Source organism: Pseudomonas poae, assembly GCA_028869255.1.
Taxonomy (GTDB): domain Bacteria; phylum Pseudomonadota; class Gammaproteobacteria; order Pseudomonadales; family Pseudomonadaceae; genus Aquipseudomonas; species Aquipseudomonas poae_C.
This window is the reverse complement of sequence record CP110972.1, coordinates 6,613,588-6,669,156: the sequence shown is the minus strand read 5'-3', so window position 1 is coordinate 6,669,156 and position 55,569 is coordinate 6,613,588. Positions and strand designations below refer to the sequence as shown.

Below are 55,569 nucleotides of genomic sequence, written 5' to 3'. Positions count from 1 at the left end.
TCATCCACCAGCGCCTGCACTTCCACCAGCATCGGGCGGGTGCCTTCCCACGTGGCCATCACCACACTGCCTGGGACTTCTTCCTGGGCACGGGTCAGAAAAATCGCCGACGGGTTAGAGACTTCTTTCAAGCCCCGGTCCGTCATGGCGAACACGCCCAGTTCATTCACCGCACCGAAGCGGTTCTTCACCGCCCGCAGCAAACGCAGGCGGCCGTCGGACTCGCCCTCGAAATACAACACGGTGTCGACCATATGCTCCAACACCCGTGGCCCGGCCAAGGCGCCCTCTTTGGTCACATGGCCGACCAGGAAAATCGCGGTGCCGCTCTGCTTGGCATACCGCACCAGCAGCGCCGCACTTTCGCGCACCTGCGATACGCCGCCGGGGGCCGATTGCAGTTGCTCGGTGAAAATCGTCTGGATCGAGTCGATCACCATGACCTTGGGTTTTTCGATACGCGCCGTGGCAATGATGCTTTCGATACAGGTTTCGGTCATCACCCGCAGTTGGTCCTGGGGCAGGCCCAGGCGCCGGGCGCGCATGGCCACTTGCTGCTGGGATTCTTCGCCGGTGACGTAGAGCGCCGGCATGCGGCTGGCGATGCTGCACAGGGTTTGCAGCAGGATCGTCGATTTGCCGATGCCGGGGTCACCGCCGATCAACACCACCGAGCCGTCGACCAGCCCGCCGCCGAGTACGCGGTCCAGCTCGCCGGAAGCGGTAGAGAAACGCGGGATCTCTTCGACGCTGACCTCGGCCAGCGTCTTGATCTGCGCCTGTTGACCGGTCCAGCCGGCACGCCCGGTGGGGGCTGCGGCGCCGCCGCTTTCGATCATGGTTTCAGTCAGGGTGTTCCACGCGCCGCACTCGGTGCATTGGCCGGCCCACTTGGGAAAGGTCGCGCCGCACTCCGTGCAGCCGTACATGCGCTTGGCCTTTGCCATTTGAGAACCTCCAACCGAAAAACCGCGATGATAGCTCAGCGCGGCGCCGGGGTCCGGATTTCACCACTGGCCAATCGTGAAGCACTGTTGCCGAGCGGGTCTTGCGCGTTGAGGTCGGCGCCTTTGGCCTTCAGCTCATCCAGCAGCTCGACGCGCTTGAACAGCCCGGCGTACATGGCAGCAGTCTGCCCCGCGCCGTTACGTTGGTCGGGGTTGCAGTCGGTGGCGAGCAGGCGCTGGGCGATTTTCAGCTCGCCCTTGAAGATCGCGCCCATCAAGGCGGTGTTACCGCGTTTGTCCTGCACGCAGGCATCAGCACCGGCGGCAAGCAGGCGCTCCACGTAGGCACTTTCACCGTGGTAGGCCGCCAGGATCAGCGCGGTGTAGCCCTTGTCGTCCTGGGTGTTGAGGCTAAAGCCTGCGTCGATAAAGGTGTTAAGCATGTCGAGGTCGCCACGCCGGGCGGCATCGAAATAGTAATCCTGGAGCTGCGCCTTCAGTGCGACCGGGTCGGGGGACTCGGCATGGGCAACAAAGGCCAGCAGGGTCATCAACAAGCCGATGAAAATTCGCATGGTCGTTCTCCTGCAAGAGGTCGACGCCCCGCTTGGGGCGCCGACCGGAACCCGCGTCAGTCGTTGAGTTTTTCTGCCAGCGCTTTAACGCGAGCCAAATCACCCTTGGCGACTTTGGTCACGCCGGTGCCGTACTCCGGGTCTGCTTTATAGAGGAACGACAGGATGATGTGCTTGCTCTCATCGTCCGTGGTGGCCAGGGAGCCGCCGAAGTTTTCGATCAGGTCCTGACGCTCTTTCTTGCTGTAGGAACGGTACAAGTCACCCGCCTGCTTGAAGTTCTGCTCGCGCTGGATCTTCGCCTGTTGGGTACTGCCCGAAAGGGCCGACTGGCTGTAGCGTGCGGTTTGCGGCTCTTCACGCGGTTCCAGGCGGCTTGGCTGGTAGTTCACGCCGCTGGTGGTTTTGCCGGGGTTCATCGCGCCATCCTGGTTACCGTTGTTAACGGTGACCCGTGGGGCGTTGATCGGCAGTTGCAGGGCATTGGCGCCCAGGCGGTACATCTGCGTGTCGGCGTAGGAGAACACCCGGCCTTGCAGCAGGCGGTCCTCAGACGGTTCGATGCCCGGCACCAGGTTGGCCGGGGCCATGGCCACTTGCTCGGTTTCCTGGAAGACGTTGGCCGGGTTGCGGTTCAGCACCATCTGCCCGACTTTGCGTTCGGGCACATTCGGCCAGATCTTGGTGGCGTCCAGCGGGTCGAAGTCAAACTTGGCCAACTCTTCCGGCTTGAGCACCTGCACGTACAGGTCCCACTTGGGGAAGTCGCCCTTGTTGATATGGGTGACCAGGTCGTTGGTCATATGACTGTAGTCACGCCCCTGCACTTCGGTGACTTGCTGGGGGTCGAGGTTCTTGATGCCTTGCAGGCTTTTCCAGTGGAACTTGACGTAGTGCACCTCGCCCTTGGCGTTGATCAGCTTATAGGCATGCACGCCATTGCCGTCCATTTCCCGGTAGCTGGCCGGGGTGCCGGAGTCGGAGTACAGCTCGGTCAGCGTACGGGTGGACTCGGGGACGTGGGAGAAGAAGTCGAAGCGGCGCGAGTCGTCATCCAGGTTGGTGCGCGGGTCCGGCTTGAAGGCGTGGACCATGTCCGGGAACTTGATGGCATCGCGGATAAAGAAGGTCGGGAAGTTATTGCCCACCAGGTCCCAGTTGCCGTCGGCGGTGTAGAACTTGGTGGCGAAGCCGCGTGGGTCACGCAGGGTTTCCGGGGAGTGGTTGCCGTGCACTACCGCAGAGAAGCGCACGAACACCGGGGTGGCCTCGCCGGCGGCGAAGACCTTGGCCTTGGTCAGGTCGCTGAGGGTGTCGGTGACGGTAAAGGTGCCGTGGGCGCCAGTGCCACGGGCATGCACCACACGCTCCGGGATGCGTTCGCGGTCGAAACGTTGCAGCTTCTGGATCAACTGCACATCTTGCAGCAGCACCGGACCGTTGGCGCCGGCGGTCTGCGAGTTCTGGTTGTCGCCCACCGCTGCACCGTTGTCGCGGGTCAGGGTGGCGGCGTGCACCGACAGGGAAAGCAGGCTGGCGGTGGCCAGTAGCAGCGCATATCGCGCTGAAACAGGCCCGCGTTTCGTTGGGGTCTTCATCGAGGTTTCCTCTGGTTTTTTTAGTGCACATTCAGTTGTGCTTGCCAGAGGCTAGTGACCCGCGAGTCAGAAGATAAATAGAAAAGCCGTACTGACTCGATTGAAAAAATAATCTGGTAAGCGGCTGATTTGGCGCGTATTCCGCGCGCGATTGGTGGCACTTTGCAAACTATTTGCGATTTAATGTGTCGATTAAAACTAACAGTGTTAACGGTTGTGTCAGGCAAGCCCGCTATGACTGACTTACACTTAGCTCCACCCTTCTCATCTGTAACAAGGAATAACCTATGGGCGTGATCAGTGAGTTCAAGGCCTTCGCGGTCAAAGGTAATGTGGTCGATATGGCCGTCGGTATCATCATCGGCGCCGCCTTCGGCAAAATTGTTTCCTCGTTTGTCGGTGATGTGGTGATGCCGCCACTCGGCCTGCTGATCGGTGGCGTGGACTTTGGTGATCTGGCAATCACGCTCAAGGCCGCGCAGGGCGACATACCGGCCGTGGTGCTGGCCTACGGCAAGTTCATCCAGAGCGTGGTGGACTTTCTGATCGTTGCGTTTGCGATCTTCATGGGCGTGAAGGCGATCAACCGCCTGAAGCGCGAAGAGGCCGTGGCCCCAAGCCTGCCACCGACGCCGACCAAGGAAGAAGTGCTGCTGGGCGAGATCCGCGATCTGCTCAAGGCTCAGAACGACAAGCCGCTTTAATCGGCAAAGGCTTGGCAAAAAAAGGCGCCTGGTTAAGGCGCCTTTTTTATTACCAGTAGTTTTCCACGGCCACCTGGCCTGGGCGTCGGCTGAGGCTCAATTGCAGGTCGCGCTGCTTGAGCAACTGGCGGGTATCATCGACCATCTGCGGGTTGCCGCAAATCAGCACGCGGGAATGTTCGGGGCTCAGGGGCACGCCAGCGGTGCGTTCCAGCTCGCCATTTTCGATCAGCGTGGTGATGCGCCCATTCAGGGCGCCGGGGTGTTGCTCGCGGGTGACAATCGGGATGTAGGTCAATTTGTGCGCATGCTCGGCCAGGTACTCACGCTCGCCCAGTTCCTGGATCAGCGACTGATAGGCCAGTTCCTTGGCCTCCCGCGCGCTGTACACCAGCACGATGCGCTCGAATTTTTCCCAGACTTCGAAGTCCTGCAGGATCGACAAGAACGGCGCCACCCCGGTACCAGTGCCCAGCATCCACAGGTCGCGACCATCGACAAAGCGGTTCAACGTCAGGAACCCGGTCGCCTGGCGCTCCACCAGCAAGGTATCGCCCACCCGCAGGCGGCTCAGCTCACTGGTAAATTCCCCGCCCGGGACAACAATCGAGAAAAAATCCAGGTGCTCATCAAAAGGTGAGGACACCACGGAATAGGCACGCCACACCGTGCTGCCATCGGCCTTGGTCACCCCCAGGCGCACGAACTGGCCCGCGGTAAACCGGAACCCCGGGTCGCGGGTGGTGCGCAGGGTAAACAGGCTGGGGGTCAGCGATTGCACGTCGAGCAAGGTCTGCCGGGTAAATTTCTCAGCACTGGCGGTCATGGGGGGCTCCGATCTACAGGTGCCCTAGTGTCCCTCAAAGTCGCCTGCACAAACACCGCTGGTTTGTAGTGGCATCTCGGGCGCTCGCAGTAGTGGCAGTTCAGCATTGCTCCTGATCAATTCGCTATGAACTACATCTTGAAAATCACACAACCCCTTTGAGCTTCGCGAGAGAGTCGCTTTTAACCTGTTAAGAACTATCAGCTAATCTATAAAGATAGCCAACTACCCGCTTATAGAAATTATTGAACATGCCCGTTCAATAACGAAAATTTAATATCACCCTCTATCTAGTGTCCTACACTGGTTTCCTACTACTTCGGGAGTTCCGGACGTATCCCTGTCGCAGACCCACACATGGAGAGTTACCAATGGTCAACTGGCGCAACACAAGACTCCCCAAACTGGAAGGCGAGAGCGAGGCAGCCACTCTTTTCGATATGGTCCTCAACCACACCTACGCACTCGGCTTTCAATACTGTTCATTTACGATGAGTTCACACCTCCCTAACAGTCAGACGAAACCCATCTGCATAAACAACTATCCAGATGAATGGAATGAATTATATAACCAAGCGCACTTCTTTGATGTCGACCCGGTTGTTAAACATTGCAAACGCTGTGTATTGCCTCTCGTATGGGAAGAGAAAGCTTTTAAAGATGCGCCTAACCTGTGGTCGTTGGCCCATTCGTTTGGCGTACACCTGGGCTGGACCCAAGCCGTGCATGATTTCCAGGGGGTGTTCAGCATGCTGACCCTGGGCCGCAGCAAGGGCGAGGTAAGCCCGGAAGAGTTATACGAAAAAGCCGGTCAGGTCCTGTGGTTGTGCCATGCACTGCATGCGGTCGTCGTACGGACCTATGCCGACAAGCCCAGCGACAACCCGGCCAGTAAATTGACCCCACGGGAAACCGAAATCCTCAAGTGGTCCGCCATGGGCAAGACAGCCGCCGATATCGCCACCATCCTGTGCCTGTCCGAGCGTACGGTGGGCTTTCATATCTGCAGTTGCTTCAAGAAGCTTGGGGTCAACAACAAGATTGCTGCCGTGCTGTGTGCCTCGAAAGCAGGCTTGTTTTAGCCATCGTTGAAACACCGCATGTAATCCCTCTGGAAAAAAAGTAACATTTACGGCCAATTCTGAGTGTTGAGCAGCCCCCCTGGGTGCCGCCCGTTGTTCACTCAGGCGGTTGCGCAGGTCACTGCCGCCCCCCATCGATTACCCAGAGCCTCCCCCGCCATGCCCCTGCTCGACAGCCCCTTCGCCCAGCTCGATCTGATTCGCCAGCCAGAGCAACATAACGATCCGCTGCAAGCGTTCGACGCTGCCGACGAGTACCTGCTCAGCTACCTTGCCGAGCAGCAGCCCGGCGCCGCGACCCGCGTGCTGGTGCTCAATGACAGCTTCGGCGCCCTCGCAGCCAGCCTGGCAGGCCAGCTGCAAGTGACGTCCTGCGGGGACTCGTTTCTCGCGGCCCAGGGCCTGGATAAAAACCTGGTACGCAACGGCAAGGCCTTTGATGCCGTGCCGTTCATCCCCGCGAGCCAGGTGCCGAGTGGCCCGTTCGACCGGGTGTTGATTCGCGTGCCCAAAACCCTGGCGTTGCTCGAAGAACAGTTGATCCGCCTGCAGGGCCAACTGGCGCCTGGCTGCGAGGTGATCGCGGGCGCCATGGTCAAGCACCTGCCACGGGCGGCAGGCGAGTTGCTGGAGCGCTACATCGGGCCGATGCACGCATCCCTTGCAGTCAAAAAAGCCCGGCTGCTGATCGCGACGGTTGAGGCGCGCCCCACCGCCGTTTCGCCTTACCCGACGCGTTACACCCTGGAAGCGCCGGCTATCGAGTTGCTCAACCACGCCAATGTGTTCTGCCGCGACAGCCTGGATATCGGCACCCGCGCCTTCCTGCCGCACCTGCCGAAAAACCTCGGCAGCGCCCGCGTGGCAGACCTCGGTTGCGGCAATGGTGTATTGGCGATCGCCAGTGCACTGCAAAACCCCGACGCGCATTACATCCTGGTGGATGAGTCGTATATGGCCGTGCAGTCGGCCCAGGAGAACTGGCAAGCGGCCCTCGGCGCACGCGAGGTGGTGGTGCGCGCCGGTGATGGCCTGGCGGGTCAGGAAGCCGACTCGCTGGACGTGGTGCTGTGCAATCCGCCGTTCCACCAGCAGCAGGTGGTCGGCGACTTCCTCGCGTGGCGCATGTTCCAGCAGGCACGCGAAGCCCTGGTGGTCGGCGGCGCCTTGTATATCGTCGGCAATCGCCACCTGGGGTATCACAGCAAATTGGCGCGACTGTTCCGTGGCGTCGAGCAAGTGGCTGCCACGCCGAAATTCGTGATTCTCAAAGCGCGCAAATAAAAAAAGCCCTGCCCTTCCATAAGAAAGAGCAAGGCTTGAAAACCGGGCGGCAACGCCCGGATCGGGATGTCAGTGGGTGGTCAATCCGGCCGCATTCATGAACATGCGCATCAGGCTGGCCAGGACGAACAGGGCCAGCACGCTGCCGGTCCAGATCATCGCCAGCCACCCCAGGCGCCGCCACAACGGCTGTTTCTCGGCCTGTTCTATCTCGTGCAACGAAGGTTTGCCGGACATGGTACGAGCCTCCTAGTGATAGCCGTCTTCGTGGGTAACCTTGCCGCGGAACACGTAGTAGCTCCAGAAGGTGTAGCCCAGGATAAACGGGATGATGAACAGTGTGCCCACCAGCATGAAGCCCTGGCTTTGCGGTGGCGCAGCGGCGTCCCAGATCGACACGGAAGGCGGAATGATGTTCGGCCACAGGCTGATCCCCAGGCCGCTGTAGCCGAGGAAGATCAGCACCAGCGTCAGCAGGAACGGCGTGTAGTGCGCATTACGTGCCACGGCGCGAATCAGGCCATACATGGTCACCAGCACCAGGATCGGCACCGGCAGGAACCAGAACAGGTTCGGCAGGGTGAACCAGCGCGAGGCGATTTCCGGGTGAGCCAGCGGCGTCCACAGGCTGACGATACCGATCACCGCCAGCACCACGAACGCCAACGGCCGCGCCAGGTTGTGCATCTTCTCCTGCAACGGACCTTCGGTTTTCATGATCAGCCAGGTGCAGCCGAGCAACGCATACGCCACGATCAGTGCCACGCCGCAGAACATCGTGAAGGGCGTGAGCCAGTCCAGCGAGCCGCCGGCAAACTGGCGGTCCACCACCGGTATACCGTCGATGAATGCGCCCAGCGCCACGCCCTGGAAGAACGTTGCCGCCAGCGAGCCGCCGATAAACGCCTTGTCCCACAGGTGGCGTTTATCGTCCTTGGCCTTGAAGCGGAACTCGAAGGCCACGCCACGGAAGATCAGCCCGATCAGCATCAGGATCAGTGGCAGGTACAGCGCCGACAACACCACCGAATAAGCCAGCGGGAACGCGCCGAACAACGCCGCGCCGCCCAATACCAGCCAGGTTTCGTTACCGTCCCAAACCGGCGCGACGGTGTTCATCATCACGTCTCGGTCGACTTTGCCGGGGATAAACGGAAAGAGGATGCCGATACCCAGGTCGAAGCCGTCCATCACCACGTACATCATGATGCCGAAGATGATGATCACGGCCCAGATCAGCGGAAGATCAATACCCATCTCAATTCCCCTTGTGCTGGATGTGCGCGTGGTCGTCATCGCTGCCGTCATCGGCTGCAGACAACGGACGAGCCGGCGTGCGTTTCTGGCCAGGGCCACCGTGGGTCGGCTCGCTGCCTTCGTGGGTCTGCGGCCCTTTGCGCACCAGGCGCATCATGTAGCCCAGGCCAGCACCGAACAGCGCGAAGTACACCACCACGAACAACACCAGGGTAATCGTCATCTGCGCCAGGCTATGCCCGGAGGAGGCATCCGCCGTGCGCATCAGCCCGTAGACCACCCACGGCTGACGGCCGATTTCGGTGGTGAACCAGCCGGCGAGAATCGCGATCAGGCCGGACGGGCCCATCCACAACGCCAGGTACAGGAACGGCTTGGACGTGTACATCTTGTCGCCCCGGCGCAGCCAGAGGCTGAACAGGCCGGTGAAGATCATCAGGAAGCCCAGGCCGACCATGACCCGGAACGACCAGAACACGATGGTCGAGTTGGGGCGGTCTTGCGGCGCAAACTCCTTGAGCGCCGGCACCTGTTTGTCCAGGGAGTGGGTCAGGATCAGGCTGCCCAGGTACGGGATCTCGACTGCGTATTTGGTTTTTTCGGCCTTCATGTCGGGCCAGCCGAACAGGATCAGCGGCGTCGGCTCATTGCCGATATTTTCCCAGTGGCCTTCAATCGCGGCGATTTTCGCCGGTTGGTGCTTGAGGGTGTTGAGGCCGTGGAAGTCACCGATCACCGCCTGGATAGGCGCGACGATCAGCGCCATCCACATTGCCATCGAGAGCATTTTACGGATCGCCGGGTTGTCCTTGCCGCGCAGCAAGTGCCAGGCCGCCGAGGAGCCGACGAAGAACGCGGTCGCCACAAAGGCGGCGGTGGCCATGTGCATCAGGCGGTAGGGGAACGACGGGTTGAAGATCACCGCCAGCCAGTCGGTCGGGATCACGCGGCCGTCGATGATTTCAAAGCCTTGCGGGGTCTGCATCCAGCTGTTGGAGGCGAGAATCCAGAAGGTCGAAATCAACGTACCGACGGCCACCATCACGGTGGAGAAAAAGTGCAGCTTGCGCCCCACCTTGTTCCAGCCGAACAGCATCACCCCGAGGAAACCTGCCTCGAGGAAGAAGGCCGTGAGCACTTCATAGGTAAGAAGCGGCCCGGTGACGGCGCCGGCGAAGTCCGAGAAACGGCTCCAGTTAGTGCCGAACTGGTAGGCCATGACCAGGCCCGACACCACACCCATGCCGAAGTTGACGGCAAAGATCTTCGACCAGAAATGGTAGAGGTCGCGGTAGGTGTCGTTGTGGGTCTTGAGCCACAAGCCTTCCAGCACCGCGAGGTAACTGGCCAGGCCGATGGTGATCGCCGGGAACAGGATGTGGAACGAGATGGTGAATGCGAATTGAATTCGGGCGAGATCTAGCGCCTCCAAACCGAACATAAGTCTTCCTCTGTCAGGTAATACCGGCTGCTGGCGGAAGCCTGCACCCACTGCCCCCTACGGATATGGAGTCTGGCGAATTTCGATTCGTTTCTTTTTTAACCAGCCACGTAGGGAATCTGGCCCGAAGGCCCCAGAACAATCCCCACGCAGGTTTTGATCTGGATCAAGCATTGCTGAAAGAGTAGTCCCATTTTCAGGATTGAACTGTGTGGTCTTTTGCCGCGTGACAGACTGCCTCAGCTCAGTTGTTGCAACTATCTGTTACAACTTAATGATAATCTCGGCGCTCCCTCCGGCCCTGACCTGAATTCCCGATGCCTAGTGAACCCGCGTTGCTGTTGCGTCACCACCGCCCTTTCATCGCGTTCTGGCTGGCACGGATCTTTACCGCCAGCGGCTTCCAGATGCTTACCGTGGCCATCGGCTGGAACCTCTACCAACTGACCGGCAATGTGCTGGACCTGGGGTTGGTGGGCCTGGTGGAGTTTGTGCCCCGCGTACTCTTTATGCTGCACACCGGGCATGTGGCCGACCGCTATGAGCGGCGCAAGGTCGCGGCCATCTGCCAGACCGTGCAGGCATTGATTGCGCTGTCCCTGGCCATCGGTGGCCTGACCGGCAACGTCACCCGCGAGATGATTTTTATCCTCGCCTTCCTGCTGGGCGCCGCACGCTCCTTTGAAATGCCCACCACCCAGGCCATGCTGCCGAGCATCGTGCCCAGCGCGTTGTTCCCGCGCGCCGTGGCCTCGTCGCAGTCGGCCCAGCAGCTGGCGACCATCGTCGCGCCGGCCCTTGGCGGTTTGCTGTATGCGTTCGGCAGCGTGTGGGTCTATGGCCCCACAGTGGTGCTGTACCTGATTGCCTGTGTGTTGACCCTCAACCTGCCCGCCCGCCAGACCCCGCTGAACAAAGCCAAGGCCACCATGGATTCGCTGCTGGCCGGCATCCGTTTTATCCGCAGCCGCCCGGACATCCTCGGCGCCATCTCCCTGGACCTGTTCGCTGTGCTGCTGGGCGGCGCCACCGCATTGCTGCCGGTGTTCGCCAAGGACATCCTGTTGACCGGCGCCTGGGGCCTGGGCCTGCTGCGTTCGGCACCGGCGGTGGGAGCTTTGTTGATGTCATTGTGGCTCGCACGCTTCTCGGTCGACCGGCATGTCGGCCGCGTGATGTTTACCGCCGTGGGCGTATTCGGCGTGGCGACCATTGCCTTCGGCCTGTCGACCTCGTTCTGGTTTTCCCTGGCGGTACTGGTGGTGCTCGGCGCGGCGGACATGATCAGCATGGTGATTCGCGCCTCGTTCGTGCAGTTGGAAACCCCGGATGAAATGCGCGGCCGGGTGAGCGCGGTCAACGGCCTGTTTATCGGCGCCTCGAATCAGCTGGGCGAGTTCGAATCCGGGATCACCGCCCACTGGTTCGGCACCGTGCCCGCCGTGGTCATGGGCGGGATCGGCACGCTGGTGGTGACGGGGGTGTGGATCAAGCTGTTCCCGACGCTGGCCAACCGCGACCGCATGCATGTGCCGGTGGAAGACGCAAAGCTTTAAGCCCCCCTAGGAATGCAGTAAATGTGGGAGCTGGCTTGCCTGCGATGGAGGTGGGTCAGCCATTGATTGATGCCTGACACACCGCTATCGCCGGCAAGCCCAGCTCCCACAGGGGCTCTCCAGTAGCGTGAAGGTTTGCGCTACAGCACCTTGTCCAGGGTGATGGGAAACTCCCGTACCCGCTTGCCGGTGGCGTGATAAATCGCATTCGCCACCGCCGCCGCCACCCCCGACAATGCCGATTTCACCCACGCCCTTGGACCCCAGGGCGTTGACGATTTCGTCGTGCTCTTCGACGAACACCACGTCGATTTCGCCGATATCGGCATTCACCGGGATGTGGTACTCGGCCAGGCTATGGTTCATGTAGCGCCCCAGTTGATGATCGACCTGGGTCTCTTCGTGCAGCGCCATGCCGATGCCCCACACCACCCCGCCGAGAATCTGACTGCGAGCCATCTTCGGGTTGACCACACGCCCGGCTGCGATTGCACTGACCACCCGACGCACTTTGATGGTGCCCAGGTCTTCGTCGACCTGAACCTCGACAAACACCGCCGAATGGGTAGCGGTCGCATAGCCCTCACGTTTTTTGTCCGGCTCGCTGTCGACCTGCACCTCCAACGCGTCTTCGCCACTGTCTTTGACCAGTTGGGCCAACGACACACTGACGTCCCCGGTGTGCAGGTGGCCGTCTTCAAAACGTACCGACTCGGCATCCTTGAATACCGGGTAGGTTTGCCGGGCAATGTTCAGCAGTGTGCCGGTCAAGGCTTCGCACGCTTGCTGCACGGCGGTACCGACGGAGGACACGGTGAACGAGCCGCCCTGCAACGGCGCAGTCGGTAAAGAAGAGTCGCCGAGCAGAAACTGCACATCCTCCACCGCCACGCCGCTGGCCTGGGAGGCGATCTGGGTCATCACCGTGTAAGTGCCGGTGCCGATATCCGTGGTGGCACTGCTGACCGTGAGCTTGCCCTGCGTGTCGATGCGCGCCTTGGCGCTGGCTTTCATCTGCATGGATTCCCACACGCCGCCCGCCATGCCCCAGCCGATCAACTGGCGGCCATCACGCATGCTGCGCGGTTCCGGGTTGCGCCGGCTCCAGCCAAAACGTTCGGCGCCTTCGCTGTAACACTCACGCAAGGCTTTACTCGACCAGGGTTTGTCTTCGTTCTGGTTGCGCTCGGCATAGTTGATCAAGCGCAGTTGCACCGGGTCCATGCGCAAGGCACAGGCCAGTTCGTCCATGGCGCATTCCAGGCCGATCACGCCCAGTGCGGCGCCTGGCGCACGCATGTCCAGCGGGGTGAACACGTCGAGTCGCACCAGCTTGTAGGTCAATTGCACGTTGTCGCAGTGGTAAAGCATGCCGCTCCATTCCACCACGTGCTCGCTGAAATCCTCGAAACGCGAGGTTTGGCCAATCGCCGTGTGCCCCAGTGCCAACAGTCGCCCGTTGGCTGCGGCGCCCATCTGCAAACGCTGCAAGGTGCGCGGGCGATAGCCGAAGGTGAACATCTGCTGGCGCGTGAGCGTGACTCGCACCGAACGTTTCAGTGCCAGGGAGGCCATCACCGCCAGCGGCAACTGGTATTGCGGGCGCAGGCCCGAGCCAAACGCGCCGCCAACGAATGCGGCGAAGACGCGCACCTGGCTTTTATCCAGGCCGAACACCTTTTGCACGTAGGCCTGGCAGTTTTGCGGGCCCTGGGTCTTGTCGTGGATATGCAGCGTGCCGTCGGCCTGGTACAGCACGGTGCTGGCGTGGGGTTCCATGGGGTTATGGTGTTCGATGGGGGTGCTGTAGTGGACGTCCAGGCTGACGGCGGCGCCGGCCCATTCGGCCTGGAAGTTGCCGCGTGGCGCGGGCGGCGTTTGCGGTGAGGCGTGGGCCTGTTCCTGCAGCGCCACCAGGTCGGTGTCGAAGGCTTCGGCCGCATACTCGATGCGCACCAGCGAACCGGCATGCCGCGCCAGCTCCAGGTTATCCGCGATCACCAACGCCAGGGGCTGGCCGCTGTAGAGCACGCGATCGTTATACAACGGACGAAACGGTGAGCCATCCGCCGCATCATCGTCCTGGAAGGCATCATCGTAGCTCGCGAGTTTCGGCCGATTGAGATGATCGAGCACCATCACCACACCCGGCAGCGCCAGGGCCCGGGAAGCATCGATGCGCAGCACGCGGCCCTTGGCGATGGTGCTGGACACCACGCTGCCGTGGAGCAGGCCGCTCTCGGGGAACTCACCGGCATAGCGCGCCTGGCCCGTGACCTTGAGCAGACCGTCGACACGGTCCAGGGGTTTGCCGATAGCGGTCATGGGCGTTCTCCTGCGACGGCGGCGTCGCTCAGGGCACGGATCACTGCGCGGCGCGCCAGCTTGATCTTGAAGCCGTTGTGTTCCAGGGGTTCGGCGTCTTGCAGCAAGGCGTCGGCGGCGTTGCTGAAGGTTTCGCGGCTGACGGTCTGGCCGATCAACGCCGCCTCAACCGCCCGGTCACGCCAGGGTTTGTGGGCCACGCCGCCAAGGGCCAGGCGTGCGTCGACGATCCGGTCGCCGTCCAGTTCAAGGGCCGCGGCCACCGACACCAGGGCAAATGCGTAGGACGCTCGGTCGCGGACTTTCAGGTAGTGACTGTGGCGCGCCAGATGGTCGGCGGGCAGCTCGATGGCGGTGATCAACTCATCGTCGGCCAATTGGTTGTCGCGTTGCGGTGCATCCCCCGGCAGGCGGTGGAAGTCGGCAAACTCGATGACACGTGCACCGCCGCGCCCTTGCACATGCACCCGCGCCTCCAGCGCCGCGAGGGCGACACACATGTCCGAAGGGTGGGTGGCCACACATTGATCGCTGGCCCCGAGGATGGCATGGATGCGGTTCAAGCCGGTGCGCGCCGGGCAGCCGCTGCCGGGCTCACGCTTATTGCAGGGCACCGCAGCGTCATAGAAGTAGTAGCAACGGGTGCGCTGCAACAGGTTGCCGCCGGTACTGGCCATATTGCGCAATTGCGGCGAGGCGCCGGCCAGGATGGCCTGGGACAGCAAAGGGTAATGCTGTTCGATCAGCGGGTGCCAGGCCAGGTCGGCGTTGCTGACCAGTGCACCGATCCGCAGGCCGCCCTCGGCGGTCGCTTCGACCCCATGCAACGGCAGGCCGGTGATATCGATCAGGTGCTCGGGGTGGCTGATGTTTTCTTTCATCAAGTCCAGCAGGTTGGTGCCGCCGGCAATAAAACGCGACGCGGCGCTGCTCAGGTGCACGGCCTCGTGCACATCGGCCGGTTTGCTGTAATGGAAGGGGTTCATGACTGACCTCCTTCGGCGCGGCAGCTCGGCAAGGCGTCTTCAATCGCGTCGCGAATATTGCTGTAGGCACCGCAACGGCAGAGGTTGCCGCTCATCAATTCCTGGATCTGCGCAGTGTCGTGGGCGCGGCCTTCATTGGCCAGGCCGACGGCGGAGCAGATCTGGCCCGGCGTGCAGTAGCCGCACTGGAAGGCGTCGTGCTTGATAAAGGCTTGCTGCATGGGGTGCAACTGGTCGCCATCGGCCAAGCCTTCAATGGTGGTCAACTCGGCGCCGTCGCACATCACGGCGAGGGTCAGGCAGGCGTTCACGCGTTTGCCGTCGCGCAGCACGGTGCAGGCGCCGCACTGGCCGTGGTCACAGCCTTTTTTGCTGCCGACCAGATCAAGCTGCTCGCGCAAAAGGTCCAGCAAGGTGGTCCAGGGCAATACGTCCAGCTGGCGATCCTGGCCATTGAGGCGCAGGCGTATCGGGTGGCTGACGAACGGTTGGGCCGCCGCGCCATTGGGGGTCGCGCTCATAAACACCTCACGGGTTGGTGTACATCCGCGGCGTTCAGGAAAGTCGCCGTCTCAGGGGTACGACTTCCCGGGGTATTGAGCGTTCAAGGTGATTGATCAGCGGATATTGAACAGAGTTTTCAGGGTGTTTCGCGGCGGGTTGATCGAGGAGTTGCTGTATTCGAACCAGCCGGAAGCTTCGACATTCACCTCGAATACATAGATGTAGCCCATAAGGGTGCCGGCGCCATTGCAGGCCTCGCTGATGTTACCGACCTGGCACACGGGCGTGCGTGTGCCGTTCAGCTGCGCGCCATCGAAGCGGCCCATGGGGTTGTTGCCCAGGCCGACTTCCATCACCGAGACCTTGGTGGGCCCCCGATGGGTGCACATCTGAGTGCTTTGCGTGCGCTCCGGGATGGTTTCGGTGCAGCGGGCCGACTCGACCTTGAACACGCGCACCTCGCTCAAGGCCGGTGCAGTCGCGCCCCACGTCGGTGCTGCAGCGAGCCACAGGCTGATACAAGGGATCAGAGCTAGACTCCACGCGGTGGCTTTTTTCATGCTGTCGATGACCCTGAATTGAACGTCGGCGCAGTATGCCTCAAGGCCACCTTTCAGAATACGCAGCCTATACGCCACATGGCCTCGGCTGCTGGTATGATGCGCCGCTTTTTCCGATCCTCTCTGAAACCACAGGCGCTTGGCGCAGTTTGTGCTTTGACTTAGAGGTCAACAAATAACGACGCAAAATAGCGTCACAGGGAGCCGGCATGCTGGAAAAGCTGTTTCAACTCAAGGCACACAACACCAACGTGCGCACCGAGATCCTCGCGGGTATCACGACCTTTCTGGCCATGGCCTACATTCTGTTCGTGAACCCGAGCATCCTCGGCGAGACCGGCATGGACAAGGGCGCGGTGTTCGTCGCGACCTGCCTGGCCGCCGCCATCGGTTCGACCGTGATGGGCCTGATCGCCAACTACCCGATCGCCCTGGCGCCGGGCATGGGCCTCAATGCCTTCTTTACCTACACCGTAGTGCTGCACATGGGCCACACCTGGCAGGTTGCGCTGGGTGCGGTATTCATTTCGGCGGTGTTGTTTTTCCTGCTGTCGATCTTCCGTATCCGTGAGTGGATCATCAACAGCATCCCGCTGCCCCTGCGCTCGGCGATTGCCGCCGGTATCGGCCTGTTCCTGGCGCTGATCGCGCTGCACAACGCCGGCATCGTGGTCGGTAACCCCAACACCCTGGTGGGCTTGGGCGACCTGAAAAAACCCGAGCCGATCCTCGCCACCTTTGGTTTTATCCTCATCGTTGCGCTTGAAGCCCTGGCCGTACGCGGTGCGGTGCTGATCGGCATTCTGGCGGTGACCATTGTCTCGATCCTGTTGAATGTCACCCAGTTCGGCGGCGTCATTTCGATGCCACCGTCCCTGGCCCCGACCTTCCTGCAGCTGGATATCAAAGGCGCGCTGGACATCGGCTTGGTCAGCGTCATTTTCGCGTTCCTGTTCGTGGACCTGTTCGACAACTCCGGCACCCTGATCGGCGTCGCCAAGCGTGCCGGCCTGATGGGCAAAGACGGCCATATGCCGAAAATGGGCCGTGCGCTGATCGCCGACAGCACCGCCGCCATGGCCGGTTCGCTGCTGGGAACGTCGACCACCACCAGCTACATCGAATCCGCGGCGGGCGTGAGCGCCGGCGGCCGTACCGGTTTGACCGCCATCGTGGTGGCGATCCTGTTCCTGCTGGCGCTGTTCTTCTCGCCATTGGCCGCCAGCGTTCCGGCCTTCGCCACCGCGCCGGCGCTGCTGTTCGTGGCGGTGCTGATGACCTCGGGCCTGGCGGAAATCGACTGGGACGACATTACCGTTGCAGCGCCGGTGGTGATCACCGCCCTGGCGATGCCTTTCACTTACTCCATCGCCAACGGCATCGCCTTCGGTTTCATCGCCTGGACCGCCATCAAGCTGCTTTCGGGCCGCTACCGTGAGCTGAACCCGGCCCTGGTGATTCTGTCGATTCTGTTTGTGATCAAGCTGGGCTGGTTCAACGCATGACTTTTGACGCCGCACACTACACCGCTCAACTGCAAGACAAGGTCACGCGCTTGCGTGACCTGCTGGCACCGTTCGATGCGCCCGAGCCGCAGGTCTTCGATTCGCCGCTGCAGCACTTCCGCCTGCGGGCGGAGTTCCGCCTGTGGCGCGAAGGCGGCGAGCGCCACTACGCAATGTTCTCCCAGGACGACAAGCGCACGCCGATCCTGATCGAAGAATTCCCGATTGCCAGCCAGCGCATCAACCAGTTGATGCCGCAACTCAAGGCCGCCTGGCAAGCGAGCGCCGCCCTGAGCCACAAGCTGTTCCAGGTGGAGTTCCTCACCACCCTGGCCGGCGACGCGATGATCACCCTGTGCTATCACCGCCCGCTGGATGAGCACTGGCACACCGCGGCGAACCAACTGGCGGCCGACCTGAATGTGAGCATCATCGGCCGCTCCAAGGGCAAGCGCGATGTGATCGGCCATGACTACGTGGTGGAAAAACTCGAGGTGGGCGGGCGTACGTTCAGCTACCGCCAACCCGAAGGCGCATTCACCCAGCCCAACGGCACGGTGAACCAGAAGATGTTGAACTGGGCGTACGAAGCCCTGGGCGATCGCCCGGATGATCTGCTGGAGCTGTACTGCGGCAACGGCAACTTCACCCTGCCCCTGGCGACGCGTGTGCGCAAAGTGCTGGCCACCGAGATCAGCAAAACCTCGGTGAACGCGGCCTTGAGCAACCTCGATGAAAACGCGGTGGATAACGTCACGCTGGTGCGCTTGTCTGCCGAAGAACTCACCGAAGCGCTCAACGAAGTGCGCCCGTTCCGTCGTTTGCACGGCATTGACCTGAAAAGCTACGAATTCGGCAGTGTGTTCGTCGACCCGCCCCGCGCCGGCATGGACCCGGACACCTGCGAACTGACCCGGCGCTTCGACAACATCCTGTACATCTCCTGCAATCCGGAAACGTTGGCGGCGAACATTGCGCAACTGCATGACACGCACCGCATCACCCGATGTGCGATGTTTGACCAGTTCCCGTGGACGCACCATATGGAGTCCGGGGTGTTATTGACCCGGCGGTAATTCAACGCCCTCCTCGTCCTTCTTGCGCGGCCGCCCGCCCTTCTTGCCATTGGCTCGGGCGGCGGCGGATTTGGCGGCGCTGCTCTTGCGGCCGTTGCGCGACGCTACCAGGCTCGCCGCCAAGTCCATCAAGGGTTGGCTTGTGGCGATCAGGCCGGTGATTGATACATCCAGATCCCGGGCCTCACAGCACAGTGCCTTGCCGCCAAAGCCGACTTCCAACAGCTGAAAATCCTCTGACGAAAACCCTTCGAACTCCGGCAGGCCCGCCACCGGCAGCATGATGCGGCTGCCATCGCTGAAACCAATAGAGATGCAGCCGTCTTCGTAACGCACATTGCTGGCGTTGGCGTGCAGACGCTTCAATTTGCGCCCACGGGCAATTGCCTTGTCCACATCAGCCTCAGTGAGCGCTACGTAGGGTAAAACTTTGGCCTTTACGATTTGTTTCATAAATCGATCTCCACAAAACCCGGCGCCCTGACCAGATTCAAAATTGTTTTCTGCCCCGCGACATCGTGTCGGGCGCGTGCGATCACATAAACACCGCGCTGAATGATCAACCCAGGCAAAACCTCTGCGGTTTCCCAATCCCAGGAATGATTGTCCAGGCAAACCGTTTGCAGGTTTTCCCACCAGATCCTGCGCGCCCGCGCCAGGTAATGCCGCTGCATTATCGCGCCGCGTATTGCCTCCAGAACCGCTGTCGGTGGTCGTCTGCGTTCAGGGTCCACATCCCACAACTCGACATGCCCATCCAGAAAACTGAAACGAAAGCGCGCATCCCACTCCTTGCCCCTGACGTGAACATGCGGAGGACAGTGTTCATCCCTGAGAAACACCGAAATCACAAACCCTTTGTATGCCCCTACTTTCATCGTAACCCATCCGTTAGGTTATTTTCTGCCAGGTAACACTTTTCCTGGTGCAGCCCGACAATCGGTGATTCACAGATTAGTAGCGGCAAAAGAGGCGTCGAATGCGGTCTTGTAACCACGCATGGCGCAAAGATAATTAACAGTTCGATAATCGAACAGATACGCGGCCATCAATTGACCAAATTAACCATCCAGTACATTTTATCTCCACAACCAACAATAACTGTGGAGACGCCTCTTATGCCGCCTATCGTGCTGGTGCTGAACGGCCCCAACCTCAACCTGCTCGGCACCCGCGAACCCGCCACCTATGGTCATGAAACCCTGGCTGACGTCGCCGCTCTGTGCGGCCGCAGCGCTGATCAATTGGGGCTGAAAATCGAATTTCGCCAGACCAACCACGAAGGCGAGCTGCTGGATTGGGTCCACGGTGCGCGCGGCCGTTGCGCCGGTATCGTGATCAACCCGGCGGCCTGGACCCACACGTCGGTGGCGATCCGCGACGCGCTGGTGGCCAGTGAAGTGCCGGTGATCGAGGTGCATTTATCCAACGTGCATGCGCGGGAGGCGTTTCGACATCACTCGTTTGTGTCGCCAATCGCCAAGGCAGTGCTCGCAGGTTTCGGCAGCCATGGTTACCACCTGGCCCTGGAGCATTTCAGCCAGTTGCTGAAGGGGTCGAGCCGATGAAACCGCGCATCCTCGCCGGCCTGATCGGCGCCGGTATTCAGGGCTCCCGCACGCCGGCCCTGCACGAACAGGAAGGCGATGCTCAGGGTTTGCGCTACCTGTACCGGTTGATCGACCTGGAACCGCTGCAACTCAACATCAACGCCCTGCCCGACCTGCTGGACGCCGCCGAGCTGATGCACTTCACCGGGCTGAACATTACCTACCCGTGCAAGCAGGCGATCCTGCCACTGCTGGATGAATTGTCTGACGAGGCGCGGGGCATCGGCGCGGTCAACACGGTAGTGTTCAAGGGTGGCAAACGCATTGGCCACAACACCGATTGCCTGGGCTTTGCCGAAGGTTTCCGGCGCAACTTGAATGACGTGCCGCGCCGACGCGTGGTGCAGATGGGCGCCGGCGGCGCTGGCGCGGCAGTGGCGCATGCGCTGCTGGCTGAGGGTGTGGAGCAACTGAGTATTTTCGACGTGGACATGGCCCGCGCCCGCGACCTTGTGGATAACCTCACGCAGCGTTTCGGCAGCGGTCGCGCCCAAGCCGGCAGTCACTTGGAAAACGCCATGGCCGAGGCAGATGGCTTAGTCAACACAACGCCGATGGGCATGGCCAAGCTACCGGGCACACCGGTGCCGGCCGCCCTGTTGCGCGCTGAATTGTGGGTGGCGGAAATCGTCTATTTCCCGCTGGAAACCCAACTGCTGCGCGATGCCCGCGCCTTGGGCTGCCGCACCCTGGATGGCGGCAACATGGCAGTGTTCCAGGCGGTGAAGGCGTTTGAGTTGTTCAGCGGCGAGGTGCCGGATGCGCAGCGCATGCTGGCGCACTTCCAGAGCATGAACACCTGACTCACTGAAGAAGGTGGGAGCTGGCTTGCCTGCGATGGCGGTGGGTCAGCCAGCACTGCTATCGCGGGCAAGCCCGGCTCCCACATTGATTGCATTTACCCCCTCAGAACAGTCTGGGCTCAAGCTTGCAGGTAGCGCATCACCGACTCACAAATCATTTCCCGATGCCGCTGTTTAACTGCCTCATCCGACAGCTCGATCTGAAAAATCTCACTGAACGTATGGCGGTTGGACACCCGGTAAAAGCTGAATGAGTTGATCAGCAGGTGCACGTCCAGCGGCTCCAGCCCTTCACGAAACAACCCCATCTCGGCCCCCCGGCGCAAGGTCGCGCCCAGTGCTTCGAGGATATTGCTGTTCATTGCCTTGATCGAATCCGAGCGTTTCACGTATTCGGCGTTGTGGATATTTTCGATGCTGACGATGCGCACGAAGTCCACATTCTGATCGTGGTGATCAAAGGTGAATTCCACCAGCCGGCGGATCGCTTCACGCGGTTCCAGGGCGGTGAGGTTCATGCGGGTTTCGGTGTTGCGGATATCGCCGTAGAGCTTCTCCAGCACCTCGACGTACAACTGCTCCTTGCTGCCGAAGTAGTAATAGATCATGCGTTTGGAGGTGTGGATGCGCTCGGCGATCGCATCCACGCGAGCCCCGGACAGGCCCTGCTGAACAAACTCGACGACAGCTTCCTGGAGGATGTTTTCGCGGGTCTTTTCCGGGTTGTTCTTACGACTCTTGCGCGGTGCTTCTGACACTGCGGGGAGTTCGGGACTCGAGGTCATGGTGCGCTCACGGCCATTGTTATGCAGGCGGTGATTATGGGCCGCGGCGCTCCCCGAAGGAAGCACCTGGCCCGCGGTCACAACCGCGCCTGGCGCGCCGCGCCGCTGCGCGACTTGGCCATCGCCGCCAGACGCACCGCCACGTTGGCCGCGCCGTAGCCGGCGTAGCCGTTTTTGCGCTGGATGATCTCGAAAAAAAACCGCCCTTCGAACGGTTCGGTGTACACGTGAAACAACTCACCGCCCTGGGCGTCACGGTCGTACAGCACGTTGTAGTACGCCAGTTCGCTGAGGAACTCGTCGTCGAAATCAAAGCGCGCCGCCAGGTCGTCGTAGTAGTTCAGCGGGATATCCAGCAACGGCACACCCGCCTCTTTGGCACGGCTGACCTCGGCGAAAATATCCGCACAATCGAAGGCAATGTGGTGCACGCCTGAGCCGCGATAGCTCGACAGCGCGTGGGAAATCGCGGTGTTGCGGTTCTCGGAGATATTCAGCGGCAGGCGGATCGAGCTGCAACGGCTGCGCAATGCGCGGCTTTTCACCAGGCCATAGGGGTCGGGCAGCACCACTTCGTCATCGGCTTCGAAATCCAGCAGGCTCTTGTAGAACAACACCCAGCTGTCGAGGCTGTCGGCTGGCAAGGCCATCGCCATATGGTCGATGCGCAGCAAGCCGCCGCTGGAGGCCGAGGCGGGCTGCAGGTTGAAGTCGGTGTCGTACAACGAGCCCTCGGAAGGGTCCACCAGGTAAATCAGGCTGCCGTCCGGCGCTCGCACCGCCGCCAGTTCCAGCTCGTTGGGCCCGACCAGGCCGCGATAGGGCTGCCCCTTGTAGGCCACCGCCCGCTCCAGTGCCTTGGCGCTGTCCTTGACCCGAATTGCCGTGGCGCACAACGACGGCCCATGGGCCTCGAAAAAGTTATGCGCGAAAGAATAGGGCTCACAGTTGAGGATCAGGTTGATATCGCCCTGACGCAACAGGCTCACGCTCTTGGAGCGGTGCTGCCCAGCCTTGACGAAACCCAGGCGTTCCAGCCAGTGGGTGAGCTTGGCGCCGAGGTTTTCATCCACCGCAAACTCTAGGAATTCGATGCCGTCATAGTCGCTGGCAGCCGGGGTTTCGAAGAGGATATCGACCGGCGTGGCAGGCTGTTCCTGCGCCAGACGCTGGCGGGTTTTCTCCTCCAGGTACAGCAAGGAGCGCAAGCCATCCGCCGCATTTGCGCGGGTCGGCGCGGCGCGGAAACCATCGTTGAAAATCTCCAGGGACAACGGCCCGGTGTAGCCACTCTTGATGATCGGCGCCAGGAACCCCGCGAGGTCGAATTCGCCTTGGCCGGGGAAGCAGCGAAAATGTCGGCTCCACTCCAGCACATCCATGGCCAGGATCGGCGCGTCGGCCATTTGCACGAAGAAGATCTTGTCGCCGGGGATTTCGGCGATGGCACTCGGATCGCCCTTGAGCGACAGGGTGTGGAAGCTGTCGAGCAACACGCCGAGACTCGGGTGATCGACCTGGCGCACCAGGTTCCACACCTGCTGCCAGGTGTTCACATGCTTGCCCCAGGCCAGTGCTTCATAACCGATGCGCAGGCCGCGACGGCCGGCGTGTTCGGCCAGCAGGCTCAAGTCATCCAGCAAAATACGTTCATTACCCACGCAATCGGCCGAAGCGTTGCTGCACACCAGCACCAGGTCGGTGCCCAGTTCCTGCATCAAATCGAACTTGCGCTCGGCCCGCTCCAGGTTGCGCGCCAGGCGGTCGCGGCGGCAGCCTTCAAAGTCGCGAAACGGCTGGAACAGGGTAATGGCGATACCGAGGTCGGCGCACATCTGCCTAACTTCCCGTGGGCTGCCATCGTAATACAACAGATCGTTTTCGAAGATTTCTACACCATCAAACCCCGCCGCCGCGATGGCTTCGAGCTTTTCCGGCAGGGTTCCGCTCAAGGAAACAGTGGCAATAGAGCGTTGCATGGGCGACTCCCGGTTTTGAGGTCTGTCTTATTTACGGCAAATTATTGGCCGCTAAACTGTTCACAGCAATTGAAATGTACGAACCGGTTAGTTTTCAGTGCGATTATCGAACACAATGGCCGTTGGCGAATTGACGATTTTTTAAGCACTGCGCACCATCGATTCCGTAGCTACACCCGAAAAGAAGACCCAGAACACACCATAAAAATTTCAAAAAACGGGTACGACCTCATGCCTTCGCAAAACTCCGTCCTGGCCGCGCGCCCGGGCACCCCGCATGCCGGTATCGGCAGCAAAATTCGCGGCGCCCTGGCCGTGGGTAAAACTCGCTGGGGCATGCTGGCCCTGGTGTTCTTCGCAACCACCCTCAACTACATCGATCGCGCCGCGTTAGGCGTGATGCAGCCGATCCTCGCCAAAGAGATGAGCTGGACGGCGATGGACTACGCCAACATCAACTTCTGGTTCCAGGTCGGCTACGCCATCGGCTTTGTGCTGCAAGGCCGCCTGATCGACCGGATCGGCGTGAAGCGCGTGTTCTTCTGCGCGGTGCTGCTGTGGAGCCTGGCAACCGGCGCCCACGGACTGGCCACCTCGGCAGTCGGCTTTATGGTGTGCCGCTTTATCCTCGGGTTGACCGAGGCCGCCAACTACCCGGCCTGCGTCAAGACCACCCGCCTGTGGTTCCCCGCCGGCGAGCGTGCGGTAGCCACCGGTATCTTCAACGCCGGTACCAACGTCGGCGCGATGATGACGCCGATGCTGTTGCCGTTGATCCTGCATGTGTGGGGCTGGCAGGCGGCGTTCCTGTGCATGTCCGCGCTGGGCGGTATCTGGCTGCTGTTCTGGGGCCTGAAGTACTACAACCCGGAAGACCACCCCACCGTTAAACAATCCGAACTGGACTACGTGCAACAGGAAGTCGAGCCGGAACAACCCCGCGTACCGTTCAGCCGCATTCTGCGCATGCGCGGCACCTGGGCCTTCGCCCTCGCCTACTCGCTGACCGCGCCGGTGTTCTGGTTCTACCTGTACTGGCTGCCGCCCTTTCTGAACCAGCAATACAACCTGGGTATCAACGTGACCCAAATGGGCATTCCGCTGATCATCATCTATCTGACAGCCGACTTCGGCAGTGTGGGTGGGGGGATTCTGTCGTCGTTCCTGATCGGCCGCGGGATGAACTCGATCAAGGCGCGTTTGCTGTCGATGCTGCTGTTCGCCTGCTGCATCGTCGGCGTGATCATGGCGGCCGGCTCCAGCCAGCTGTGGGTCGCGGTGTTTGCCATCTCCCTGGCCATCGGCGCGCACCAGGCCTGGACCGCCAATATCTGGAGCCTGGTGATGGACTACACGCCCAAGCACATGATGAGCACGGTGTTCGGCTTCGGCGGGATGTGCGCAGCCATCGGCGGCATGTTCATGACCCAGATCGTCGGGCATATCCTCACGGTGACCAACAACAACTACACCGTGTTGTTCACCTTGATCCCCGCGATGTACTTCATTGCGCTGACCTGGATGTACTTCATGGCGCCGCGCAAGATTCCTACGGTAGACGTGTAATTTACCGACGCCGCTGCTGCCAGGCAGCGGCCAGCCCGCTCATGCAGATCACCCCGATGCCGACCACCGTGGTCACATCGGGGGTATGGTTGAACACCAGCCAGCCCAACAACCCCGCAAACACTATCTGGCAATAGCCGAACGGCGCCAGCAAGGCCGGCGCCGCAAAGCGGAACGCCTGGGTCAGCATAAAGTGCGCGGTCATCCCGCACGCACCCAAGGCCAGCATCAGCACGCCGTGCCATAGCGTAGGAACCTGCCAGAAGAACGGCACCAACGCGCTCATCACCAAGGTATTACACAGCCCCGCGAAAAAGTTGCTGGTGGTGGGGGTGTCGTATCGGCTGAGGATGCGCGTGAGCAGTTGGTAGAAGCAGAAGAACAGCGCCGAACACAGCGGCAGCAGCACTGCCGGGGTGAATAGCTCACCGCCGGGGTGGATGATGATGATTACGCCGATGAACCCGCAGATCACCGCCAGCCATTGACCGCGTGTCACGTGCTCACCGAGCAGCGGCACCGACAGCGCCGTCACCAGAATCGGCGTAAGAAAGTTCACCGCCGTGGCCTCAGCCAGAGGGATGTAATGCAGCGCAGTGGTAAAAAACAGGCTGGTGCCCAGCAGGCACAACGCCCGTATCACCTGCATGCCGGGCCGCTTGCTGCGCAACACACGCAACCCCGATTGCGGCAGGAAAATCCCCGCCATCAGCAAGGTATGCACCACGTACCGCGCCCACACCACCATCACGATCGGGTAGAACCCGGCCAGGTATTTGGACAAGGCGTCATGGCTGGAGAACAGGAACGTCGCCAGCACAATCAGCAGGATGCCCTTGAAAGTATGGTTGACGCCGGAAAGGGGGTGCTGACAGTCATGGAATTCTCTTGCGTGGCGCGCCGAACGCTGAACGAGGTAGCACTCAACCCGGTAATCTAGCAGCCGGGCATGCGTCTGCCCCAAGAGCATAACCAAACACCGTGCGAACAGCGCACTAAATCACGGGATTCGAGTCCAACGCAGCACCTTAGCCCCCGCGTTGCACACTTTTTGACCAAGGCCCTGCCGCTATGAAAAAAACCTTCTTTGTTCTCTCTGCCCTTGTGCTGCTGACCGCCTGTAACCAGGAGCCCAAGGACGCACCAAAACCCGCGCCGCCTTCCGTACAGGCCACCCTGGTGCCCGAAACCCCGCCCACCGATAAATGGGTCGGTAAATGGATTGGCGTAGAGGGTTTGCACCTGACCATCGCCAAGGACGACAGCATCGGCCGTGGCCACTACCTTCTAACCATGCAATACGGCCTCGATGCCGATGACTCCGGCACCTTCCAGGGTGAAGCCAACGAAGAAGGCATCACCTTCACCCGCCCGGACGGCCCGCAACTGCTGCGCGCCGGCGATGGGGAAGCCACCGGCTTGAAATGGCTGGCGGATAAAAAGGACTGCCTGATCGTCGATACCGGCGAAGGTTACTGCCGCGATTAACGTCCATACTCCATTACGGTAAGAACACGAGAGGATTGCCCACATGCTATGGAAAAAAGGCCGACGCAGCGACAACGTGGTGGATGCCCGCGATGACAGCGGTGGTGGCGGCATGCGCTTTGGTGGCGGCAAGGGCCTGAGCCTCACGGCGATTGTGCTGATTGTCGGCATCGGCTGGCTGACCGGCCAGGACCCGCTGCAGATCCTCGGCCAATTGACCGGCCAGATGGAGCAAGCGCCCTCGGTCAGCACGCAATCGCGCCAGGCGCCGCCGGCCAATGATGAGCAGGCCGATTTTGTTCGGGCTGTGCTGGGCGATACCGAAGACACCTGGGGCCAGGTGTTCCAGGAAAACGGGTTGGCCTACAAAAACCCGAAACTGATCCTGTTCCGTGGCCGGGTGAATTCCGCCTGCGGTGGCGCGACCTCGGCCAGCGGCCCGTTCTATTGCCCCGCCGACCAGCAGGTGTACCTGGACCTGGATTTCTTCCGGGAAATGTCCCAACGCTTCAAGGCCGCCGGCGACTTCGCCCAGGCCTACGTGATCGCCCACGAAGTCGGGCACCACGTGCAGACGCTGCTCGGCATCTCGGCCAAGATCCAGGCCGCACGCCAGCAAGGCCGGCAGATGCAAGGCGACGGCGGCCTGTTGGTACGCCAGGAACTGCAAGCCGATTGCTTCGCCGGGGTCTGGGCCAACCGGGCGCAAAAACGCCTGAACTGGCTGGAGCCCGGCGACATAGAAGAAGCACTGAATGCGGCCAACGCCATTGGCGATGACCGGTTGCAGCAACAGGGTCAGGGGCGCGTCGTGCCGGACTCGTTTACCCACGGCACCTCGGCGCAGCGGGTTCGCTGGTTCAAGACCGGCTTCGCCCAGGGCCAGATCACTCAATGCGACACTTTTACCGCCAAGAGTCTTTAAATGAATAAACGATTGGGATTGCTGTTGGGCGTGTTGATTACCTGTTCCACCACCACCTGGGCGGCCGAGAAAGAACATGGCGTCAAGGTGGTCAGCCCCGATCGTTTTCACCTGGATGCCGGTGACCTCAGCCTGGGCCTGAGCCAGGATTGGCGCCAGCCGCTGCCGCAGGTCACGCGCGCATTGATCATCGTGCATGGCCGCCTGCGCAATGCGATGACCTACCTGGAAAGTGGCGAGCACGCTGCTGAAGACGCCGGGGTGGGTGGCAGCACCCTGGTCATTGCGCCGCAATTTCTCGACGAATCGGACGTAAAACGCGACCACCTGGACAACCAACTGCTGCGCTGGAAAGCCGATGACTGGATGGCCGGCGAGCCCTCCATCGGCCCCGGCCAGGTCAGTTCCTACGGTGCTCTGGACCAGATCATCAAGCACCTGGGCAACCGCAAACTGTTCCCGGCGCTGAAAGAAATCGTGGTCGCCGGGCACTCCGGTGGTGGCCAGGTAGTGCAGCGTTTCGCCCTCACCGGCCACGACCACCCGATGCTGCAAACCGAAGGCATCAGCCTGCGCTATGTGGTGGCCAACCCATCGTCCTACGCGTACTTCAGCCCCCAGCGCCCGGTGAAGTTCGACACCGCCAGTTGCCCCGGCTTCAACGACTGGAAATACGGCATGCAAAATCTGCCGGCCTACGCCAAGGGCCAGAGCGCCGAGCAGCTTGAGCAGGCTTATGTATCACGCAACATCACCTACCTGCTGGGCCAGCAAGACACCGACCCGAACCACCCGGCGCTGGACAAAAGCTGCGCAGCCGAGACCCAGGGCGCGTATCGCCTGATTCGCGGGCACAACTATTTTGACTACCTCAAGCAGCGTCATCCGCAGCTGGGCCATAAGCTGGTAGACGTGCCGGGGGTTGGGCATAACGGGGATGGGATGTTTACTTCGCCTGAAGGCGAGAAGGTACTGTTCGGGAAGTAATCCCTGCACAAACCCGATCAAAATGTGGGAGCTGGCTTGCCAGCTCCCACATTTGAGCTTCAGTGCCTGGGCTAGATCATCCGGCGCAGCGCCGCGCAATCTTCAGCATGCCAATCCGCCAACTCCGGCCACGGGTTCTCCGGCAGGTTCACCAACACCGTCCGGGCCCCCGCCGCCCGACCGCAATCCAGGTCAAAGCGGTAATCCCCCACCATCACCATCTCGCTGGGCGCCACGCGCCAGGCAGCCGCCAGTTTCAGCAAACCACCCGGGTCGGGCTTGGGCGGCGCATCGTCGCGCCCCAGCACATCTTCTGTGGCAAAGCAGTCCGCCAGCCCAATCGCCTGCAGGGTGATATGCGCCAGCTCCCGCGCATTGCGGGTCAAAATGCCCAGGCGATAACCGCGCCCGGCCAGCTCGCGCACCAACTCCACCGCACCCTCTGCCGCGACGGAACCCAGCGCCAGCTCGCGCTCATGCTCCAGCAACCAGGCGTGTTTGGCCGCCGCAACCTCCGTCGGCAAGGCGCCGATGTGGGTGAGGATGTCGTCTTCGGGTGGAATCTCCAGCGCCACGCGAATAGCGGCAAAATCATGCACCGCCACCGTGAGGGTGCCGTCCATGTCGAACACCCAGTGCTTAACGTCCGTGAGGCTCATGCCCAGTCCTTGCGATGGCGAATCAACCCTTCCTGGGTCACCGAGGCCACCAGTTGCCCGGCGCGGTTGTACACGCTGCCACGGGAGAACCCGCGGGAATTGCCGGCCCACGGACTGTCCATGGCGTAGAGCAACCAGTCATCGGCACGCAGGTCGGCGTGGAACCACAGCGCGTGGTCGAGGCTGGCGACCTGCATGTCTTTCTGCCACACGCTCTTGCCATGGGGCAGCATCGAGGTGGTCAGCAAGCCAAAGTCCGAAGCATAGGCCAACAGGTATTTATGCAGCGCCGGCGTATCGGCCAGGGCGCCGTCGGCACGAAACCACACGTACCTGACCGGGTCGGACGGCTGCGGGTTGAACGGGTCTTTCTCGGTCACCGGGCGTACTTCGATCGGCTTGGGGCACAGCAGCTTGTCGCGCATATGCTCGGGAATCAGGTGCGCGCGCTGCTGGGTCAGTTCCAGCTCCGACGGCAGGTTCTCCGGACCAACCACCACGGGCATGGTGGTCTGGTGCTCGAAGCCTTCTTCGTCATATTGGAACGACGTGGTGCAGGTGAAGATCGGGTGGCCCTTCTGGATGGCCGTAACCCGACGGGTGCTGAAACTGCCGCCGTCACGCACACGGTCCACCGAATACACCACCGGCAAGGCGGCATCGCCGGGACGCAGGAAATAACCATGCAGGGAATGCACGTGCCGGGCTTCTTCTACGGTCTGGCTGGCAGCCGACAACGACTGGCCGAGCACCTGGCCGCCGAACAGCTGACGAAAACCCAGGTCCTGGCTGCGGCCGCGAAAGAGGTTTTCCTCAATCGGCTCCAGGGTCAGCAAGTCCACCAGATCTTCCAATACTTGGCTCATAGAGCAACTCCTACTACATACAAGAGGGCATTCCGGGCTGCTTATCCGTGCAGCGTGTCCAACCATTGGGCGCGGGTGATGCGGTACAAAACGTGAGGGCGCAGCGGGTCATCGGCTGCGACCTTGGGGTGTTCAAAATCTGCCTGGGGATCGTAATGCATACCGATGGCCTGCATGACTTTTTGTGATGGCAGATTGGCTTCAGTGGTGAACGCCACAATTTCATCCAGCTGCAAACGGTCGAAGCCGCAACGCAGTGCGGTCCAGGCCGCCTCGCTGGCATAGCCCAGGCCCCAATGCTCGCGGGCCAGGCGCCAGCCGATTTCCACCGCAGGGGTAAAGCCTGCTTCAAAGCTGACATTTTGCAGCCCGGTCAGGCCGATAAATTCACCGGTGTCCTTGCGCTGCAAGGCCCAGAAGCCAAAGCCGTATTCGGCAAAATGCCCGCGAATCCGCCCAATCAAGGCGGCGCTTTCCAGGTGGCTCAATTTGGCCGGGAAATAGCGCATCACCTGCGGGTCGGCGCACATGGCGGCAAAACCCGCCAAGTCAGTGTCGCGCCATTGACGCAGCACCAAGCGTGCGCTTTCCAATTCAAGTATCGGCTCCATGGGTCCCCTCCCTTGCCGTATGCGTGTGCGCGAGTGTACAGCGCTGTTAAGATCCGTCGCAGGTTCCCGCAAGAAAATCCCATGCCTTTGCCATTGATCTACCACGATGACTACAGCCCCGAGTTCCCGGCGGACCACCGGTTCCCCATGGACAAGTTCCGCCTGTTGCGTGACCACCTGGTGGACAGCGGCCTGACCCAGGACCGCCAATTGCTGCGCCCGGACCTGTGCCCCGCAGAGATTCTGGCCCTGGCCCATGAACCTGGGTATATCGAACGCTACATGAGCGGCGAGTTGTCCCGCGAAGACCAACGGCGCCTTGGCCTGCCCTGGAGCGAAGCGCTGGCGCGGCGCACCGTGCGGGCGGTCGGCGGCTCGATCCTCGCGGCCGAGCAGGCGCTGGAACACGGCCTGGCCTGCCACCTGGCGGGCGGCACTCATCACGCCCATTACGATTACCCGGCGGGCTTTTGCATCTTCAATGACCTGGCGGTAATCAGCCACTACCTGCTGGCCAGCGGCCGGGTCAACCGGGTGCTGATCTTCGACTGCGACGTGCACCAGGGCGACGGCACTGCGCGCATCCTGCACCACACACCGGACGCGATCACCGTGTCGCTGCACTGCGAAAAAAACTTCCCGGCACGCAAGGCCCAGAGCGACTGGGACATCCCGCTGCCCATGGGCATGGGCGATGCCGACTACCTCAAGGTAGTGGACGACGCCCTCAACTACCTGCTGCCGCTGTATCAGCCCGACCTGGTGCTGTACGACGCCGGCGTCGATGTGCATAAAGATGACGCCCTCGGCTACCTCAAGCTGACAGACGCAGGCGTAGCCGCCCGTGATGAAAGCGTGATGCGCCACTGCCTGGGCCGTGATATCCCGGTGATGGGCGTGATCGGCGGCGGCTACAGCAAGGACCGCCCTGCCCTGGCCCGCCGCCACGGCATCCTGCACCACAGCGCCCAGCGGGTGTGGACGTCATCAGGTTGTCATTGAAATGTGGCCTTTACCCACAATGCCTGTGGAACGGCCTGTGGATAACTTGAGCGTAAGGGGCTGTAGGCCAATAACCGCATAGCCTGCGTCATGCTGTACATTTTTTGATCAGGCACGTGCGTCGAGCTCGGGTAGAATGTGCGGCCTATTCAAATGACCGTAGCCTTGCCCATGCCCCTGACACCCCCTCGACACGTCACTATTATCGGCGGCGGCCCCGCCGGGCTGATGGCCGCCGAAGTCTTGAGCCAAGCGGGCGTGCGGGTCGACCTGTATGACGGCATGCCTTCCGTGGGGCGCAAATTCCTGCTGGCCGGTGTGGGCGGCATGAACATCACCCACTCCGAGGCGTACCCGACGTTCCTGTCGCGTTATGCCGAACGTGCACCGCACATGGCACCGCTGCTACGGGCGTTCGGCGCCGAGGCGTTGTGCGAGTGGATTCATGGCCTGGGCATCCAGACCTTTGTCGGCAGCTCCGGCCGGGTGTTTCCTACCGACATGAAGGCCGCGCCGCTGCTGCGCGCCTGGCTCAAGCGCCTGCGCGACCAGGGCGTGGTTATCCACACCCGGCATCGTTGGCTGGGCTGGAATGCTGAGGGCGATTTACTTATCCACAGCCCGGACGGCGAAAAAACTATCCACAGCGACGCGGTGCTGCTGGCCCTTGGCGGGGGCAGCTGGTCGCGCCTGGGGTCTGACGGCGCCTGGCGCACGTTGCTGGAAGACCGCGGCGTGCCCTGCATGCCGTTGCAGCCGAGCAATTGTGGCTTTGAGGTGTCGGCCTGGAGCGAATTGATGGTCAGCAAATTCGCCGGCGCGCCGCTGAAAAACGTCGCCATCGGGCTAGGGGATGACACGCCACGCTTGGGCGAATGCGTGGTCACCGCTACGGGGATCGAAGGCAGCTTGATCTACGCGTTGTCGGCGCCCATCCGTGAAGCGATCAACCGCGATTGCGCGGCCACCGTGCACATCGACCTGCTGCCCAGCAAGCCGCTGGACAAGGTCCAGGCGGCGTTGGCCAAACCCCGCGGCTCGCGCTCGATGAGCAAGCATTTGCACAGTCAGTTGGGATTGGATGGGGTCAAGGCCGCGCTGCTGCGCGAGCTGGCACCGGCGGAGCACTTCAATGATCCGGCGCAATTGGCGGTGGCTATCAAGGCGCTGCCACTGACATTGGTGAAGACACGGCCGATGGATGAGGCGATCAGCACCGCCGGCGGCGTGCCGTTTGAGGCGCTGGATGAGCGCTTGATGCTCAAGCAGTTGCCGGGGGTGTTTTGTGCGGGGGAGATGCTGGATTGGGAAGCGCCGACAGGCGGGTATTTGCTGACCGGATGCTTTGCCAGTGGCATAGCGGCTGGGCGCGGCATGCTGGAGTGGCTCAAGCGCTGAGCCTTGCGATGAATTAAAATCCGCCTTCGCGAGCAAGCCCGCTCCCACATTTTGAATGTATTCACAGTTCAAAATGTGGGAGCGGGCTTGCTCGCGAAGAGGCAATCAGCAACGCCAAAAAATCACTTCTTCTTACGCGGCCCGGTGTTGAAAACAGGCACTTTACGCACCGGCTTGATCGAAGGCTCCGCCGGCGTCACTTCGCCACTGTCCACCCACTTACCCAGGTTGCGCTTACCGCCACCACCGGATGATTTAGGCTTCTTCGGCTTTTTCGGCTTCTTCACCACCTGTCCACTGGCATCGGTGTCCGGCACGCGGTGTTCCGGCTCGAATTCCGGCTCCATCTTGCGGGTCAGGGTCTGACGCGTGAGCATCTCGATGGCCGACAGCATGTTCACTTCATCGGCACACACCAGGGAAATCGCCTCACCGGTGTTGCCTGCACGCCCGGTACGGCCGATACGGTGGATGTAATCCTCGGCCACAATCGGCAGGTCAAAGTTGACCACCAGCGGCAAGTCTTCGATATCCAGGCCACGGGCCGCCACGTCGGTGGCCACCAGGATCTGCACTTCACTCGACTTGAAACGGTCCAGCGCACGCTGGCGGGTAGCCTGGGGTTTGTCGCCATGGATGCCATCGGCATTGATGCCCAGGCCCTGCAACTTATCCACCAGCGCATCCACGCCGTTACGGGTCTTGGCGAACACCAGCACCTGCTTCCAGCGGCCTTTGCGCATCAGGTGCACAAACAGCTCCGGCTTGCGCTTCTTGTCCACCGGCACCACCCATTGCTTCACGGTGTTGGCGGCGACGTTGCGCGGGCTCACTTCGATGCTCAGCGGGTCATTGAGCATCTGCCCGGCCAGCAGGCGGATTTCATCGGAGAAGGTCGCGGAGAACAGCAGGGTCTGGCGCTTTTTCGGCAACATCCGGTAGATGTTCGCCAGCTCTTCGGAAAAGCCCAGGTCGAGCATGCGGTCGGCTTCATCCAGCACCAGGGTTTGCAGCTGATTGAGCTTCAGCGCGTTCTGGCGGAACAGGTCGATCAGGCGGCCCGGCGTGGCGACCAAAATGTCGACGCCCTTGCGCAGCTTCATCATCTGCGGGTTGATGCTCACGCCGCCGTACACCGCGTACGTGGTCAGCGGCAGGTGCTGGGCGTACTCGGCGACGCTGGCGTGAACCTGCTCGGCCAGTTCGCGGGTCGGGCACAGGATCAGCGCACGCGCAGAGTTGGCGGCGACTTTCGGCCCTTCGGTGGTCAGCAATTGCAGGAGCGGCACGGCGAAACCGGCAGTTTTGCCGGTGCCGGTCTGGGCTGCGGCCATCAGGTCGCGACCGGCCAGCACCGCCGGAATGGCTTGCGCCTGCACCGGCGTCGGGGTCTGGTAGCCAAGCGTCTCAAGGGCGCGCAGCAAGGGTTCGATCAGGCCAAGTGTGGCGAAAGTCATGTGTTTACCGTAGGAAAAATTCAGCGCAAGTCGCAATTGCGCCGCAGTTTACCTTATTTCCGGCTTGGGCTTACGCCACTGGGGCAGGCTGATCAGCAGCACGGCGCTGATGATCACCAGCATCGCCAGGGCTTCTTCCAGGCCGATGGTCTCGCCGATAAACACAATCCCCAGCAACACCGCGACCGCCGGGTTGACATAGGCGTAGCTGGTCGCCGCCGCCGGGCGTACATGCTTGAGCAGGTACATATAGGCATTGAACGCGATAATCGAGCCGAACACGGCCAAGTAAGCCAGGGCCAGCCAGCCTTCCAGCGGCGGCATGGCCTGCAGGCGTTCACCGCTGAGCGCGCTCGCGATCAACAGCGTGACACCGGCCACCAGCATTTCCGCGGCACTCGCCATGGCACCCGGCGGCAGCGGCAGGCGCCGGCTCCACACCGAACCAAAGGCCCACGAAGCGGCAGCAAATAACAGCAACGCGGCGCCCGTAGGGCTCGATTGCAGGGTGCTGCCCATGTTCAGCATGGCGATGCCGAGCATCCCCAGGACCACCCCGGCCCATTCCAGACGAGTATTACGTGCCCCCCAGAAATACCCACAAAGCAGGGTAAACAACGGCACGGTCGCCACGGCCAGTGCCGCAACACCCGACGACACCCCCGAGTGCTCAGCCAGTGTGACCCCGCCATTGCCGAAGGTCAGCAGCAAAACCCCAATCTTGGCGGCCGCCTTCCACTGCTCCCACGTCGGCGCCGGCGCCCCGCGCCAGCGCAAAAAGCCATACATCGCCGCCCCAGCCACCAAAAAGCGAATCCCGCCCAACATCAGCGGCGGCCAGTACTCCACGCCGATGCGGATCACCAAGTAGGTAGACCCCCAGATCACATACAGCGCAAAAAAGGCGGCGATCAACGGTAAAGGGAAGCGACGTGGGCCAGGCATTGGGCGGCTCTAAGGCAGATATAAGAGATGCTTATTCTAAAAAGGCAGGTCTTTAAACATAAGTTACAAAACCTGTTTAAAGCGCCAGTACACTTTTCAAACCATGGTTATGAAGGCTATAACCCGTGCTTTCGAAACCCACCCGCCAATGGAGCCTTATCATGGACAAATACGACCGCATGCTCCTCAGCGCCCTGCTCGAAGACGGCCGCGCCTCCTACGCGCAACTGGCCCGCACCGTAAACCTCTCCGCCCCCGCCGTGGCCGAACGCGTGGCCAAGCTCGAAGCCAGCGGGGTGATCACCGGTTATCAGGCCAAAGTCGACATGTCCAAAGTGGGTTTACCGATTCAATGCGTGATCGAACTGAGGCTGACCAACCACGGCAGCCAGAAGGTCTACGACGCGTTGGCCGAGATTCCCGAACTGACCGAATGCCACCGGGTAACCGGCGACCCGTGCGTGATCATGCAAGCGGCGGTGGGCTCGATGCCGGAGTTGGAGAACTTGATCAACCGGATCGCGAAGTTCGGCTTCAGCAAGACCTCGATTATTTTGTCGAGCGCGATAGAGCGGCGGGTGCCGTTGGGGCAGTTGGAGGGGAATGGGAAAAGTGGTGGCTGAACAATCGCTATCGCAGGCAAGCCAGCTCCCACAGTTGAGCGCGTCGCCAGGTCTGGATGCAATCAACTGTGGGAGCTGGCGTGCCTGCGACGGCGTCAGTTGCTTCAACGCAGAGATGAGCGCTGAACAATCAAATCGACAACCTGCTTGATGGTTGTGATGTGATCCCAATCCTCCTGAGTCGCACGCAGGTTGAACTGCCACTTGATCTGCATGACGAAGCAGGTCAAATCGTCATCAATGATCTTGAAGTCATGGATGAAGTCCGTTTGCTCCGTGACTTGGCTGCGGTCGATAAAGCCGATGATATCGACGAACAGCTGAATCACCTTTTCGCTGATTTCGGTTCTCATCGTCCCTATTCCTTTCGCCAGCAACCAGCCGAGATTAAATATCTCGTGCAAAATTGCAATTCTAGGACGTTTCCGAGAGCTTCGGCTGGGGCAATGAATGTGCAGCAGCGGGCGGTGATGCATTTGGTGGGGATGGCGAAAGAGGTGGTGGATCGGGCGTTGGAGTGTGTGCAGCCTCGATAGGCTGACGAACCAAGTTTTATGGTAAATGGGCTTTTGTGGCGAGCGGGTTTGCCCGCGTTGGGCTGCGCAGCGGCCCCAATCAGGGCGCCGCGTTTTTTTCAGTAAGAACGGGTTGTCAGGTTTTGGGGCTGCTTCGCAACCCAACGCGGGCAAGCCCGCTCGCCACAAACAGCTCGCTCAGCAGAGCGATATCCACTCGATTTTGTGTTGGGCTCAGAAACCGCGATGTTTCTTCAGGTGCTCATTGACCTTCGCCGCTGGCACTTTCTGCAAGGTGCACAGCAGGTCATGGGACAGTTCGCGCAAGCCATGCGTGCCGCGCAGTTCCTTGGCCAGGTGCGCTGTGAGGTTGGCGGCCATTTCCGCATCCGCCATCGCTCGGTGAGCCTTGCCGGTGTGGGGCAGCTGGGCGTAGCTGTTGAGGGTGCCAAGTTTGTGGTTCGGCGCAGCCGGCATCAGGCGGCGGGCCAGCAGCAAGGAGCAGGCGAATTTTTGCAGGCGGGTGCGGCGGATCAGGCCCAGTTCGAAGTCCCAGAACTTCTGGTCGAACGCGGCGTTGTGCGCCAGCAGTGGTGTGGTGCCGACGAATTCATTGACTTCGTTCATCACCCGCTCGGCCGGCGGCGCGCTGCGCAGCATCGCGTTGCTGATGCCGGTGAGTTGCTCGATAAAGCCCGGCACGCGTACACCGGCGTTCATCAGGCTCTGGTAGCGGTCCACGATCTGGCCACGTTCGAGGATAACCACGGCGATTTCCGTGGCCCGGCAGTGGCTGCTCGGGGTGATGCCGGTGGTTTCAAAGTCGATGACCGCTATACGTTCCAAACCTGTTCCAACTCCGTCTAAACATTTATTTGAGCAGCAACGCGCCTTCGATCGGCACATAACGGCTGGCGGCGCGTATCAACGAGTTGGCCGTCAGCCCCGGCACACCATAGGCCACAGCTTCGACGCCATGCTTGTGGATGATGCGGTCGAGCAGCATGTCGAAGTCACCGTCGCCGGAGGCCAGCACCACTTCGTCGACATTGGCGGCGGCGTCCATGATGTCGATGGTGATGCCCACGTCCCAGTCACCCTTGGCCGAGCCGTCACTGCGCTGGATATACGGCTTGAGTTTTACCGTGAATCCCAGGTTGCGCAGGATCTGCTGGAACTGCTGCTGCTTGCTGTCGCCGCGGTCGATGGCATAGGCATAGGCCTCGACGATCTGCCCGCGTGAGCTGATATCCGCCCACAGCGCGGCGTAGTTGAAGTGGCAACCATAGGCCTGGCGAACGGTGTAATAGAGGTTTTGTACATCGGCGAACACCGCAATTTTCTTCACCGCACTTCCTCATGACAGCCAGGCGCCAGGGCCCGGAAAGGGTGCCAGTATGCCAGCCGCGAGAAAGTTTCCGGGAAAAATCAGACCGGGGCGACGAAGCGCCCCGGCCTGGGTGTGTCAGACGAAGGAATCGTCGTCGCCGAACGAGGAGGAATCGTCGGAATAGTCGTTGTCAGCGAAGCTGTCGGACGCGTTGTCGCTGCCCCAGCTGTCATTGCCGGCAAATTTCTGGTCGTCGTTGCCCCAGTTGCTGTTGTCACTGGCCGGCGCCGGCTCTTCGCGGATGATTTCTTCCACGACTTGCGGCTGCTGCGAGTTGTGGTTGAACAGGCTGCTGATGCCTTCGGCGAGTAATACGCCGCCCGCCACGCCCGCCGCGGTTTTCATCGCGCCGCCGAGGAACCCGCTGCCCACAGGGGCTGCGGGTGGTTGCTGGTAATTCTGTGGCGGCGCGGCGTAATTCTGCTGCTGCGGCGCAGGCTGGCCAAACCCGGGCCGTGCCGGTTCACGCCAGCCGCCGCCCGAGGAGGACGGTGCGCTCTGCGCCGGTTGCGGGTCACGGGAACCGCCACCAAAGATGCTCGACAAAAACCCGCCGCTGCTCGCCGGGGCCGGTGGCGCGGACTTGGCCCGTTGCAGTTCATCCTGCAATTGCTGAATCTGCTGCGCCTGCTGCTTGTTCTGCGCGTCGAGGCTCTTGAGCGCGTGTTCCTGCACCAAAATCGACTGGGTCATGTAGTACCCGGCGGCCGGTTGGCGAGTCATGTGCTCCTTGATCCGCGCTTCGGCCTGGGCGTCGCGGGGGGCTGAGTCCGTTTCGGCTTGTTGCAACCGTGAAAACAGTCCATCGATCAGGGTTTGCTCTTCGCTGTTCATGGCGACCTCGTTAGATTGCCGGTAGAAATCTTGGTCCCGCCTGGAATCAGGCTTGGGTACGCCCTAGTTATGGGGCTGTTACCAGTTGTTTCAATGGTCTTTACTCAAGGTTTACGTTTGCGCCTCCCCGACCGTGATCGGTTAAAGTGTCGCCCTTGTTTCCACGCTGCGATGAACCTGATGAATCCGTTAGACGTATTGCGCGACTCCCTCCGTTTTACCCGGCATAACCTGGGCGCCATCGTTCAGCTGTGCCTGCCGTTGGTGATCCTCGAGGCCCTGCTGCAACAGATTCTGGACCACACGCTGGGCGCCGATGCGTTTCCCGGTTACAGCGTGGTCGTGGGTTTATTGGTGTACCCGCTGTACACCGGCGCCTTGATCCTGTTTCTCGATGCCCGCACTCGGGGCGAGTCGCCGCGCACCAAGGATGTGTGGGCAATGGCCCTGACCCTGTGGCCGCGTTTTGCCCTGCTGACAGCCATGAGCACCCTGCTGATTTTGCTCGGCTTGTCGCTGTATTTCCTGCCGGGCCTGTGGCTGATGGTGGTGCTGGCGTTTGCCGAATACCTGCTGGTGCTGCGCGGCATGCCGGCGCTGGAGGCGATGAAGGAAAGTCTGCGCCTGACCCGTGGGCATTTCTGGCGGATCCTGGTGTGCCTGCTGTGCGTGATGACGCCGTTGTGGCTGCTCAAAGGCGCCAGCGTGGCGGCGTATCCCAACCCGGCGCCGCTGCTGGGGCTGTTGATGGACAGCGCCCATAGCTTCCTGCAGCTGTTCACCAGTGTGGTGCTGTTCCGTTTATTCATGCTGATCGGTGGCGATGCCGACGCACGGTGATATGCTCCGTGCCACTCCTGAAACGCTATAAGCCGAGCCGATGACCCGTTTATTGCGCATCACGTTACTGGGCCTGCTGATCATCGCGGGCCTGCTGACGGCCCTGATCTACAGCCTGACCTGGCGCCCGGCGCCCAAGGAAACCCTGCCCGTCAGCTGCGTCGCACCGCGTGCGCCGACCCTGCTGCCGGGGCAGGCGCTCAAGGTCATGACCTGGAACGTGCAATACCTGGCCGGCAAGAACTACGTGTTCTGGTACGACACTGCCGACGGCGGTGGCCCGGACGACCGCCCCACCGTGGAAGACATGGCCGCCAGCCTCGACGAAGTGGCGCGGGTGATCCGTGACGAACAACCCGACATCCTGCTGCTGCAGGAGCTCGATGAAAACGCCAAACCCTCGCACTACCAGGACCAGCTCGCGCTGTTGCAGGAGCGTCTGGTCGACCTTTACCCGTGCAGCGCGCAGACCTTCGACTGGAAAGCCGACTTCGTGCCCGACCGCCATATCTTCGGCAGCGTCGGCCGCAAGCTCGCGACCCTGAGCCGTTACCAGATCGAACACGCCGAGCGCCTGCAATTGCCGGCCCCGGACGCCAATATCCTCAGCCGTCAGTTCCAGCCCAAACCGGCCTTGCTGCTGACCTACCTGCCGCTGAGCGACGGCGGCCAATTGGCGGTGCTCAACACCCGCCTGGACGGCGACGCCCCTGGCCGCAGCGCGGTGTTGGAGCAAGTGCAAACCACCGGCAAGCTGCTGGATAAATTCGAAGGCCGTGGTACGCCATGGTTGATCGGCGGGGATTTCAACTTGTTGCCGCTGGGGCAGTTCCTGCGCCTGGACGCGGGCAAACGCGGGCAGTATTCGCCGGACAGCGAGCTGCATTTGTTGTGGGATAAATACCCGATGATCCCGAGCAACAGTGAGTCCAGCGGAATCGACCGCGCAAAATGGCTGACCCACTTCCCCAATGACCCAAGTGTCGATGGCCCGGATCGCACGCTGGATTACCTGTTCTACAGCCCGCGGATCAAGCGGGTTGAGGCGAAGGTGCGGCAGGAGGATACGCTGCGCATCTCCAACCATCTGCCGGTGATTGCGCGGTTTCTGCTGCCTGCCGCGCAATAACAGACACCCCAAAACCTGTGTGGGAGCTGGCTTGCCTGCGATGCAGGCACCGCAGGTTTTCAGTTGCACCGTGGGGATGCCATCGCAGGCAAGCCAGCGCCCACAGTTGATCTTCGTTGTTGCTACTTTCGGGGTTTGATCCGCGCCGTCGCCTCGGCCACCAGTGGGTCATCCGGCCAGTAGTGCTTGGGGTACCGCCCTTTTAAATCCTTCTTCACCTCGGCATAGGTGCTGCGCCAGAAGTTCGCCAGGTCCTGGGTCACCTGCACCGGCCGTCGCGCCGGGGACAGCAGGTGCAACTTGACCACCTGGCGCCCGCCGGCGATACGCGGGGTGTCGGCCAGGCCGAACAATTCCTGCAGGCGCACGGCCAGAATCGGCGGCTGTTCGCTGTAGTCCAAACGCACCGACGAGCCCGGAGGGTACTTTCACATGCTGGGGCGCGAGTTCGTCGAGGCGCTGGGGCAGCGGCCACGGCAGCAGGTTGTGCAGGAAGCTTGAAATATCCAGGTTGGCGAAATGGCTCAGGCGCGACACTTTGCCCAGATAAGGCATCAGCCAGTGTTCGAGGCTGGCCAGCAACGCCTTGTCACTGATATCGGGCCATTCGCTGGTTTTGCCGGCGTCCAGCTGGCGCAGCAGCATGACGCGGGCCTGCCACTGGCGCAGCTCGGGCGTCCAGGGCAACAGCTCCAGCCCTTTGCGCCGTACGAGGTTGACCAGCGCCTGGCTGCGTGCGGACTCGTCGAGGCCGGTCAGCGGTTCACGGCTCAGCACCAGTTCACCGACTTTGCGTTGGCGTTCGGCGCGCAGCACGCCTTCGCGCTCATCCCAATCCAGCTGGTCGACGTGACGCACTTGCTCGGCGAGCACCGTGTCGAACAGCGCCGGGTCAAAACCCGCCGCCAGGTAGATGCGCTCTTCACGCTGGCCCTGGCGGCTGCCCAGGTCGGCGATCACCAGCCAGGCTTGTTTCATCAGGCTGTCGGCCTCGGCAAACAGCGCGGCACGGCCGTTCGCCAGGCGGTATTCGGCGCCGCCAGGGCGTCGCTGCTGGGCGACCCGGTCCGGGTAGGCCAGCGCCAGCAAGGCACCGAGCCAGCGCGGGTGGTCGGGGTCGGCCACGGCGTGAGTCGGTTGGCCTCTTAAATAACCCCGGTATTGCCGGGCCAGTTGCTTGGCGCGCTGCACGCCGCCCTGAGTGCCGCGTGCGCGCTCTTCGCCGGACAGCAACGCCAGGCGGCTGTGCAAATCCGCGCCGCCGCCGCGCAAAATGTCGCGCTCGCCCAACAGCGCGGCCACCTCACAGGCCGTCGCCGCCAGCCCCAGGTCCTGCCCACGCAGTAATAAATGGGCAATGCGCGGATGGGCCGGCAGCTCGGCCATTTTCTGGCCATGGGCGGTGAGTTTGTCGTCATTCAACGCACCAAGGCGCACCAGCAAATCCTGGGCCTGGGCATACGCAGCAGCCGGCGGCACGTCCAGCCACACCAGTTGCGTAGGCGTAACGCCCCAGCGGGCCAGTTGCAAGGCCAAACCTGCGAGGTCGGCAGCGAGGATTTCCGCACTGCCATACGCGGCCAGGCCTTCATGCTGGTCCTCGGACCAGAGGCGATAACACACGCCCGGCTCCAGGCGCCCTGCCCGACCGGCGCGCTGGGTGGCGCTGGCGCGGGAGATGCGCTGGGTGTCGAGGCGGGTCATGCCGCTGCCGGGGTCGAAACGCGGCACCCGCGCCAACCCGGCGTCGATCACCACGCGCACACCATTGATGGTCAGGCTGGTTTCGGCGATGTTGGTGGCCAGTACGACTTTGCGTTTACCCGCAGGGGCCGTGTCGATGGCGGCGCGTTGGGCGTTGAGGTCCAGCTCGCCGTGCAGCGGGCATAACAGCACATCGGGGCGGTCGCCCAGGGCCTCGGCCAGTTGTTGATTGACGCGGCGAATCTCGGCTTGCCCCGGCAGAAACACCAACACGCTGCCGGTCTCGTCATGCAAGGCTTCAAGGAGGGTCTGCACCACACGCGGCTCGATAAATTCACCGGCCTGGTAGGGTCGACCCCAGCGCATCTGCACCGGGAACATCCGCCCTTCACTGCGCAGAATCGGCGCGTCGTCCAGCAGGCTGGCCAGGCGCTCGCCTTCAAGGGTCGCGGACATCAGCAGGATTTTCAGCGGTTGCTCATCGCGAAACAGCTCGCGGCCGTTGAGGCTCAGGGCCAGCGCCAGGTCGGCGTCGAGGCTGCGCTCGTGGAATTCGTCGAAGATCAGCAGGCCCACACCCTCCAGCGCCGGGTCGTCCTGCAGGCGGCGGGTGAGGATGCCTTCGGTGACCACCTCAATGCGCGTATTCGGGCCGACTTTGCTGTCGAGGCGGATGCGATAGCCCACGGTTTCACCGACCTTTTCGCCCAGCTCGCTGGCCAGGCGTTCGGCCGCGGCACGGGCGGCCAGGCGCCGGGGTTCGAGCATCAGGATGGTCTGCCCGGCCAACCAGGGCTCGTGCAGCAAGGCCAGGGGCACGCGGGTGGTTTTACCAGCGCCGGGCGGTGCTTCCAGCACGGCTTCATGGCGATTCGCCAAGGCGTCACGCAGGGCAGGTAAAACATCATCAATCGGCAACGAATTCATACTGGCTCCAAAGCAGAGCGGCGAGTATAACGGCGAACTGCCGGATGCCGGCGCTGGTCTCAAAGGCACAACCCAATCCTACTGGGGGAACACGATTGAATGTGGGAGCGGGCTTGCTCGCGAATGCGGTAGATCATTCACAGCTGTATTAAGTGACCGATCGCATTCGCGAGCAAGCCCGCTCCCACATTTGAACATCGTCGCCTGGTAGATCTGGCATATAGTCATTTTTCAAACGTGTTCAGGAGAGTCTTCATGCGTATCGCTTCCCGTGTCATCGGCGGTGTCCTCACCGTCACCCTGCTGAGCCAACTGACGGCCTGTGGCTCGATCTTCTATCCGGACCGCCGTGGCCAGATCGACGGCAAGATCGACCCGGCGATTGCCGTGCTCGATGCGGTGGGCCTGCTGTTTTATGTAATCCCTGGCCTGATTGCGTTCGGCGTGGACTTCGCCACCGGCGCCATCTACTTCGAACCGGGCAAAACCGCCCAGGTCGCCCCCGAAAAACTGCAGGAAGCCATCGGCGCCGACGGCAAGGTCGACAACGCCAAGCTGCAAACCATTATCCAGAAGGAAACCGGCCGCACCCTGCCGCTGGATGACCCGCGCATGATCCAGTTCAAAGGCAGCGTGCAACAGCTGGCCTCCCTGGGCCTGCAACCCATCCGCCTATGACCAGCAGTCCCGAACACGCGAGACTCCTGCGCCTGGCCACCCGCGCTTCGGTGGGCGTGGCCTGTGCGCTGATCATCACCAAGGCCATCGCCTGGTGGCTCAGCGGCTCGGTGAGCATGCTCGCCGGGTTGACCGACTCGCTGCTCGACGGCGTAACCTCGCTGCTGAATTTGCTGGCGGTGCACTACGCGCTGCGCCCGGCCGATGATGATCACCGCTATGGGCATGGCAAGGCTGAGTCGCTGTCGGGCATGGCCCAGGCGCTGTTTATCGCGGGCAGTGCGGTGTTGATCGCGTTTCAGGCGTACCAGCGCTTGCAGCATCCGGAACCTGTAGGCGCGCCTTGGCTGAGCATCGGCGTGATCGTGTTTTCGCTGGTGATGACCGTGGCGTTGCTGATGCTGCAACACCGGGTAATCCGCGAAACCGGCTCCAACGCGGTGCGGGCGGACTCGCTGCATTACCGCTCGGACTTGATGCTCAACGGCAGCATCCTGGTGGCGCTGGTGCTGGCGGGTTTTGGCTTTCATCAGGTGGACGCCTGGTTTGGCCTGGGGATTGCCGCCTACATTTTGTGGAGCGCGATCCAGATCGCCCGGGAAAGCTTCGCGGTGCTGATGGATGAGGAACTGCCGCCGGAGGTCAGCCAGCACATGCTGGAACTGGCGCGTGGCGTGCCGGGCGTATTGGGCGCGCATGATTTGCGCACGCGGATTTCCGGCAGCCACTGGTTTGTGCAACTGCACCTGGAGCTGCCGGGGGAGCTGACGCTGTCAGTGGCCCACGGCATCAGCGACCAGGCCGCCGATGCCATTCACCAAGCCTACCCGCGTGCCGAAGTGCTGGTGCATGCGGATCCTGCGGATCAGCTGCAAGCTGCAAGCTATAAGCCTCAAGCTTGAAGCTTGCATCTGCCTAATACTGCACCTGATAACCGCGACTGCTCAGGCAGTTGCCCTGGGCCTGGCGGTAGGTTTGCACCACCGCCGGGTCAGGGGCGTAGGTCACGGCCTGCGGGTCGAAGCCACTTTGCTGCACCGCCCAACGGTAACAGTCGTAGCCGTCCTGCTGTACCTGGGCCGGTGATTGGCCGTTGGCGGGATAGGCCACTACGTCATAGCCATTGCCCTGCGGCGCGGCCTGTTGCACGGGCACTGCTGTTGGCGGTTGCACCACCACGTACTGCTGGGAGCTGCTTTCGTAGGTGTAGTAGGAGCCCGCCGCGAGGAAGAACAGCGCGCTGCCCACCCAGACTTCCCGTGCGTAATCCGGCAGGTATTGCACGCGGATCCCGTACGGCGGCCGCACCACTACATAACGCGGGCCTTGCGGGCGATACCAGTAGCCGCCGGAGAAGAAATAATCCTGGCCACGGTACGGCACGCGGTAATTGCGGTCGGGGAAGCGGTCGACGGTATAACCGGGACGATATTGCGGGCCCGGGCCCCAGCCATTGCCATGCCCATCAGGGCGGCCGGGCCAGCGGTTGTCATTGGGGTGACCATTGTTGAAACCACCGCCTGGACGCGGGCCTGGGCCATTCCCGGACTGCCAGTGTTGATTGCCGTCGTTGCGACGCGGAATGTCCTGATAGTAGCCCTGACGCGGTTCCTGGGTCTGGCGCACGGTGTCCGGGCGACCCTGGATCGGCAGGTTATTCGCCGGCTGCGGCGCCGGGCGGGGTTGCTCAGCATTTTGCGGGCGACCTTGCCACTGCCCGCCGCCGCGCTGCTGTTGCTCGGCGCGATCGAAATGCTGGTTTTGTGGCCGAGGCTGAGCGTTTTCAGGACGTGGTTGATTGTTCTGCGGGCGCGGCTGTTCGTTACCTTGCCGTCCGCCTTCCGGGCCTCTTTCATGCTGACCACCCCCCCTCAGGGCGCGGTGCGTTATCACGTTCGTCAGCCATCACTTGCGTGCCGACGGTGACCATCAGCAAACCTACACCTGCCATACGCCAGATGCGCTTCATGCTATTCCTCACTGCTGATAAGGGCCTAGAACGTCCGGCCTCCCAGATAAGACTGGAAAAGCCTCGCCCGGTTCTGAGACAGGTTATCAGTCACGAGAACATTTTTTTGAGTAAGAAGGCTTAAGGCAAAGAAAAAGGGGTGACCCGTCGGCCACCCCCTTGAGAATTTCGTCCTGGCTCAACGCTTTTGACGTTGGCTCACCTCACGCCGTCTTGTGGACAGTGTGCAGCCTGGAGGCCGGCTCAACCCTGCTGGGGTGGCGGCCGCAGCGGGCTTGATTGGGCTCGCTGTAAATGGACTGTTGTCCAGGCGGTGATTCTGTTGATAAAGATACAGGCCCGCGCCCGACAGATGATTGCGAAGATTGCGTCAATAAACAGTGCTTGCGCAATTTTTAACCCTTCATAGATAATTCATCGCAATAGTTACGACAAAGGCTAACCCAATGAGCAAGCTTGACCGATACGACCTGAGTATTTTGGCGGAATTGCAGCGTGACGCGAGGATCTCCAACCAGGAGTTGGCCGAGCGTATCGGCCTGTCGCCGTCGCCCTGCTCACGCCGGGTCAAGCAATTGGAGGACGACGGCTACATCGCACGCCAGGTCGCCCTGCTCGACCGCAAGATGCTCGGGCTGAGCCTTACCGCCTATGTGCTGATCGGCATGGACCGCCACACGCCAGAGCGTTTCGAGAATTTCGAAGCGGCCATCCGCACCCTGCCGCAAGTACTGGAGTGCAGTTTGGTGACCGGGATGGACGCCGACTATCAGTTGAAAGTGGTGGTGCCGGACATGGATCACTACCAGAAGCTGCTGCTGGGGCATTTAACCCGTATTGAAGGCGTGACCAGCGTGCGTTCCAGCTTTGTACTCAACCAGGTGCTGAACAGTACCGAGCTGCCACTGACGCACCTGCGTACCTGAAACCAAGAGCAATACAGATCCCTGTGGGAGCGGGCTTGCTCGCGAATGCGGTGTGCCAGTCAGCACATGTATCAACTGACCCGACGCTTTCGCGAGCAAGCCCGCTCCCACATTTGGATTGCGCTTCGACTCAGGTCAATGTTACGGCAGTAACGCTGCCTTATACTTGCCCACCTGCCCTGCCGGAAGCCCCCCATGAACAACATCGACCCCGCCCTGTTTGAAGAATGGATGATGACCGGCCTGGTCACCGTCCTGATCATTTTCATGGGCTTTATCGTCTGGGACCTGGCGAAGAAATCCAAAGCCGGGCGCTTTGGTTCGTTCATCCTGTTTTTCGTGCTGGGGCTGGGCGTGGCCGCGTTTATCATCAAGAGCGTAGTGATCGGCCTGATCGAGTCCGGCGCCTTATAGGCGCGCCGGCACTTCCTTCCACTGGCCCTGGTCCAGGCCGTCAATCGACCAATCGCCAATCCGCACGCGCACCAGGCGCAAGGTCGGCAGGCCCACGGCGGCGGTCATGCGCCGCACCTGGCGGTTACGCCCTTCACGAATCACCAACTCCAGCCAGTGGGTCGGCACGCTTTTGCGAAAACGCACGGGCGGGTTGCGTGGCCATAACTCCGGCTCGTCCAACTGGCGTGCTTGCGCGGGCAAGGTCATGCCGTCGTTGAGTTCCACGCCGTCACGCAGGCGTTGCAGCTGCTCTTCGGTGGGCTCGCCTTCGACTTGCACCCAATAGGTTTTCGCCAGCTTGTGCTTGGGGTCGGCAATCCGCGCCTGCAGCTGGCCATCATTGGTCAGCAGCAGCAAACCTTCGCTGTCACGGTCCAGGCGGCCGGCCGGGTAGATGCCGGGGATGTCGATAAAATCCTTGAGGGTCGCACGCCCGCCTTCGTCGCTGAACTGGGTCAGCACGTCGAACGGTTTATTGAACAGGACCAATTTCGGCTCGGCCGGTGGCGCCTTGGCGACACGCCGCGCTGCGCAATGTGGAGGTTTCACGCCAGGGCGGCGCGAATCGGGACGGGTGGGACGGGACATGGCAAAGGAACATCTAACGGTCAGGACCGACAATGCTAGTGGCCTGACCGTTAAATGACCATCCCAACCGCTTAGCGGAACGGCGGCTCGTCGAAGCTGCGCAGTTTGCGCGAGTGCAACGAGTTGAGTTCGGTGCGCAGCAGGTCGACTGCCTCGATACCGATCTTCAAGTGCTGGCTGACCGCACGCTCATAGAACGCGTTGGCCGAACCCGGCAGCTTGATCTCGCTGTGCAGCGGCTTGTCCGACACGCACAGCAACGTGCCATAGGGCACCCGCAAACGGTAACCCTGGGCGGCGATGGTGCCGCTTTCCATGTCCACGGCCACGGCGCGGGACAAGTTGATCAGCGGCCGTTCCTGAGCCCAGCGCAGTTCCCAGTTACGGTCGTCGTAGGTCAGCACGGTGCCGGTGCGCAGGCGTTTTTTCAGCTCTTCGCCTTTTTCGCCGGTGACGTTCGCCGCCGCTTGCTGCAAGGCCATCTGCACTTCGGCCAGGGCCGGAATCGGGATGTTCGGCGGCACCACGCGGTCCAGGATCCCGTCGCGGCGCATATAGGCGTGAGCCAGTACGTAGTCGCCGATGGTCTGGGATTGGCGCAGACCGCCGCAGTGGCCGATCATCAGCCAGCAATGCGGGCGCAGCACGGCCAGGTGGTCAGTGATGTTCTTGGCGTTGGACGGGCCGACGCCGATATTCACCAGGGTCACGCCGTGGCCGTCGCTGGCCTGCAGGTGATAAGCCGGCATCTGATAGCGATGCCAGACCACGCCTGCGGCAATCGCCGAGGCTTCACCGTGATCCATGCTCTTGTCGATGATCACGTTGCCCGGCAGCACCATGCGGATAAAGCGCGGGTCGCTGCGCAGTTGCTCGAGGCCATGCAGGATGAACTGGTCGACATACCGGTGATAGTTGGTCAGCAGGATCCACGGCTGTACATGGCGCCAGTCGCTGCCGGTGTAGTGCACCAGGCGGCGCAGGGAAAAGTCCACGCGGGCCGCATCGAACAGCGCCAGCGGCAGCGGGTCGGTGTTTTCCCAGTCATACAGGCCGTCGGCGATGCCATCGGTGGCGGCGGACAGGTCGGTACTGGGGAACACACGGGCCAGGGTCGCGGCGGTCACGCCGGAGCCGGCCAGTTCGTCGCCCTGCTCCACCACGTACGGGTACGGAATGTTCTGCTGGCTCACGCCCACTTCTACCGTCACGGTGAAGTCGTGCATCAACGGCACCAGTTGTTCCAGCAGATACTTACGAAACGCTGCAGGATGGGTGACGGTAACACTGTAGGTCCCCGGCAGTTGCACCTTGGCATACGCCCGGGTGGTCTGTGGGACTTCGCCTTGAACCAGGTAAGTCAGGCGCAGTTCCGGGTAGCGAAACAGCGCGCGTTGTTCGGCGTCGGGTTCGACGCGGTCCTTGAGGTATTGCTTGAGGGCCTGGTTGAGCGCGCCGGTAGCACGCTCATGCAGAGCCGCCAGCCGATCCACGGCTTCTTCAGCGGTTTGAACGACAACAAAAGCTTCGGTCACGGTAAGCATCCTGTGTTCTGACTTGCAGACCTTTATCTTGCCTGTATCCCTGTCAGACGCAAACTTTGAATTGGAGTGCCCTCTCAAGATCAGTGCAATTGCTGTGGGAGCCGGGCTTGCCCGCGATGGCGGTGGGTCAGTCAGCAAGATGGGGCTGATACACCGCTATCGCAGGCAAGCCAGCTCCCACCTATTGGTCCGCGTTCAGGCAGGTGTCGAGCGGGCGACAATCGCCGCCACATCCACCCCACGCGGCAGCGTGCCGTACACCCGACCCGATGACTCACCCAAGCGGCTGGCAATAAAGCCATCGCTGACCGGTGCATTCCCCGCCTCCAGCAGCAGCTTGGCCTGCAATGCCACGGCAATGTCCTCGGTCAGCTGGCGTGCGCGGTACTGGATATCCTGGGTGTCCATAAAGGCCGATTTCAGTTGCCCGATATGCCGCGCCAACTGCTGGTCGCCATGCCCGTCACCCAGCTCAACAAACAGCGCCTCCAGCACACCCGGCTCCTTGGACAGCGCGCGCAGCACGTCCAGGCACTGCACGTTGCCGGAACCTTCCCACGTCGAATTCACCGGCGCCTCACGGTACAGGCGCGGCAAGATGCTGTCCTCCACATAGCCGGCGCCGCCCATGCACTCGGCAGCTTCGTTGATCATTGCCGGTGCGCGCTTGCAGATCCAGTACTTGCCCACCGCTGTTACCAGCCGGGCGAACTTGGCTTCTTGCTCATCGCCCTGATGGTCCAGGGCACGCCCCATGCGCATGCTCAAGGCCAGCGAGGCTTCGCTTTCCAGGGCAAGGTCGGCCAACACGTTTTGCATCAGCGGTTGTTCGCTGAGTACACGGCCACCGACCAGGCGATGGGCGCAATGATGGCTGGCCTGGGTCAGCGCCTGGCGCATCAAGGCGCTGGAGCCGACCATGCAATCGAAGCGGGTCATGGCGACCATTTCGATGATGGTCGGCACGCCACGGCCTTCCTCGCCGATCATCCAGGCCAGGGCACCGCGAAATTCCACTTCACTGGACGCGTTGGAGCAGTTGCCGAGTTTGTTTTTGAGGCGCTGGATGTAGAACTCGTTGCGCGTGTCGTCCGGACGGTGCCGGGGCAGCAGAAAACAGGAAAGGCCCTTGTCAGTCTGGGCCAGGGTCAAAAACCCATCGCACATCGGCGCCGAGCAAAACCACTTGTGGCCCACCAGCTCATAGGCTTGCCCGGGCCCGCCCGCGCCCACCGGGTAAGCGCGGGTGGTGTTGGCGCGCACATCGGTGCCGCCCTGCTTCTCAGTCATGGCCATGCCGATAGTGGCCCCAGCCTTGTGAGCGATGCCGACATTGCGTGGATCGTATTGGGTACTGAGGATTTTCGGCAGCCAGGTGTCAGCCAAGTCCGGCTGCAAACGCAGGGCGGGCACGCAGGCGAAGGTCATGGTCAGCGGGCAACCGGTGCCGGCTTCGGCCTGGCTGTGCAAGTAAGTCAGGGCGGCGCGGGCCACGTGGGCGCCGGACTGCGGATGGGCCCACGGCAGCGACGGCAGGCCATGCTCGACGGCGGTGCGCATCAGCTCATGGTAGGCCGGGTGAAATTCCACCAGATCGATACGGTGCCCATAGCGGTCATGGCTGCTGAACACCGGTTTGTTCTGGTTGGCCAGGAACCCGGCCTCCATCAACGGCCCGCCAGCCAGCGCGCCGTAGGCATCGATACGCGCCTGCGCCCAGCCGGCGCCGAAGCGGCGCGACCACTCTTGCAGGGGCAGGTCGATGCGGTACAGGTTGGTGCCGTCCAGGGACGGCGGCTGGTTGGTGACGTCGTGGGTTTCAGCGAATTGATGCAAGTTCATGCTGGGCCTCCTGAAAAGGCCACATTCAATCGGGGCCTGAATTTCAGTTAAGCACCGCCATCCGGCTTACAAAAGTGACATACCCGCCGAATGCACGGCGCTTTCGCCTTCGTCCGAACCCAATAAATGCCGTTCCAACACCGCCTGCAAAGCTTCGAAACGCACGGGCTTGGCCAGCCGCTCGGTGATGCCGATGCCATGGCAGTGCTCTCGCTCGGACACATTCGGCGACATACTCAAGGCAATCACCGGCAATTCACCGCAGCCAGGCAGAGCACGAATCTGACAGCACAATGAGAAACCGCCTTCAGGAACATCCAATAACACCGCGTCGAAACGCTCGCCCTGCAACGCCGCCAGGGCCGACGGGCCGCTGTCGACGGTTTTTACCCGGTAACCGAGCTTGAGCAACATGCCGCGCACCGCCAGTTGGCCGACGCTGTTGTCGTCCACCAACAGCACCGTGCACGCCTGGGGCGAGCGCTGCCGATCCGGCGCCTGCCGGGGCTCGGGTGGCGCCGGGCTGACCTGCATTTCCAACTGGAAGCGGCTGCCCTTGCGAGGCTCGGAGTGATGGGTGAGGCGTCCGCCCAGCAGCTCGATCAATTGTCGGCAGATCGCCAGGCCAATGCCCAAACCGCCATATTCGCGAGTGGTGGAGCCATCGAGCTGGAAGAAGCGCTGGTACAGGGTGGCTTCGTCGAGGAAGGCAAAGCCGATACCGGTATCGGTGACGATAAAACTCAGGCGTACGCCACCGTCGCTGTGGGGCACGCCCACCACCCGCAGGCGCACCGCGCCTTCGTGGGTGAACTTGAACGCGTTGTCCAGCAGGCAGTCCAGGCACTGCAGCAGTTTGTCGGCGTCACCTACCACGCGGTCCGCCAGCTCGTCGGCCACATCGATGGAAAATGCCAGGCCCTTGCTCTGGGCGCTGGCACTGAACTGCTGGCGTAAGGTGTCGAGCACGCCGCGCAGGCTGAACACGCGGGGCTGGGCACTCAGGCGCCCGGCCTGCAATTCGGTGAGGGTGAGGATGCCGTTGACCATGCGCATCATGTCGCGGGCCGAACCGGCGGCGGTTTGCTGATACTGCGCCAGGTCCGCTTCCAGGGGCACGGTTTGCATCAGTTCGAGGGAGCCGATCACCCCGTTCATCGGCGTGCGCAGCTCGTGGGTCAGGGTGGCGAGGAATTCATCCTTGAGCCGGTTGCTGCGGGCCAATTGCAGGTTGAGCACTTCGAGCTTCTGGCTGGCATCGAACAGGATCTGCGCCTGTTGCTCACGCATGGCATTGATGCGATCGGCCAGGGCCAGGGACAACAGCGCCACTTCGATCGCCGAACCGATCTGGCTGGCGTACATGGTCAGGAACACATTCGGCAGGTAGCCCAGCACCATCAGCGTATTCACCACCCCGCCCAACAGAAACGCCGACCAGGCAATGATGAAATAGCGCGCCATGCGCTGGCCGCAATACCAGGCCTTGATGGCGGCGACAAAGATGGTCACGGTGAACACCAGCGCCAACCCGGTGGCCAGCCGCAGCGCCAGGGCGTAGCTGGTCATCAGCGACAGCAACATCACCACCGCGCCGCACGCCACCAGCGCCAGCAGCAGTCGGTTGATCCAGCGACTGTGCTGCGCGGTGTGCAAAAAGCTGCGCGCGAACAGGCTGCCAAACAGCGCCGCCGACCCGATCAGGAACGGCACCGCCGCATTCGCCCACCACGGGTTGTTCGGCCAGAAAAACTCCACCGCCACCCCATTGACCGACAGTTGGTACAGGCCGAACGAGGCGATATACAGGATGTAATACAGATAACTGGTGTCGCGCACGCTCAGGTAGATGAACAGGTTGTAGACCAGCATCCCCAGCAATACGCCATAAATGGCGCCGAGTACGTACAAACGCAGCGGCTGCTGTTCCAAGTACGCGGTGCCGGCCCAGAGCGTCAACGGCGCCTGGATCGAGCCTTGGCTTTGCAGGCGCAGGTAAACGGTTTGCCGCTGATCCGGCACGAAGTTGAGCTTGAACAGGTAATTGCTCTGGCTCACATCACGGCTGGAAAACGGCAATGCGCTGCCGGTGCGGGTGGTCAGGCGGTAGGCGCCGGTGGCGTCGCTCTGGTACAGGTCCAGATGATTCAGCGGCGGGTACGCCAACTCCAGGAACCAGGTGACGCGGTGCCCGGGTATCTTTGGCGGTGTAATGCAGGTCGACCTTGAGCCAGAACACCGAGCGCGAGTAGCCGGCGTTAAGGGTGGCTTGGTCATGGGGTTTGAACTGGGCGGCGTAGGCGGGAGAGCTGACTTGCGCGATGGTCAGCGCATCGGTCGGGTCTTCGAGCACTTGCATGACTCGGCCCAGCGGCAGGCTTCGCGTGTCCTGGTTGAACTCAATGGCGCCGGCGAGCATCGGCAGCCCGCACAACAATAAAATCAGCAAATAGCGCATAGAGCCCCAGCGTGGCCTGTCCGGTTATGTCAAAAGCCCCCCATTCCTTTTGAGAAGACGTACACCGGCGGTACAGTAAGTTGTTTGGATCCACTTTAGCATAGCCGCTAAAGGCCATTAGACACCATTGAATTAATTTTTCTAAAGGCTCTAGAACAGGGCTTTCAGCGGTTTCCACCCACAGACCAAACGCCAGAAAAGCGTCACAATCGGAGCAAAATTCAACCATCGCCAGACGGCCACGCAAAAAGCGTTTGGTGGTAAGCTCGCGCTCCATGAATATCTACAGCTCTCGCCCCGTTGTCCTCTGTCTCTCCGGCCATGATCCCAGTGGTGGCGCCGGCTTGCAGGCAGATATCGAAGCCCTGCTCGCTCAGGGTTGCCATGCGGCTCCGGCCGTCACCGCCCTGACCGTGCAGAACACCGTCAATGTCAGCGATTTCCGCGTACTCGACCGCGAGTGGGTGCTGGCCCAGGCCAACGCCGTGCTCAGCGACTCCGAAGTGGCGGCGGTCAAGCTGGGCATGCTCGGTTCCACGGCGATGGTCGACACCGTGGTCGAGTTGCTGCAGGCGCACCCGCACCTGCCGGTGGTGTGCGACCCGGTGCTGCGTGCCGGCGGCGGCGGCAGCCTGGGCAAAGACGAAGTCGGCTTTGCCATGCGCGAGCGGCTGTTGCCGCTGTCGCTGATCGCCACGCCGAACCTGCCGGAAGCGCGCATCCTTGCGCAATTGCCCGAGGGCACGGCCGACGAGTGCGCCGAGAAACTGCTGCCGTATATCAAGCACCTGTTGATCACCGGCGGCCATGGCGACGAGCATGAAGTGCACAACCGCCTGTACAGCCGCGACGGCACGCGCCAGACCTTTACCTGCCAGCGCCTGCCCGGCAGCTATCACGGTTCGGGCTGCACGCTGGCCAGCGCATTGGCCGGTCGGCTCGCCCAGGGCGAAGGCCTGGTAAGCGCCGTGCAGTCGGCACTCAACTACACTTGGCGCACCCTGCGTGACGCCGAACAACTCGGCCAGGGCCAGTTTGTACCGCGCCGTCTGCCGCTGGATTTCTGTTCGTAAGACCAAGCCAAGGGGCCTGCCCGATGAAATTACGTGGCCTGTATGCCATTACCGACAGCCAGCTGTTGGCCGGCAAATTCCTCGCCTACGTCGAAGCGGCGTTGGACGGTGGCGTGACCCTGTTGCAGTACCGCGACAAAAGCACCGACGAAGCCCGGCGCCTGCGTGAGGCCGAAAAGCTGCGAGAGCTGTGTTCGCGCTACAAGACCCAGTTGATCATCAACGACGACGCCGAACTGGCTGCGCGCCTGGGCGTCGGCGTGCACCTGGGCCAGACCGACGGCCCGCTGACCCCGGCCCGCTCGCTGCTCGGCCCCAAGGCGATTATTGGCGCGACCTGCCACAGCCAGATCGAACTGGCCGAACAAGCCGCCAAGGAAGGCGCAAGCTATGTGGCCTTCGGTCGCTTCTTCAATTCCACGACCAAGCCCGGCGCACCCGCCGCCACCCTCGAGATGCTGGCCCAGGCCCGCACGCGCCTGCAGTTGCCGATCTGCGTGATCGGCGGCATCACGCTGGAGAACGCCGAACCCCTGGTGGCCCACGGCGCCGACCTGCTGGCGGTGGTGCACGGCCTGTTCGGTGCCGACAGCACCCAGGAAGTCACGCGCCGCGCCCGCGCCTTCAACGATCTTCTTAAGTCTTCAGTTTAGAGAGCCCGATCATGTCCCGTTCCGAAACCCTGTTTGCCAATGCCCAGAAACACATCCCCGGCGGTGTGAACTCCCCCGTGCGTGCGTTCAAGAGCGTGGGCGGCACACCGTTG

Annotated in this window: 52 protein-coding genes and 5 pseudogenes (2 of these 57 cut by a window edge); 25 read left to right on the top strand and 32 right to left on the bottom strand. The window is 61.8% G+C overall.

Annotated elements, in window-relative coordinates; translation table 11 throughout:
• The 3 genes in view from radA to katB are tightly spaced (at most 56 nt apart) and all read right to left on the bottom strand, a layout consistent with a single transcriptional unit that may run on beyond the window.
• On the bottom strand, positions 1-947 hold the 5' portion of the coding sequence (gene radA, locus LRS56_30400) for a DNA repair protein RadA (protein ID WDU62935.1). The gene continues 421 nt to the left of window position 1, outside the view; only the first 947 of its 1,368 coding nucleotides appear in the window; its start codon is at positions 945-947; its stop codon lies off the left edge, out of view.
• A gap of 35 nt (positions 948-982) precedes the next feature.
• The gene (locus LRS56_30395) at positions 983-1,522 is read right to left on the bottom strand and encodes an ankyrin repeat domain-containing protein (GenBank protein ID WDU62934.1); all 540 of its coding nucleotides are present in this window, start codon (positions 1,520-1,522) and stop codon (positions 983-985) included.
• A 56-nt stretch (positions 1,523-1,578) separates the two neighbouring features.
• On the bottom strand, positions 1,579-3,120 hold the full coding sequence (gene katB / locus LRS56_30390) for a catalase KatB (protein WDU62933.1): 1,542 nt from the start codon (positions 3,118-3,120) through the stop codon (positions 1,579-1,581).
• Between the two features lie 287 nt (positions 3,121-3,407).
• Between katB and mscL the strand changes: the two genes are divergently transcribed.
• Positions 3,408-3,824: a large-conductance mechanosensitive channel protein MscL gene (mscL, locus tag LRS56_30385; GenBank protein WDU62932.1), complete on the top strand. Its 417-nt coding sequence runs from the start codon at positions 3,408-3,410 to the stop codon at positions 3,822-3,824.
• A 49-nt stretch (positions 3,825-3,873) separates the two neighbouring features.
• On the opposite strand, the gene LRS56_30380 is transcribed toward mscL, so the two are convergent.
• Entirely contained in the window at positions 3,874-4,650 is a 777-nt protein-coding gene (locus LRS56_30380; protein ID WDU62931.1) for a ferredoxin--NADP reductase, read from the bottom strand.
• Positions 4,651-5,021: 371 nt separating this feature from the next.
• Here LRS56_30380 and LRS56_30375 point away from each other — a divergent pair, with 371 nt between their 5' ends.
• Together LRS56_30375 and LRS56_30370 are read left to right on the top strand one after the other, a co-directional pair.
• On the top strand, positions 5,022-5,732 hold the full coding sequence (locus tag LRS56_30375) for a LuxR family transcriptional regulator (protein ID WDU62930.1): 711 nt from the start codon (positions 5,022-5,024) through the stop codon (positions 5,730-5,732).
• 159 nt (positions 5,733-5,891) lie between these two features.
• Positions 5,892-7,016, top strand: coding sequence for a methyltransferase (locus tag LRS56_30370; protein ID WDU62929.1), 1,125 nt, complete (start codon positions 5,892-5,894; stop codon positions 7,014-7,016).
• Positions 7,017-7,085: 69 nt separating this feature from the next.
• Here the strand turns inward: LRS56_30370 and LRS56_30365 are convergent, their stop codons facing one another.
• Genes LRS56_30365 through LRS56_30355 form a run of 3 tightly spaced genes read right to left on the bottom strand, consistent with a single transcriptional unit; the run spans position 7,086 to position 9,714 of the window.
• The gene (locus tag LRS56_30365; GenBank protein WDU62928.1) at positions 7,086-7,253 is read right to left on the bottom strand and encodes a DUF2474 domain-containing protein; all 168 of its coding nucleotides are present in this window, start codon (positions 7,251-7,253) and stop codon (positions 7,086-7,088) included.
• A gap of 12 nt (positions 7,254-7,265) precedes the next feature.
• A complete protein-coding gene (gene cydB / locus LRS56_30360; GenBank protein ID WDU62927.1) occupies positions 7,266-8,273 on the bottom strand; it encodes a cytochrome d ubiquinol oxidase subunit II in 1,008 nt (335 codons plus the stop codon).
• 1 nt (position 8,274) lies between these two features.
• Complete coding sequence (locus LRS56_30355; GenBank protein WDU62926.1) at positions 8,275-9,714, bottom strand: cytochrome ubiquinol oxidase subunit I; 1,440 nt, start codon at positions 9,712-9,714, stop codon at positions 8,275-8,277.
• 317 nt (positions 9,715-10,031) lie between these two features.
• Between LRS56_30355 and LRS56_30350 the strand changes: the two genes are divergently transcribed.
• Positions 10,032-11,270: an MFS transporter gene (locus LRS56_30350; protein WDU62925.1), complete on the top strand. Its 1,239-nt coding sequence runs from the start codon at positions 10,032-10,034 to the stop codon at positions 11,268-11,270.
• Between the two features lie 140 nt (positions 11,271-11,410).
• Here LRS56_30350 and LRS56_30345 read toward each other — a convergent pair.
• The 4 genes and pseudogenes from LRS56_30345 to LRS56_30330 form a co-directional block, all read right to left on the bottom strand.
• A pseudogene (locus tag LRS56_30345) lies at positions 11,411-13,595 on the bottom strand (xanthine dehydrogenase family protein molybdopterin-binding subunit).
• A complete protein-coding gene (locus LRS56_30340) occupies positions 13,592-14,581 on the bottom strand; it encodes a xanthine dehydrogenase family protein subunit M (GenBank protein WDU62924.1) in 990 nt (329 codons plus the stop codon). The pseudogene LRS56_30345 and the gene LRS56_30340 overlap by 4 nt, the downstream one beginning before the upstream one ends.
• Entirely contained in the window at positions 14,578-15,102 is a 525-nt protein-coding gene (locus LRS56_30335) for a (2Fe-2S)-binding protein (GenBank protein ID WDU62923.1), read from the bottom strand. Before LRS56_30335 ends, LRS56_30340 begins: the two co-directional genes overlap by 4 nt.
• 96 nt (positions 15,103-15,198) lie before the next feature.
• Complete coding sequence (locus tag LRS56_30330; GenBank protein WDU62922.1) at positions 15,199-15,645, bottom strand: DUF4879 domain-containing protein; 447 nt, start codon at positions 15,643-15,645, stop codon at positions 15,199-15,201.
• Between the two features lie 209 nt (positions 15,646-15,854).
• Here LRS56_30330 and LRS56_30325 point away from each other — a divergent pair, with 209 nt between their 5' ends.
• The gene (locus LRS56_30325; GenBank protein ID WDU62921.1) at positions 15,855-17,150 is read left to right on the top strand and encodes an NCS2 family permease; all 1,296 of its coding nucleotides are present in this window, start codon (positions 15,855-15,857) and stop codon (positions 17,148-17,150) included.
• A complete protein-coding gene (trmA, locus tag LRS56_30320) occupies positions 17,147-18,226 on the top strand; it encodes a tRNA (uridine(54)-C5)-methyltransferase TrmA (protein ID WDU62920.1) in 1,080 nt (359 codons plus the stop codon). The genes LRS56_30325 and trmA overlap by 4 nt, the downstream gene beginning before the upstream one ends.
• On the opposite strand, the gene LRS56_30315 is transcribed toward trmA, so the two are convergent.
• Both LRS56_30315 and LRS56_30310 read right to left on the bottom strand, forming a co-directional pair.
• Positions 18,209-18,679, bottom strand: a complete 471-nt coding sequence (locus tag LRS56_30315) for a DUF2442 domain-containing protein (GenBank protein ID WDU62919.1) — start codon at positions 18,677-18,679, stop codon at positions 18,209-18,211. The two genes, trmA and LRS56_30315, sit on opposite strands and share 18 nt — an antisense overlap.
• Positions 18,676-19,104: a DUF4160 domain-containing protein gene (locus LRS56_30310; protein WDU62918.1), complete on the bottom strand. Its 429-nt coding sequence runs from the start codon at positions 19,102-19,104 to the stop codon at positions 18,676-18,678. Before LRS56_30310 ends, LRS56_30315 begins: the two co-directional genes overlap by 4 nt.
• Before the next feature lie 240 nt (positions 19,105-19,344).
• Here LRS56_30310 and aroQ point away from each other — a divergent pair, with 240 nt between their 5' ends.
• The gene (gene aroQ, locus LRS56_30305) at positions 19,345-19,794 is read left to right on the top strand and encodes a type II 3-dehydroquinate dehydratase (GenBank protein WDU62917.1); all 450 of its coding nucleotides are present in this window, start codon (positions 19,345-19,347) and stop codon (positions 19,792-19,794) included.
• Positions 19,791-20,639 carry a shikimate dehydrogenase gene (locus tag LRS56_30300; protein ID WDU62916.1) on the top strand — a complete coding sequence of 283 codons (849 nt, stop codon included), beginning with the start codon at positions 19,791-19,793 and terminating at the stop codon, positions 20,637-20,639. Before aroQ ends, LRS56_30300 begins: the two co-directional genes overlap by 4 nt.
• A 119-nt stretch (positions 20,640-20,758) precedes the next feature.
• Here the strand turns inward: LRS56_30300 and LRS56_30295 are convergent, their stop codons facing one another.
• Positions 20,759-21,424 (bottom strand): TetR/AcrR family transcriptional regulator, encoded by a 666-nt coding sequence (locus LRS56_30295; GenBank protein ID WDU62915.1) that lies wholly within the window; start codon positions 21,422-21,424, stop codon positions 20,759-20,761.
• Positions 21,425-21,501: 77 nt separating this feature from the next.
• The gene (locus LRS56_30290) at positions 21,502-23,403 is read right to left on the bottom strand and encodes a bifunctional sugar phosphate isomerase/epimerase/4-hydroxyphenylpyruvate dioxygenase family protein (GenBank protein WDU62914.1); all 1,902 of its coding nucleotides are present in this window, start codon (positions 23,401-23,403) and stop codon (positions 21,502-21,504) included.
• 231 nt (positions 23,404-23,634) lie between these two features.
• Between LRS56_30290 and LRS56_30285 the strand changes: the two genes are divergently transcribed.
• Entirely contained in the window at positions 23,635-24,969 is a 1,335-nt protein-coding gene (locus tag LRS56_30285) for an MFS transporter (GenBank protein WDU62913.1), read from the top strand.
• 1 nt (position 24,970) lies between these two features.
• On the opposite strand, the gene LRS56_30280 is transcribed toward LRS56_30285, so the two are convergent.
• Positions 24,971-25,939, bottom strand: coding sequence for a DMT family transporter (locus LRS56_30280; protein ID WDU62912.1), 969 nt, complete (start codon positions 25,937-25,939; stop codon positions 24,971-24,973).
• 101 nt (positions 25,940-26,040) lie between these two features.
• Here LRS56_30280 and LRS56_30275 point away from each other — a divergent pair, with 101 nt between their 5' ends.
• The 3 genes from LRS56_30275 to LRS56_30265 are packed head-to-tail and all read left to right on the top strand — an operon-like array spanning position 26,041 to position 28,369.
• On the top strand, positions 26,041-26,457 hold the full coding sequence (locus tag LRS56_30275; GenBank protein WDU62911.1) for a membrane lipoprotein lipid attachment site-containing protein: 417 nt from the start codon (positions 26,041-26,043) through the stop codon (positions 26,455-26,457).
• Positions 26,458-26,500: 43 nt separating this feature from the next.
• Positions 26,501-27,382 carry a neutral zinc metallopeptidase gene (locus LRS56_30270; protein ID WDU62910.1) on the top strand — a complete coding sequence of 294 codons (882 nt, stop codon included), beginning with the start codon at positions 26,501-26,503 and terminating at the stop codon, positions 27,380-27,382.
• Positions 27,383-28,369 carry an alpha/beta hydrolase gene (locus tag LRS56_30265; protein WDU62909.1) on the top strand — a complete coding sequence of 329 codons (987 nt, stop codon included), beginning with the start codon at positions 27,383-27,385 and terminating at the stop codon, positions 28,367-28,369.
• Between the two features lie 71 nt (positions 28,370-28,440).
• Here the strand turns inward: LRS56_30265 and LRS56_30260 are convergent, their stop codons facing one another.
• From LRS56_30260 to LRS56_30250, 3 genes are read right to left on the bottom strand one after another with little or no spacing between them, the layout of a single operon-like run.
• The gene (locus tag LRS56_30260) at positions 28,441-29,028 is read right to left on the bottom strand and encodes an HAD family hydrolase (protein WDU62908.1); all 588 of its coding nucleotides are present in this window, start codon (positions 29,026-29,028) and stop codon (positions 28,441-28,443) included.
• Positions 29,025-29,894 carry an acyl-CoA thioesterase II gene (tesB, locus tag LRS56_30255; GenBank protein WDU62907.1) on the bottom strand — a complete coding sequence of 290 codons (870 nt, stop codon included), beginning with the start codon at positions 29,892-29,894 and terminating at the stop codon, positions 29,025-29,027. The genes LRS56_30260 and tesB overlap by 4 nt, the downstream gene beginning before the upstream one ends.
• A 41-nt stretch (positions 29,895-29,935) precedes the next feature.
• Positions 29,936-30,505, bottom strand: a complete 570-nt coding sequence (locus LRS56_30250; GenBank protein ID WDU62906.1) for a GNAT family N-acetyltransferase — start codon at positions 30,503-30,505, stop codon at positions 29,936-29,938.
• Positions 30,506-30,586: 81 nt separating this feature from the next.
• Here LRS56_30250 and LRS56_30245 point away from each other — a divergent pair, with 81 nt between their 5' ends.
• Positions 30,587-31,507 carry a histone deacetylase gene (locus LRS56_30245; GenBank protein WDU62905.1) on the top strand — a complete coding sequence of 307 codons (921 nt, stop codon included), beginning with the start codon at positions 30,587-30,589 and terminating at the stop codon, positions 31,505-31,507.
• 171 nt (positions 31,508-31,678) lie between these two features.
• A complete protein-coding gene (locus LRS56_30240) occupies positions 31,679-32,905 on the top strand; it encodes a TIGR03862 family flavoprotein (protein WDU62904.1) in 1,227 nt (408 codons plus the stop codon).
• Positions 32,906-33,027: 122 nt separating this feature from the next.
• Here the strand turns inward: LRS56_30240 and LRS56_30235 are convergent, their stop codons facing one another.
• Positions 33,028-34,362 (bottom strand): DEAD/DEAH box helicase, encoded by a 1,335-nt coding sequence (locus LRS56_30235; GenBank protein ID WDU62903.1) that lies wholly within the window; start codon positions 34,360-34,362, stop codon positions 33,028-33,030.
• Positions 34,363-34,410: 48 nt separating this feature from the next.
• Positions 34,411-35,307 (bottom strand): drug/metabolite exporter YedA, encoded by an 897-nt coding sequence (gene yedA, locus LRS56_30230; GenBank protein ID WDU62902.1) that lies wholly within the window; start codon positions 35,305-35,307, stop codon positions 34,411-34,413.
• Positions 35,308-35,468: 161 nt separating this feature from the next.
• On the opposite strand from yedA, the gene LRS56_30225 reads away from it, so the two are divergent.
• Positions 35,469-35,930, top strand: a complete 462-nt coding sequence (locus LRS56_30225) for an Lrp/AsnC family transcriptional regulator (GenBank protein WDU62901.1) — start codon at positions 35,469-35,471, stop codon at positions 35,928-35,930.
• Between the two features lie 104 nt (positions 35,931-36,034).
• On the opposite strand, the gene LRS56_30220 is transcribed toward LRS56_30225, so the two are convergent.
• On the bottom strand, positions 36,035-36,283 hold the full coding sequence (locus LRS56_30220) for an acyl carrier protein (GenBank protein WDU62900.1): 249 nt from the start codon (positions 36,281-36,283) through the stop codon (positions 36,035-36,037).
• A gap of 93 nt (positions 36,284-36,376) precedes the next feature.
• Between LRS56_30220 and LRS56_30215 the strand changes: the two are divergent.
• Positions 36,377-36,466, top strand: a pseudogene (locus LRS56_30215) (DUF3077 domain-containing protein).
• Positions 36,467-36,679: 213 nt separating this feature from the next.
• Here LRS56_30215 and LRS56_30210 read toward each other — a convergent pair.
• The 3 genes from LRS56_30210 to LRS56_30200 all read right to left on the bottom strand — a co-directional run bounded on the left by LRS56_30210 (position 36,680) and on the right by LRS56_30200 (position 38,669).
• Entirely contained in the window at positions 36,680-37,291 is a 612-nt protein-coding gene (locus LRS56_30210) for a 3'-5' exonuclease (GenBank protein WDU62899.1), read from the bottom strand.
• 25 nt (positions 37,292-37,316) lie between these two features.
• Complete coding sequence (locus LRS56_30205) at positions 37,317-37,793, bottom strand: NYN domain-containing protein (protein ID WDU62898.1); 477 nt, start codon at positions 37,791-37,793, stop codon at positions 37,317-37,319.
• 117 nt (positions 37,794-37,910) lie between these two features.
• The gene (locus LRS56_30200) at positions 37,911-38,669 is read right to left on the bottom strand and encodes a DUF2076 domain-containing protein (GenBank protein WDU62897.1); all 759 of its coding nucleotides are present in this window, start codon (positions 38,667-38,669) and stop codon (positions 37,911-37,913) included.
• A gap of 180 nt (positions 38,670-38,849) precedes the next feature.
• On the opposite strand from LRS56_30200, the gene LRS56_30195 reads away from it, so the two are divergent.
• On the top strand, positions 38,850-39,509 hold the full coding sequence (locus LRS56_30195) for a YciC family protein (protein WDU62896.1): 660 nt from the start codon (positions 38,850-38,852) through the stop codon (positions 39,507-39,509).
• A gap of 40 nt (positions 39,510-39,549) precedes the next feature.
• On the top strand, positions 39,550-40,638 hold the full coding sequence (locus LRS56_30190; GenBank protein WDU62895.1) for an endonuclease/exonuclease/phosphatase family protein: 1,089 nt from the start codon (positions 39,550-39,552) through the stop codon (positions 40,636-40,638).
• A 122-nt stretch (positions 40,639-40,760) separates the two neighbouring features.
• Here LRS56_30190 and hrpB read toward each other — a convergent pair.
• Positions 40,761-43,269, bottom strand: a pseudogene (hrpB, locus tag LRS56_30185) (ATP-dependent helicase HrpB).
• Positions 43,270-43,524: 255 nt separating this feature from the next.
• On the opposite strand from hrpB, the gene LRS56_30180 reads away from it, so the two are divergent.
• Both LRS56_30180 and LRS56_30175 read left to right on the top strand, forming a co-directional pair.
• The gene (locus tag LRS56_30180; protein WDU62894.1) at positions 43,525-43,947 is read left to right on the top strand and encodes a polyribonucleotide nucleotidyltransferase; all 423 of its coding nucleotides are present in this window, start codon (positions 43,525-43,527) and stop codon (positions 43,945-43,947) included.
• Positions 43,944-44,849 (top strand): cation diffusion facilitator family transporter, encoded by a 906-nt coding sequence (locus LRS56_30175; GenBank protein WDU62893.1) that lies wholly within the window; start codon positions 43,944-43,946, stop codon positions 44,847-44,849. Before LRS56_30180 ends, LRS56_30175 begins: the two co-directional genes overlap by 4 nt.
• A 13-nt stretch (positions 44,850-44,862) precedes the next feature.
• Here the strand turns inward: LRS56_30175 and LRS56_30170 are convergent.
• A pseudogene (locus tag LRS56_30170) lies at positions 44,863-45,916 on the bottom strand (glycine zipper family protein).
• 446 nt (positions 45,917-46,362) lie between these two features.
• Between LRS56_30170 and LRS56_30165 the strand changes: the two are divergent.
• On the top strand, positions 46,363-46,842 hold the full coding sequence (locus tag LRS56_30165) for an Lrp/AsnC family transcriptional regulator (GenBank protein ID WDU62892.1): 480 nt from the start codon (positions 46,363-46,365) through the stop codon (positions 46,840-46,842).
• Between the two features lie 204 nt (positions 46,843-47,046).
• Positions 47,047-47,256 (top strand): DUF2788 domain-containing protein, encoded by a 210-nt coding sequence (locus LRS56_30160; GenBank protein ID WDU65839.1) that lies wholly within the window; start codon positions 47,047-47,049, stop codon positions 47,254-47,256.
• On the opposite strand, the gene LRS56_30155 is transcribed toward LRS56_30160, so the two are convergent.
• The 5 genes and pseudogenes from LRS56_30155 to LRS56_30135 form a co-directional block, all read right to left on the bottom strand.
• Positions 47,251-47,886 (bottom strand): pseudouridine synthase, encoded by a 636-nt coding sequence (locus tag LRS56_30155; protein ID WDU62891.1) that lies wholly within the window; start codon positions 47,884-47,886, stop codon positions 47,251-47,253. The genes LRS56_30160 and LRS56_30155 overlap by 6 nt on opposite strands.
• 71 nt (positions 47,887-47,957) lie before the next feature.
• Complete coding sequence (gene amn / locus LRS56_30150) at positions 47,958-49,430, bottom strand: AMP nucleosidase (GenBank protein ID WDU62890.1); 1,473 nt, start codon at positions 49,428-49,430, stop codon at positions 47,958-47,960.
• Between the two features lie 195 nt (positions 49,431-49,625).
• Positions 49,626-51,272, bottom strand: a complete 1,647-nt coding sequence (locus LRS56_30145; protein ID WDU62889.1) for an acyl-CoA dehydrogenase family protein — start codon at positions 51,270-51,272, stop codon at positions 49,626-49,628.
• A gap of 66 nt (positions 51,273-51,338) precedes the next feature.
• A pseudogene (locus LRS56_30140) lies at positions 51,339-53,730 on the bottom strand (ATP-binding protein).
• Positions 53,672-54,007 carry a hypothetical protein gene (locus LRS56_30135; protein WDU62888.1) on the bottom strand — a complete coding sequence of 112 codons (336 nt, stop codon included), beginning with the start codon at positions 54,005-54,007 and terminating at the stop codon, positions 53,672-53,674. The pseudogene LRS56_30140 and the gene LRS56_30135 overlap by 59 nt, the downstream one beginning before the upstream one ends.
• Between LRS56_30135 and LRS56_30130 the strand changes: the two genes are divergently transcribed.
• The 3 genes in view from LRS56_30130 to hemL are tightly spaced (at most 23 nt apart) and all read left to right on the top strand, a layout consistent with a single transcriptional unit that may run on beyond the window.
• Positions 54,006-54,803: a hydroxymethylpyrimidine/phosphomethylpyrimidine kinase gene (locus LRS56_30130; GenBank protein WDU62887.1), complete on the top strand. Its 798-nt coding sequence runs from the start codon at positions 54,006-54,008 to the stop codon at positions 54,801-54,803. The genes LRS56_30135 and LRS56_30130 overlap by 2 nt on opposite strands.
• 23 nt (positions 54,804-54,826) lie before the next feature.
• Positions 54,827-55,456 (top strand): thiamine phosphate synthase, encoded by a 630-nt coding sequence (thiE, locus tag LRS56_30125; GenBank protein ID WDU62886.1) that lies wholly within the window; start codon positions 54,827-54,829, stop codon positions 55,454-55,456.
• An 11-nt stretch (positions 55,457-55,467) separates the two neighbouring features.
• Positions 55,468-55,569 carry the 5' end (the start) of a glutamate-1-semialdehyde 2,1-aminomutase gene (hemL, locus tag LRS56_30120; GenBank protein ID WDU62885.1) on the top strand. Its footprint extends 1,182 nt past the window's final position, so 102 of the gene's 1,284 nt are visible here — the first part of the coding sequence; its start codon is at positions 55,468-55,470; its stop codon lies off the right edge, out of view.

Excerpts from the sequence above, each read along its gene's own strand:
- LRS56_30335 (WDU62923.1), bottom strand. The coding sequence starts at position 15,102 with ATGAGCGCGACCCCCAATGGCGCGGCGGCCCAACCGTTCGTCAGCCAC.
- LRS56_30240 (WDU62904.1), top strand. The coding sequence starts at position 31,679 with ATGCCCCTGACACCCCCTCGACACGTCACTATTATCGGCGGCGGCCCC.
- mscL (WDU62932.1), top strand. The coding sequence starts at position 3,408 with ATGGGCGTGATCAGTGAGTTCAAGGCCTTCGCGGTCAAAGGTAATGTG.
- yedA (WDU62902.1), bottom strand. The coding sequence starts at position 35,307 with ATGCCTGGCCCACGTCGCTTCCCTTTACCGTTGATCGCCGCCTTTTTT.
- LRS56_30220 (WDU62900.1), bottom strand. The coding sequence starts at position 36,283 with ATGAGAACCGAAATCAGCGAAAAGGTGATTCAGCTGTTCGTCGATATC.
- LRS56_30355 (WDU62926.1), bottom strand. The coding sequence starts at position 9,714 with ATGTTCGGTTTGGAGGCGCTAGATCTCGCCCGAATTCAATTCGCATTC.
- aroQ (WDU62917.1), top strand. The coding sequence starts at position 19,345 with ATGCCGCCTATCGTGCTGGTGCTGAACGGCCCCAACCTCAACCTGCTC.
- LRS56_30340 (WDU62924.1), bottom strand. The coding sequence starts at position 14,581 with ATGAACCCCTTCCATTACAGCAAACCGGCCGATGTGCACGAGGCCGTG.
- LRS56_30315 (WDU62919.1), bottom strand. The coding sequence starts at position 18,679 with ATGAAACAAATCGTAAAGGCCAAAGTTTTACCCTACGTAGCGCTCACT.
- LRS56_30365 (WDU62928.1), bottom strand. The coding sequence starts at position 7,253 with ATGTCCGGCAAACCTTCGTTGCACGAGATAGAACAGGCCGAGAAACAG.
- LRS56_30190 (WDU62895.1), top strand. The coding sequence starts at position 39,550 with ATGACCCGTTTATTGCGCATCACGTTACTGGGCCTGCTGATCATCGCG.
- LRS56_30285 (WDU62913.1), top strand. The coding sequence starts at position 23,635 with ATGCCTTCGCAAAACTCCGTCCTGGCCGCGCGCCCGGGCACCCCGCAT.
- LRS56_30250 (WDU62906.1), bottom strand. The coding sequence starts at position 30,505 with ATGGAGCCGATACTTGAATTGGAAAGCGCACGCTTGGTGCTGCGTCAA.
- thiE (WDU62886.1), top strand. The coding sequence starts at position 54,827 with ATGAAATTACGTGGCCTGTATGCCATTACCGACAGCCAGCTGTTGGCC.
- LRS56_30225 (WDU62901.1), top strand. The coding sequence starts at position 35,469 with ATGGACAAATACGACCGCATGCTCCTCAGCGCCCTGCTCGAAGACGGC.
- LRS56_30145 (WDU62889.1), bottom strand. The coding sequence starts at position 51,272 with ATGAACTTGCATCAATTCGCTGAAACCCACGACGTCACCAACCAGCCG.
- LRS56_30195 (WDU62896.1), top strand. The coding sequence starts at position 38,850 with ATGAATCCGTTAGACGTATTGCGCGACTCCCTCCGTTTTACCCGGCAT.
- LRS56_30135 (WDU62888.1), bottom strand. The coding sequence starts at position 54,007 with ATGGAGCGCGAGCTTACCACCAAACGCTTTTTGCGTGGCCGTCTGGCG.
- LRS56_30130 (WDU62887.1), top strand. The coding sequence starts at position 54,006 with ATGAATATCTACAGCTCTCGCCCCGTTGTCCTCTGTCTCTCCGGCCAT.
- LRS56_30395 (WDU62934.1), bottom strand. The coding sequence starts at position 1,522 with ATGCGAATTTTCATCGGCTTGTTGATGACCCTGCTGGCCTTTGTTGCC.
- LRS56_30325 (WDU62921.1), top strand. The coding sequence starts at position 15,855 with ATGCTGGAAAAGCTGTTTCAACTCAAGGCACACAACACCAACGTGCGC.
- LRS56_30375 (WDU62930.1), top strand. The coding sequence starts at position 5,022 with ATGGTCAACTGGCGCAACACAAGACTCCCCAAACTGGAAGGCGAGAGC.
- LRS56_30270 (WDU62910.1), top strand. The coding sequence starts at position 26,501 with ATGCTATGGAAAAAAGGCCGACGCAGCGACAACGTGGTGGATGCCCGC.
- LRS56_30245 (WDU62905.1), top strand. The coding sequence starts at position 30,587 with ATGCCTTTGCCATTGATCTACCACGATGACTACAGCCCCGAGTTCCCG.
- trmA (WDU62920.1), top strand. The coding sequence starts at position 17,147 with ATGACTTTTGACGCCGCACACTACACCGCTCAACTGCAAGACAAGGTC.
- LRS56_30165 (WDU62892.1), top strand. The coding sequence starts at position 46,363 with ATGAGCAAGCTTGACCGATACGACCTGAGTATTTTGGCGGAATTGCAG.
- LRS56_30155 (WDU62891.1), bottom strand. The coding sequence starts at position 47,886 with ATGTCCCGTCCCACCCGTCCCGATTCGCGCCGCCCTGGCGTGAAACCT.
- tesB (WDU62907.1), bottom strand. The coding sequence starts at position 29,894 with ATGAGCCAAGTATTGGAAGATCTGGTGGACTTGCTGACCCTGGAGCCG.
- LRS56_30180 (WDU62894.1), top strand. The coding sequence starts at position 43,525 with ATGCGTATCGCTTCCCGTGTCATCGGCGGTGTCCTCACCGTCACCCTG.
- LRS56_30300 (WDU62916.1), top strand. The coding sequence starts at position 19,791 with ATGAAACCGCGCATCCTCGCCGGCCTGATCGGCGCCGGTATTCAGGGC.
- LRS56_30280 (WDU62912.1), bottom strand. The coding sequence starts at position 25,939 with ATGCTCTTGGGGCAGACGCATGCCCGGCTGCTAGATTACCGGGTTGAG.
- LRS56_30235 (WDU62903.1), bottom strand. The coding sequence starts at position 34,362 with ATGACTTTCGCCACACTTGGCCTGATCGAACCCTTGCTGCGCGCCCTT.
- LRS56_30380 (WDU62931.1), bottom strand. The coding sequence starts at position 4,650 with ATGACCGCCAGTGCTGAGAAATTTACCCGGCAGACCTTGCTCGACGTG.
- LRS56_30290 (WDU62914.1), bottom strand. The coding sequence starts at position 23,403 with ATGCAACGCTCTATTGCCACTGTTTCCTTGAGCGGAACCCTGCCGGAA.
- LRS56_30350 (WDU62925.1), top strand. The coding sequence starts at position 10,032 with ATGCCTAGTGAACCCGCGTTGCTGTTGCGTCACCACCGCCCTTTCATC.
- LRS56_30200 (WDU62897.1), bottom strand. The coding sequence starts at position 38,669 with ATGAACAGCGAAGAGCAAACCCTGATCGATGGACTGTTTTCACGGTTG.
- LRS56_30330 (WDU62922.1), bottom strand. The coding sequence starts at position 15,645 with ATGAAAAAAGCCACCGCGTGGAGTCTAGCTCTGATCCCTTGTATCAGC.
- LRS56_30370 (WDU62929.1), top strand. The coding sequence starts at position 5,892 with ATGCCCCTGCTCGACAGCCCCTTCGCCCAGCTCGATCTGATTCGCCAG.
- LRS56_30265 (WDU62909.1), top strand. The coding sequence starts at position 27,383 with ATGAATAAACGATTGGGATTGCTGTTGGGCGTGTTGATTACCTGTTCC.
- LRS56_30310 (WDU62918.1), bottom strand. The coding sequence starts at position 19,104 with ATGAAAGTAGGGGCATACAAAGGGTTTGTGATTTCGGTGTTTCTCAGG.
- LRS56_30295 (WDU62915.1), bottom strand. The coding sequence starts at position 21,424 with ATGACCTCGAGTCCCGAACTCCCCGCAGTGTCAGAAGCACCGCGCAAG.
- LRS56_30260 (WDU62908.1), bottom strand. The coding sequence starts at position 29,028 with ATGAGCCTCACGGACGTTAAGCACTGGGTGTTCGACATGGACGGCACC.
- amn (WDU62890.1), bottom strand. The coding sequence starts at position 49,430 with ATGCTTACCGTGACCGAAGCTTTTGTTGTCGTTCAAACCGCTGAAGAA.
- LRS56_30275 (WDU62911.1), top strand. The coding sequence starts at position 26,041 with ATGAAAAAAACCTTCTTTGTTCTCTCTGCCCTTGTGCTGCTGACCGCC.
- LRS56_30175 (WDU62893.1), top strand. The coding sequence starts at position 43,944 with ATGACCAGCAGTCCCGAACACGCGAGACTCCTGCGCCTGGCCACCCGC.
- cydB (WDU62927.1), bottom strand. The coding sequence starts at position 8,273 with ATGGGTATTGATCTTCCGCTGATCTGGGCCGTGATCATCATCTTCGGC.
- katB (WDU62933.1), bottom strand. The coding sequence starts at position 3,120 with ATGAAGACCCCAACGAAACGCGGGCCTGTTTCAGCGCGATATGCGCTG.